Source organism: Vibrio sp. QJM3NY_35, assembly GCF_057785915.1.
Genome location: NZ_CM173507.1, coordinates 1209501 through 1267171, shown reverse-complemented (window position 1 = coordinate 1267171; position 57671 = coordinate 1209501). Strand labels below are relative to the sequence as shown.

Genomic DNA, 57671 nt, shown 5'->3' with positions numbered 1-57671 from the left:
AAGGACAATGCTGACGCATTAACCAAGCGATTGAACAAAGCCAAGATCAGCGTGAGTGCGTTGCATGGAAATAAGAGCCAAGAAGAAAGAGAGCAAGCATTAGAAAGTTTCAAAAATGGCGAGACTCGCGTGCTTATCGCGACAGACGTCATGGCTCGAGGCATTCATATTGATCAATTACCTGTCGTAATTAACTTCGAATTACCGTCTCACGCAGCAACTTACGTACACCGCGTTGGTCGGACAGCAAGAGCAGGAAGTACTGGTTACGCGATCTCTCTGGTTAGCCACAGTGAAAATGAGCATCTCAATGCAATTCGCACCCTGACCAATAAGCCGTTAATGCTGCAACCGTTAGAAGGTTTCCCTGTTACAGACAAACCTGCATCTGAAGTGACCGCTCGCAAGCGTCCACCTAAAGATAAAATGGCGAATCGAAGAACAGCCAAAAAGAAGAGCATTAAGCAATTTAAAAGCAAACCAAATAGCTCAAAGTAACCAGAAATAACGCTAAGCAAGCAGAAATAGAATAATCAGCTCAGTTTGAACTGGGCTTTTTATATGCAACAAAATACAAATTTACACACAAAAACTTCCCTAAAAATGCAAACTTAGATGACACTTTTGTGAATTATGACGCCAACGTATTGATTCTTGGTTGCTCAAAAAAAATACTCTTAAATCACATTGACGCCCCTATGTCTGGCAACTAGATTTTTCTATTAGTGTCTACAACAGGAGGTCATTGAAATGAAACGTGCTAGCTCTACATATCGATTACAACTGATTAAGGAAGTGGCAACCCGCCGAGATCGTCAACATTCCAATGACCCGATGGCAAACTACATACAAACCCTAATAGATAATAAAGATGATTGTGATACTTCGGTTGAACGTAACCAGAGGTTCAGTGGCAGTCATTTTGATGAGCACATAGGTGGTTGGGTAAGCGACCACTGGGGTAACAAGTAGGACAACGAGAGTAATCCAACCAGCATAACCGCTGTAGAATTCGTCTCCGCATTAACCTATCATCTGCAACAATTCCCTATCCTAGAGTAAGCAGAAAGTGTCTGAGTTAAAAAGAGAAAAAGAAGTGATGGTTGCCTTCCAAGTGATACCTCGCGTTAAAGAAGGCAACAACTTCGAAGTGGTTGATAGAGCCATTGAAGTTGTGAAAGCTGCCGATGTACCTTTCCAAGTCGGTGCGATGGAAACCACGATGAAAGGTGAACTCAACCAATTACTCGATATCGTTAAAAAGGCAGAGCAAGCTTGTTACGATGCTGGGGCTGTAGAAGTGATAACCAACATTAAGATTCATAGTAAAACCACCGAGGCCGATGATACATTTTGTACATACCATCGTGGTGTAACGAAAGCGAATCATATGTTTGTTTAATAATATGTTTATTTCAGAAAGCTGTTTATTTAAGAAAACAGGGGGTTAAGAAAGACTCTGAAGAATCAGTGATGTTATTGAAAAGGCATGTCTGAAAGGTGAGAAAGGATTTCCATTCGTTCTTCTTCTGACATCGAATGCCAATCACGCGGGCTCTCTTCAGGGTCATTTTTCGCCCCAATGTTTTTTCGATCCAGTGCTTTAACCGGTTCTTTTTTGAGTTTTACGCTCTTTTTATTCATACCGACATCACTCCTTTTGGTACAAAGGTACCTACCTTAATATTACACCCCAACCATTATGTAAAGTAATAGTTACTTCGGAGTTAAATAAAATCTTGATACTTCCTCTTTAACCGAAAAGATCTCTTTGGGGACTTGTATTTCCCTCTTCGTCGACCGACTTACCAACCAAGTTTTTTTGCTTCATTATCTTCCTTCGATAGCGCTGACGACAAAGCTTAATCACGTACAATTGTTCTGACGGAGTCATCGACATCCAATTAAAGCGTTCTTCTCTTTTGCGCATACAACCATTGCAATAGCCTTTATCATCGCTTGAGCAAACCCCAACGCAAGGGCTTGGAACCTGGAAAAACTCTAACTGCTCCACCATGCCTCCTTACACATCAAAATCGAGCTTACTAATTAAAAAATAAGCGATTAATTTGTCGCCCAGCTCGTGAAATTCATACTAAACTATGACCTTATACTGACACATATAGTGTTTTGTAAACTATACTTTGAACCCATCAAGTTACACTTATTCGGTAACTTCGTTCTTTCCTTTGGAGCCTTATAATATGAAGTTTAGTTCAAAAAAATTACTAGCAGTAGCCGCTTTACCTATGATGCTAGCAGCATGCACAACAACAGGTGACAACGCGATGCAAGTAACACCAACCGATCTACAGCACCATAATTGGGAACTTGCACAAATTGATGGCAAGGACATTGTGAAAAGCGAAGACCAAGCAGCTCCTCGTCTAGAGATCGGCGAAAAAATGACTGCGAACGGCATGGCTGGTTGTAACAACTTCTTCGGTCAAGGCGAATTGAAAGACGGTCAATTCCGTATCAAGCAAATGGGCATGACAATGAAAATGTGTCACGGCTCTGCGATGGAAATCGAACAATCGGTTTCTGCTACTCTAAGCGAGTGGAGCGACGTAACCCTAACAAACGATACGCTAGTACTGAAAAACGATGTACACACGCTAACGTACACAATTCGTGACTGGGTAAACTAATCCGTCATCGAAACCAAATACTGATTAAAGGAGCCTGATGGCTCCTTTTTTATTGCCAGCTTGCCGTCACTACTTCTTCAAAATTGACGCTCATCGCCGACTTTTCGTACCAACCTCCAATAAACCTCAAAAATCTCTCATTTAGATGCAATAAATTCAACGGTTCAGCGGTCTGTTGCTAGGATGGCAAAAGCCTAGAGTCTGTCGAGTTTTCAAGATGATTACAGATCGAACAAAACTCAACCGTGAACTCCCTGCTTGTTCTCAAGTAATTGATTGAATTTACTGTTGAATTAGAATTTATTTCAGAAACAGATAGAATAACTGTAGGGAGTTTGAAAATACAATGCTCTTGCCCGTTCACTACCAAATGGAAAAGTTTATGAACAAGATAGTAAGTACGTTAGGAATCATGGCAACCGTTGCATACAGCGCAACCATTTATGCTGATGAAGCAACATCCACCGACAGTTGGAACCAAATAGAACAGCAGGCAGAGGGAGAAACTGTCTACTTTCACGCTTGGGGCGGAAGCCAAGAGATCAATCGTTACTTACAGTGGGCAGGCAATAAATTACAAAGTGACTACGGTGTCACGTTGAAGCATGTGAAAGTAACCGATATTGCGGAAACCACCACTCGACTGCTCGCTGAAAAAGCGGCAGGAAAGAACAGTGAAGGCAGCGTCGATATCGTCTGGATCAATGGCGAGAACTTCCGTTCGATGAAAGACAACGCGCTATTGTTTGGGCCATTTACGGAATCACTTCCAAATTGGCAGTATGTCGATAAGTCTTTGCCAATCGATGTTGATTTCTCGGAGCCGACAGAAGGCTTAGAAGCACCGTGGGGTGTTGGGCAACTTGTGTTCATTCACGACCAAGAGACGCTGCACAATCCACCACAATCATTCTCTGAGATGTTGAGCTACGCTCAGGCTTTTCCGAACCGATTAAGCTACCCTCGTCCACCAGAATTTCATGGCACGAGCTTCATTAAGTCTCTACTGATTGAACTAACAAACAATAACCCTGCGCTGGCTCAGCCGGTTTCAGAAGATAACTTCCAAGCGGTAACAGCGCCACTTTGGGCTTACTTAGATAAATTCCATAAAGTGGCATGGCGCGGTGGCAAACAATTCCCAGCAGGTACATCAGAAAGCATCCAACTTCTAGATGATGGACAACTCGACCTCGCGATTACCTTCAATCCAAACTCTGTATATTCAGCGCAGGCAAGTGGCCGTTTAGCGGAAACCACCAAGGCTTATGCTCTAGAAAGCGGCGCTCTATCTAATATTCACTTCCTTGCAATCCCTTGGAATGCCAATGCAACTTCAGGCGCTCAAGTGACCATCAACTTCTTATTGAGCCCAGAAGCGCAATCTCGCAAGGGTGACCTTAATGTTTGGGGCGATCCTTCAGTATTGAACAGCAAGTACCTCACTGGCAGTGCTAAAAATACTCAGCAATTTAAGTCGGTTGATGAACCACACCCAAGCTGGCAAAACGCGCTCGAGAAAGAGTGGCTTAAGCGATACGGTAACTAGTCTTCATGCTACGCGCTCTATATTTTGTTGTTATAGCTGTGTGCATTATTCCAACCATTCCTGGGGTAGCGGGAGTGGTGGCTTCGTCACTGAGTTTCATCCCGCCCCTAGGTTTAGATGAGCCAACACTCAACGGTTTTGACCAAGTATTTCAATGGGAAGGGGCTTGGCACTCTATTGGCTTAAGCCTAGGCTCAGCGATTGCAAGCAGCTATATAGCCTGCTTCCTGACCTTTTGTATTCTTCAAGCCTCTTGGGGAAACAAGTTTTGGAGAAAGATTGAGTTAGCACTATCGCCAATGCTTGCCATTCCACATGTGGCTTTCGCTATCGGCTTTGCATTTCTGTTTAGCCCAACGGGGCTTGGCGCAAGAGCCGTACATCACTTGCTCGGCGAATCGGCTACCAGCTCTGAGTTGGCGTTATTGGTGAAAGACCCATACGCGTTTGGCTTAATCATTATGCTCGCACTCAAAGAAGTCCCTTTCTTGTTGCTGATGAGCATTTCGATACTTCAGCAAATTGATGTAGAGCGTATCACTAAGGTGAGTGCATCACTCGGTTACAGCCGTGCTCAGATCTGGTGGAAATGTATTTTCCCACAATGGTTTACTAAGCTTCGCTTCCCAATACTGGCAGTACTCGCTTACAGTGTCTCGGTTGTCGATATTGCTCTGATCATTGGCCCAACCAACCCGCCGACCTTTGCCGTTTTGGTATGGCAATGGTTCAACGATCCTGACCTTAACCTACTCCCGCGAGCTGCTGCTGGTGCCATCGTTTTATTTGGTTTAGCTTCGTTGATCATCGCCTTGGCGCGTTTAGTTGAATGGGCAATTCTTAAGTACTTTCGAACTTGGCAGTATTCAGGACGAACAGGGGCAAACCTTCCGGGGAAAACGGTATTCACAATCCTTGCTAGCCTTTCACTGCTGATCATTCCTTTAATGGTAATTTGGAGCGTTGCTCAGCGTTGGCGTTTTCCTGATTTACTGCCGAGCCGCTACAGCAAGCGTTTCTGGGAGTTCGAATGGGATGGCATCATGAGTACTGTGGGTCAAAGCTTATGGATTGGTCTTATTGCCGCTTCAATCGCTTTGTTGCTTGCGCTGGTGGCTCACGAATACAGAATCAAATACAAGTGGCAAGTGCCCGGTTTTATCATCGCGATTCCAATGCTAATACCTCAACTCTCGGTATTGTTTGGTATGCAAGTCACGACCCTCTACATCGGCAGTAGTGCCTATGAGTTCTGGGTGATTTGGGCGCATGTTTTCTTTGCTTTCCCGTTTGTGTATCTGTCTTTGGACGGCCCGTGGAAAAGCTTCAATGATGGGTTGATTAAAGCATCGCTGAGCCTAGGTAAATCGCCATTTCAGAGTTGGTACTCAATCAAACTGCCAATTTTGCTTCCTGCGATTGCCTTTGCTTGGTCGGTCGGGATCAGTGTGAGTTTGGCCCAGTACCTTCCAACATTGATGCTCGGCGCGGGCCGCATTAGCACGATCACCACAGAAGCAGTTGCCCTAACCAGTGGTTTCGACCGCAGGGTGACAGCAATCTATGCCATTTGGCAGGCCCTATTGCCTCTGTTCTTTTTCTCTTTAGCGATATTAGTCAGCCGACTTCAACTTAGATATCGCCGTCTTACTTTTAAAGGTCTCCTAAGTAATGAGTCTGTACCTCAACGACCTCGCCATCCGTAAAACCGATGGGGATTCGCTGTTCTCAGCGCTAAACGTAACATTAGAATCTGGCCAAATACTGGCTTTGATGGGGCCGAGTGGCTGCGGAAAGTCGACCTTACTGGATGCGATTGCTGGTCACTTAAGTGAAGAGTTTTCGTATTCTGGCACCGTTATGTTGAACGATATTCAGCTCGACGAGCTTCCATCACATCAGCGTGAAGTCGGTATTTTGTTTCAAGATGACTTACTATTCCCTCATCTAAAAGTATGGGAAAACTTGGCGTTCTCTCTGCCTAATTCGGTTAAGGGTTCCGCTCGTCAACAGCAAGCAATGGCTGCACTAAAAGACATAGAGCTAACTCACTTAGCTGAATCTTTCCCGGATCAAATATCTGGCGGTCAACGCGCAAGAATAAGCTTAACTCGTATGTTGTTAGCCAAGCCTAAACTCGCCCTGCTTGACGAACCGTTCAGCAAACTGGACCAAGAGTTAAGAGCACAATTTCGCGATTGGGTGTTTGAACAATTGACCAAAGCGAATATCCCAACATTAATGGTCACGCACGACGAAGCCGATGTACCTCAAGGGGCAGAAGTACTGTCTTGGCCATGGAGAAGTAACAATGCTGGATAAGTACTCCATCAAAGTCATTAAGTGGCCATTGAATCAATCGGCTAAGTTACTGAACCAATTGGGTATCACGGCCAATCAAACCACGTTATTCGGATTTCTGGTTGGGTGTTTTGCATTTCCAGCGTTAGCATTTCAGCAATACGAATGGGCGTTGGGGTTTATTGTATTTAACAGGGTTTGCGACGGGCTTGATGGAGCCTTGGCTCGAATCCAAGGCATTAGTGATGCCGGCGGTTTCCTCGACATCAGCCTAGATTTCCTATTCTACTCGTTGATCCCTTTTGGATTTGTCATTGCCAACCCAGAACATAACGCCATTGCCGGTGCATTTTTGATCTTCTCTTTTATCGGCACAGGCAGCAGCTTTTTAGCGTTTGCGGTTATGGCAGGCAAGCGAGGCATCGAAAACCCAGCCTATAAGCATAAGTCTCTGTACTACATGTCGGGGTTAACCGAGGGAACAGAAACCATCGCTTGTTTCATTGCTTTCTGTATTTGGCCTCAACACTTTGCGGTTATCGCTTACACCTTTGGTGCAGCATGTTGGCTAACCACGTTCATGCGTATTTATTTTGGGTTCCAGACACTCAAGAATCAAACCATCTAGTATTAGTTTCAGGTTCCTTTCAAACAAAAACGCCGCTCAGATGAGCGGCGTTTTTATATTCTAGCTAATACTTGAAGCTAATTAGGCATCTGCAGAAGCGTTAATTTTAAACCTCAACACCTTCAAGCTTGAATCAAGGTCGACATCGACAAACTCAGGCGGGTTGTCTAGACGTTCGATAAACTCAACACTAGGAGCTTCTTCTGACATCGTCTCAATCAGGAAGTTTGGCGATACTGCTGGCGAATTCACACAAGCAATCACTTCACCGCCTTCAGTTAGAAGTTCAGGCAAACGACGTAAGATCTTTTTGTAATCTTTGGTTAGAGCAAAGCTGCCTTTTTGGAACGAAGGTGGATCTATGATCACTAGCTCGTAAGGGCCGCCCTTCTTGATTTTTCCCCACGACTTAAAGATATCGTAGCCAAGGAAGTTAACCGAGCGCATATCGTGACCATTCAGACGGTGGTTATCGCGACCTTTGTTTAGTGAGCCACGTGACATGTCCACGTTCATGCATTGACGAGCGCCACCAGCAATAGCCGCGACAGAGAAACCACAAGTGTATGCGAACAGGTTAAGAACGTTCTTATCCTTGGCATTATCTTGTACCCACTGACGACCATTACGCATGTCTAGGAACAAACCGAAGTTCTGATTACGGCCAATGTCTAATTGGTACTTAAGACCGTGCTCAACCACAACCGGAGAGTCATTCAACTCGCCCCATAGAACCTCTGAAGGCGCGCCATCGGCATAACGGTGTTGTAGAACAATGCTTGTGCCCTGCTTTGATTGCCAGATATCTTTGTTGGTGAGTTCAACCAATCCAGCTTTTAGAGATGACAAGAATTCATCGTCTACTTCTTTAAACACGTTAACCAGTAGTTGTCCATCAACCCAGTCACATGTCAGTTGCTCTAGACCAGGCCAAAACTTACCGCGCCCGTGGAAAATACGGCGTAGTTCGTTTGGTACTTCATTAAGTTGCTGTTCAATATGACTAAAAAACAGAGGTAAAGCTGATGCTTCCATTATTTCACTCACTTAGTGTTTAGCTTTGGCCAAGTTAATGACCAAGGTTCAAGCCAACTGTCCAAACCGTTCGACACGGTTTCCTGATGCCACTTCTCACCCAAGGAGTTTAGACTTCTTGGATCGCAGACATATTCGTAGGCTTGTGATTGATAGGTAAATCGAATCGCGAAGGCATGCAGATAACCTCTGTCAGCCTCACTCGATGGATTATAAATAGGGTCACCAACAATGGCTGAGCCGATCGACTTCATCGCGACACGGATCTGGTGAGTTCGCCCTGTATAGGGTTTACATAAGAGTAGACGCTCACCGGGTTCAGCCGTTGCTGATAAAAATTGGGTAATCGCTGGGTTTTCTTTGGATGTCAGAAGTTTCCAACTAGAGCGTCGTGAACGCTCCATGTCTCCTGAGATCAAACCTTGCTTTTTCTTTGGCTTCTTAGAACCAATCGCAAGGTAGTATTTCTCTACTTCACGCTTTGCAAATAGCTGTGAAAGCTCGCTCGCCGCCGGCGCATTTTTTGCCAGCAGCAGAATGCCCGAGGTCATTTTATCTAGTCGATGAACGAGATACAGCTTAGGCTCATTAATTGCCTTAGCAACTTCTTGAAGCAACATGGTATCGCCATCGTCTTTGTGGACGCTGACTCCAGGATGCTTATTGATAAGTAAAAAATCAGAGTGGTTCAGAAGAATATCGAACATGTAAAGGCTAGCTCCATTGTAGAACGTGGAGTATACCGCGTCTGAACCAAGATTCCAGCTACGAAAAAGCCCAACTCACTCAATAAACATTGAATCGTTGGGCTTCTTTTCAGCAAGTAGCAATCAGTGCTTGGTCTTTACTCGATTACCAATAGGCAAATAGAACCAAACCACAGCTTTACGCCAGTTTAAACTTACCCACTAATGCTTCTAGCTCAGCAACCTTAGCGTTCAAGCCTGATGTATTTTCAGAGCTACGAGTTGCTAGCTGCAGAGATTGCTCAGAGATATCGCTAATCGCGGTAATGTCCGCTGCAATTTCTTTGGTCACCGCTGTCTGTTCTTCTGCCGCAGTCGCAATAGAGTTAACCATGCTTTGTACATTGCCCGCACCGCTCACAATCGCCTCTAGCGCAGAAACAGCACCTGAGCTTTGCTCGACACCAATCTCAACTAAACGACAGTTGTCTTGAGTGTAAGTCACTGCTTCTTGAGTGCCCGATTGAATCGATTGAATGATGCCCGAGACTTCTTGTGTCGCTTTGGTTGTTCTTTCTGCTAGCGCTCGCACTTCATCGGCTACCACAGCAAAACCACGACCAAATTCGCCAGCACGTGCCGCTTCAATTGCAGCGTTAAGAGCTAACAGGTTGGTTTGTTCAGCAATGTCTTCGATTACCTTAATAACGCTACCAATCTGCTCACCATGCGAACCCAACGTGTTCATCTGTAGCGACATGTCACTCATTTGAGTCGACACTTGTTGAATACTCGCCACCATCTCAACAATCACGTTGCGGCCATCTTCTGCAGAGGTTTCAGAGCGACGTGCTTCCTCATAAGTAGAAGTACCTTGTTGAGCCACTTCAGAAATGGTCAAACTTAGCTCTTCAGCAGCCGTTGCAATCAAGTTAGCTTTGTCTGCTTGAGCTGATGCACCAGTAACGATGTCTTGGCTAATAGAAGATAGCTCCCCTGTCACAGATTGGACTTGGTGAGTCACAGACGAGATAGAACCTAGTAGGTCTACTAGCGATTTCTGCATCTGGTTAATCGACTTAGCCAGCTCAGCCAATTCATCACCAGAATCGTCAATAATATCGCCTGCCGTTAGGTCACCATTTGCTACACGTCGTGCTACTTGTTCAACACGAGTCAAGCGGTTGGTAATAGAGCTAGACAATAGATACGCAATCACACAACCAAAGACAATCGCAATAACAGACAACACCATTATGGTACGTTCGATGGTGGTAAACGTATCGGTTAGTGTCAGTAGTGACTGTTCTGTATCTGCACGCTCACTTGCTGATGCTTGATCCAGTAAGTTCTCAATAGGGATAAGATTGCTCTCATACAAAGATCGTAGCTGTTGAATGTTGGCTAGTAGCGCAGCTTCATCATTGATCTTCGGCACAAGCTTTGATTCAAACTCTTGAGTGAAACGCCCCATCAGGTCTTCAATTCGCTGAATACGGCGGTGATCTTCCGAACCTCTACTCTCCAAACGCTTCGCCTGCTCGATTGCTTGGGCAAATTCGTTCTTATTGGTTCGATAATCGTTCAGCGCGTTATCAACCTGAATGATCGCACCCAACGCATCTCGGTAGACATCTCCAGCTTGATAGGTAACAGTGCCCGGTACATCGTCCATTCTGATCTCATCAGCACTTTTATGAGCGCCAATAACCTCTATCCATACAATACTGACTAACGTGACAAGCACTGCCAATATAGAGCCAAAACCGGCATACAGTTTCTTTCTCACTGACAATTTCACACAACACCTACCTAAATTAAATACGGACTGAACAGCCCTAACCAGTAAATATATCGGCTAGCAAACGGATAACTTTAGTGAATGCATAACTTTTATTTTTCGATAAGAATTAAGTATTTAAAACAAAAAAACGGGAGCCAATGGCTCCCGTTTCTTAACTTACTTTAACTCGCGATTGTATCGTCTAAGAGATTTAGTTTCTTAGAACTATAGCTTCTTAGAGATGACCGCAGAGCCAGCAATGATACCAATACCTAGTAGCATGATTGCACCTTTACCGCTGTCGAAGCCAGAAGAGATACCCATGAACGCTACGATAGCGATAGCTACTGGGATGATGTACTTAACTAGTGTGTACCATAGACCGAATAGTGGGAAAGATACTTCACCGTCGTTAGTGATTTCTTTCTCTAGGTCAGCACGGTTTAGTCTCCAACCAGCGAAGATACATACCAACATACCGCCAACTGCTAGGAAGATCTTATCAGTTAGTAGGTCGAAGATATCAAACGCACCAGTACCGAACAGTGTTGGACCGAAGCCACCAAGTGATAGAGAAGCGAAGATACATAGAATCGCCATTACTACACTTGCAGACAGTACAGCTGTTACACGCTTCATGCCCTTCTCATCGATTAGGTAAGAAACCACAACTTCAAGTAGAGATACTGAAGAAGTCAGTGCCGCAACACTTAGACCAACGAAGAACATAAGAGCAAATAGAAGACCAACTACGCCGCCCATTTCAGCGAATAGCTGAGGAACAACAACGAATACTAGACCAGGACCCGCTGCAGGCTCCATACCGAATGCGAACATTGCAGGGAACATTGCAACACCAGCTAGGATAGCAACACCGGTATCCATTGCAGTAACCATAGCTGTCGTTTGAACTAGGTTCTCTTTCTTCTTAAGGTAAGAACCGTAAGTCAACATACAACCCATACCAAGAGATAGTGAGAAGAATGCTTGACCTAGTGCAGCTAGGATTACACCGCTGTCTACTTTAGAGAAGTCAGGGCTGAATAGGAATTCAAGACCAGCCATCGCGCCCGGAAGCATGATGCCTTTGATGGATACCACGATAAGGATAATGAAAAGAAGTGGCATCAGGATCTTACCAGCTTTCTCAATACCACCAGAGATACCCTTCATAACAATAACAATGTTAAGTAGTAGGTATAGGCCCATCCACATAAGTGGTTGAACTGGGTTTGAGATAAAGCCACCGAAGCTGTCACCGATTGCTTCAGGTGCGTCTAGCAGACCACCAGCAATCTTACCGATGTATGCGATAGACCAGCCACCTACTACAGGGTAGAAACCCATGATAAGTAGACCACTGACTACGCCGATAACACCAGCGAACGTCCAACGACGGTCAGTTGTTTTGAATGCACCTACTGCTGATTTTTGCGTATGACGGCCAATCGCAAATTCAGTCAGCATTACACTGAAACCGATGAAGATTACAAAAAACAGGTAAATTGCAACGAATGCACCGCCGCCACTTTCGCCTGCTGTGTAAGGGAATTTCCAAATGTTACCTAGACCAACAGCAGAACCTGCTGCAGCCATTACGAATCCTAACTTCGAACCCCAGGTATCGCGGGGTGTTGTGGTTGTATTACTAGTAGCCACGTGTACTCCAAACTTTTGTGTTATGTGATGTTGTGTTTTGCTTTGGGTGGCGTCTTTAAAAGATAAGGCGTATAAAAAAATTTACACACCTAAAAGATTTGATTGACGCTCGTTATCTGGCAAGTAAACCAGTTTAAGAATAAAATTGGAAGCCCGAACCGTACATATTTCGTTACCAATGTAAATTTTTATGGTTAAATGCCGCCTTTTCATACAAAACAATCGTTTTCGTCTTAAGTTAACCAAAGCTTAACAACTATAACCTGTTTACAGCTTTAGCTCTAATTTGTAAATAGTTGATTCCTTAAATTCCCATATCCGCAAAATAGCATTACTATCTAAGTGTCTCTTTTTTCGAGTATTCAATGTGGAAAAGCTCTACCATTTTTTAACTTTAGCCTCTGTCGCTTTGTACTGGGTGCTTGTAGCCGGTGTGACTTTCCGTGTCGTACTAAAACGACGCTCTGTCAGCGTTTCTCTCGCGTGGTTGATGGTTATCTACATTATCCCAATTGTAGGTGTCGCTTGTTACTTCCTTTTTGGAGAGCTAAACCTAGGCAGAAAAAGGGCTGAGCGCGCTCACCGCATGTTTACTCCGTTTGGTGATTGGTTCCGAAAACTAGATGATTGCCAGCTCCACCTGCCAGGAAAGGTCGGCTCCCCTATCCACAAGATCGATGAACTTTGTAATAATCGAATGGGCATTCCTGCACTCAGCGGAAACACACTTTCACTGCAAGCGTCTCCCAATGAGATCTTACACGCAATTATTGAAGATATAGAAAATGCCCAAACCAGTATCAAGATGGTTTTCTATATTTGGCATCCTGGAGGCTTAACGGATTCGGTTGGTTCCGCACTCATTCGAGCTGCGAAACGTGGAGTGGATGTTAAAGTCTTGCTTGATTCAGCAGGTAGCCCACGCTTTTTCAAAAGCCACTGGCTTTCAATGATGAAAGACGCCGGTGTGCAAGTTGTACAAGCATTAGAGGTTAGCCCTTGGCGTATTTTAATACGCCGCCTAGATCTAAGGCAGCACCGCAAGATCATCGTGATTGATGAAACCATTGCCTATACCGGTTCAATGAACATGGTCGACCCTGCTCACTTCAAACAGAGCTCAGGTGTGGGTCAGTGGATTGACGTAATGGTTCGTGTAACTGGCCCTACCGTTAATGTGCTGTCGGCCATCCATGGTTGGGATTGGGAAGTCGAAACAGGTGAACGAATCCTTCCTGATTTACCAGAGTGTCCGGTTGAAGAGGTAATGACGCATCATCCAGTTCAGGTAGTACCATCAGGCCCGGGCATGCCAGAATATTTGATCCTACAAGTTCTGACCATTGCGATTAATCAGGCAAACCATTCAGTTCGTATCACAACCCCCTACTTTGTACCGAGTGCCGATTTATTAGAAACACTCAAAATGACAGCGCAACGCGGTGTAAACGTAGAACTGATCATCCCACACAACAACGATTCATTGATGGTTAAGTGGGCCTCACGCGCGTTTTATACTGAACTGCTTGAAGCTGGCGTGAAGATTTACGAGTTTTACGGTGGACTTCTTCACACTAAGTCAGTAGTGATTGATGAAGAGTTTTGTTTAATCGGAACGGTCAATATCGACATGCGCAGTTTATGGCTTAACTTCGAAGTGACGCTCGCTGTTGACGATGTGCACTTCACTCAGCAGCTATCTGAACTGCAGCAATCTTACATCGAGTCATCGCATCCAGTAGAACTGGAGCAGTGGGAGCAGAGAAATCTGCGTAACCGCTTCTTCGAAAGGTTGTTCTATCTGTTCAATCCACTGCTGTAATCCAATCAATGGGTCCATGCCGACTCATCTCTCACTGCCTATCTGATTTTTAGCCTTTCACGATAAACGACGTGAAAGGTTAAAAAGAGAAAGAAAAGCATAAAAACTCCCGCTTCACTCTTGCTTTGAAGGCTATTGGCATGTTTTAAATAGGACATAACCGATTGATAAGGAATTCACAGCATGTCCGAGAACAAAACCACTAAGCTGATCACTGCAGGTCGTGATAAGAGGTGGACCAATGGTGTCGTTAACCCACCAGTACAGCGCGCTTCAACCGTCGTGTTCAACTCAGTAGAAGAAAAGCGTAAAGCTACGATTAATCGCGCCAACAAAACGCTTTTTTACGGACGTCGTGGAACCAATACTCATTTCGCCTTCCAAGATGCCATGGTTGAAGTCGAGGGCGGCGCAGGCTGTGCACTTTACCCTTGTGGTACTGCAGCCATTTCAAATGCCATTCTTTCTTTTGTAGAAACAGGCGATCATATTCTGATGGTCGACACCTGCTACGAACCGACGCGTGATTTCTGTGACACCATCATGAAGAAGATGGGTGTAGAGACGACCTACTACGAACCAACGATCGGTGAAGGCATCCAAGACCTTATTAAGCCAAACACTAAGGTGCTGTTTACCGAATCTCCGGGCTCAGTCACCATGGAAGTGCAAGACATTCCAACGCTAGCGCGTATTGCTCATGAACACGACATCATCGTGATGCTCGATAACACATGGGCTGCTGGTGTGAACTTCTCACCGTTTGATTTTGGCGTTGATATCTCGATTCAAGCTGCGACCAAATACATTGTTGGTCACTCTGATGTGATGTTAGGTACTGCTGTTGCCAACGAGAAGTGTTGGGATCAACTAAGAGAACAGAGCTATTTGATGGGGCAATGTGTATCACCAGATGACGCTTACCTTGCCCTTCGTGGTATTCGTACTCTTGACGTTCGACTACGCCAACATGCAGAGAGCAGCTTGAAAGTCGCAAAATGGCTGGAGACTCGACCTGAGGTTGATCATGTTCGTCACCCTGCCCTTGAGTCTTGCCCAGGCCATGAGTTCTTTAAACGAGATTTTACGGGCGGCAATGGCTTGTTCTCTTTCGTGCTGAAAAACTCAAATACAAAAGCGACCACAGCGCTGCTTGATGGCATGACGCACTTTAGTATGGGTTACTCATGGGGAGGCTTCGAGAGTTTGATTCTAGCGAACGAACCGAACAGCTTTGATAGCCTAAGAACGGTAGCAAATCCGAACTTCGAAGGTACCTTGATTCGCGTTCATATCGGTTTAGAAGACGTTGATGACCTGATTGCAGACTTAGAAGCAGGGTTAGAGCGTTACAACGCGCTCGTTTAATTTAAAGCGTTAGCAGACTCAGACCAAAAAGGCAGGATATTCCTGCCTTTTTTAGATTAGCGCATTAGACACATCGCTTTAAAAAGCTACTGAACGTCAAAGCACGCCCAATTGAAAATTTCAGAGCGGTGTTCATTGAACAAGTACAAAGACTGATCCTTAACTGCAATAGCGTAATCAATCGTCACCCCTTTATACTCACTATATTCATTGTTAATAATTGGATCATGGAAAGGGGTCGCCGTTCTCACATCTATAATGCTCATCGACAAATTATTCCCATCAAGCTCATAGTGCCCGAAATACAGATTTTCCATAGTACTCTCCTTACCGTCTTGCTCTGTAATCGTCACAAACTCTCTCATGCTAAAGGTATGGTCAGATTGAAAAGTAAGGCTTATACGCTCATAAAGCGATTGATATGGTTGGAATGCCTGAGATAAAAAATCAGTTTTAATCGTTTTGCAATGCCATCGAGTGCCCGCTAATACGTTCTGTTCTGGCAAAAAACTTGCAGCAGCAATTACCACCAAAATGAGTAAACCAATTAGTCGCAAAAGTAACTCCTCTTTTTCATATACTGAGCAAAAGAATCAAAAGACGACTCTATATTGAAAACCGAAGCACTATAATTCAGAGCCTCACCATCTTTCCTTTGAATCAACATGTATAACGCGTCATCTTCGGGTTGGTCGACTGATGGGTAAATACGGACAAAAACATCAACGTTACAGTGGCTCGGTATCACCGCTGTAAGCTTTTGAGTGACCGCAGGCAACGAATAGGATTCATTATGCGCGATATGGAAAAAGTAGTGATTGGTATTATCTGTGTAGCTGTCGCGATATTCGGCTTTATCAACAAAATAAGGCAGTGGCGTATAATAGGTTTGGAAAAGGTTGAACGCCGTTACAACGACACAAGTCAATGCGACTAAATAGCCCGCTTTAACGAGGTACGCATTGCTTTTTGAATTTGAAGGTTCTAATTCAGCTGAGTTCGGTTGTTGGTAGGAGGACGTCTTGAGATCTGAATCAGTGACTGTTGCCGCGTTAACATATGTAGAGGTTTCAGTCGCAGCCAACACTTCTTGCTCGGCAGGCGAAGAGTTTGATTTAGAGACCTTCTCGGTCACTTGAGAAGGCACAGTTTCAGTTTTGCTAGGCTTTATCGACTCATCGATTTCAAGTGAATAGCCCGTTTTACTGACCGTGCGAATCGTCGCACAACCACAAGTCACTCGTGACAGCGTTTTTCTAATCTTAGATATCACGTTAGTGAGCGCTTGCTCTGAGACAATCACATTGCCCCAGCACCTATCAAATATCAGGCCTCGTTCAACACACTCACCAACATTTTCAAGTAAGAACAGAAACACCTTACCTTCTATCGGCGCGATAGTTTCTACGTGGCCATCTTCACGCACAAACTGCCTAAGCAAGGGATCATAACGAGCATCACAAATTTGGTAGCTTTGTTGTTTCACTATCGTCTTCTAGGTTTGAATTTGGTCGCATATGATATTGAATAGTTTATAAATGACCAGTAAATTCTTCTATATTAACGCAATTATTTTTCGACGATAAATAACACTTTTATTTGTGCGGACAACCTACGATATGGTCATTAACCATGCCTGTCGCTTGCATGAACGCGTAACAGATTGTTTCCCCTACAAACTTAAAGCCTCTCTTCTTCAAAAACTTACTCATCGCTTTAGATTGCTCGGTAGAAGCGGGAACTTGAGACATCTCAGTCCATTGATTCACGATCACCTCATTATCGACAAATTGCCATAAGGCATTAGAAAGAGATCCGAACTCTTTCTGTAATTCAAGCGTTGCTCGTGCATTGTTGTATACAGAGGCAATCTTGCCCTTGTGTTTAACCACATCGAAGTTTTCAATGATGTGCGGCACGTTGTCTTCATTCAACTCAGCTAACTTGTTGAGATCATAATTATCGAACGCGGCACGATACCCTTCACGCTTTTTCAGGATCGTAATCCAACTTAGGCCCGCCTGAGCGCCTTCTAAAGTAATGAACTCAAACAGAACTTGGTCATCATAAACAGGCACACCCCACTCTGCATCGTGATACTCCCTTTCAAGCTCATGTTTCAGTGCCCACGCACATGTTCTATCCACTGTATTTGCTTCCATCTCGATGGTCTCTTTTTAGTAATCGTACATAAAAATAATGCCCCAGAAAGGGGCATTATTTCAAAGGTTAGTTGACGTTAAGCCACTTCAATTTTATGGAATAAACGATACAGCACAGGTACTACGATTAGCGTGAGTACAGTCGCAAAGCCTAAACCAAACATAATGGTTACTGCCATTGGCTTGAAGAAGATATCAGGCAGTAACGGGATCATACCTAGAATCGTTGTAATCGCTGCCATACATACTGGACGAACACGACTCAGTGCCGCATCAACAACCGCTACATATGGATCTTTACCTGACTTCATCTCAATCTCAATTTGATCAAGCAGTACGATACCGTTCTTCAGAAGCATCCCAGATAGACTCAAGAAGCCCAACAGCGCCATAAAGCCAAATGGTGTATTCAAGGCTAACAAGCCTGTCGTAACCCCTATCAAGGCGAGTGGCACCGTTAACCAAACAATCAGAGGCTCTTTCACCGAGTTAAACAAGAACACCGTGATTAAGAACATGAACAAGTAACCCATCGGCATAGTGGTAAACAGTGACGCTTGTGCATCAGCAGATGACTCATATTCCCCCCCCCACTCCAACGAATAACCCGGTGGCATCTCAATCGCTTCGATTTGTGGCTGTAAGCGTTTCTGTAACGTCGAAGCCGTTTCTTCACCCAATAGGTCGTTGTCGGCCATTACCGTCAGCATGCGCTTACGGTTCTTACGGATGATCAGTGGATCTTCCCATTCTAGCTCGTAACCTAACGTTACTTGTTGAAGTGGAATGTACTCACTTAATGCCGGGCTCCAGATCTTCATGCCTTCGATGTTACGAATATCGACACGCTCATCTTCAGGTAAACGAGCCACAATCGGCATCAACGTTGTACCATCACGATATACACCAATCGACTTACCAGAGAAAGACATTGCTAGGAAATCATCAACGTCAGATTTGGTAATACCATAACGACGCGCTTGGCTTTCATTGAACTGAGGCTCTAATACCTTCGTTCTTTCACGCCAATCGTGACGAACGTTAAACGCGCCTTCATCAGCACGCATGATGTCCATCACTTGAGATGCGATTGAACGCAGTACCGTTGGATCAGAACCTACAATTCGCGCTTCAATTTTCGCACCACCACCAGGACCTAATTCGATTTGTTTCAGCTTGTAATCGATCTCAGGGAACTGACCATTTACATGTTCACGGAAACGCAGCATCAGCCCTTCAAGCACTTCATAGCCCTTCACACGAACCGTTATCTCGCCGTATGCGCTATAACTTTTCTCTGGTGAGTAAGTCAGCATGAAACGTTGTAGGCCTTTACCTGCCGTTGTCGTGATGTGCTCAACTTCGTCCTGCTCTGCTAACCAACCTTCAAGTACTTTAAGCTTAGTGTTGGTCGCACGAATATCGGTACCTTCCGGCATCCAAACATCCACTTGGAACATTGGCGTAGTCGAAGATGGGAAGAAGGCTTGTTTTACAAAACCAAAGCCGTAAACACTCGCACCCAAACCAATAATCAGAACGAACATGGTGAGCCACGCACGCTTCATACAGAACTCAAGGAAGTTTTTATAGATAACAAAAACCATCCCGTTGTATGGGTCTTTGCCTTCGTTATTAGGATCAACCTTCTGACCTTTGAAGAACATATCAGCAAAGAATGGCGTGATTGAGATTGCAGTAAACCAACTCAACATAAGCGAGATAAGCAGAACCGTAAACAAGGTGCCACAGTATTCGCCGGTTGAATCTTCAGACAAGCCGATCGGCGCAAAAGCGGTTACCGCAATAACGGTTGCACCTAACAGCGGCCATTTGGTTTGGGTTACGATATCGGTGGCGGCCTGCATCCGGGTTCGCCCCTTCTGCGTGCCGATCAATATCCCTTCCACCACCACAATGGCATTATCCACCAGCATCCCCAAGGCGATAACCAATGCGCCTAATGAAATACGTTGGAGATCTATCTTGAAGTACTGCATGAAAATGAAGGTACCGAAAACGGTCAACAGTAGTATCAAACCGATCAACAGACCGGAGCGTAGCCCCATGAAGAACAGCAGAACCACGATTACGATCGCAACCGCCTGACCTAAACTCACCACAAATCCGCTAACAGACTTATCTACCTCTTTCGGTTGGTTATAAACCTCGGAGATATCGATGCCGACAGGTTGTTGGTACTTAAGCTCAGCAAGTCTTCGATCAAAGGCTTCACCAACCGCTACTACGTTGACACCTTGTGCAAAAGAGACACCGAGGTTGAGTGCGAGCTTACCGTTATAGCCAATAATATTACTTGGTACTTCAACATAGCCACGAGTAACGTCAGCTACGTCTTTCAAATAGATGAGACCTTGAGCACCACCTTCTGTCAGAATTAAATCGCCAAGCTGCTCAACATTCTGGAACTCACCCGTTGGATGGATTCGAATGTATTCGTCGCCAATTCTTACCGCACCCGCACTTGATACAATATTTTGAGTCGATAAAAGATTAAATACCGTGCTTGGAGACAGACCTAAAGAGCTTATCCGCTTCATCGATATCTCAATGAATACTTGCTCTTGTTGTTGACCAGAAACAGAGACCTTACTGACCCCATCAACCAACTCCAGCTCTCGCCTTAGATAATCAATGTAATCCAGCAGCTCTTTGTAGCTATAACCATCACCCGTCACCGCAAGCAAGATCCCGTAAACGTCACCGAAGTCATCAATGACTTGAGGATCATTGACCCCAGGTGGCAGTTCAACCTTAAGATCATTCACTTTTCGGCGAAGTTCATCCCAAATTTGCGGAAGATCGTCCGGACCATAGTTATTCTTCATCGTTACCGTTACCTGAGACAGGCCACGGCTTGAAATAGAGTTCACTTCGTCGACATAGGTAAGCTGTTGAATCGCTTTCTCTAGTGGGTAGGTAACTTCTTCTTCCACTTGTTGAGGAGTTGCCCCAGGATAAGAGGTTACGACCATTGCATCTTTGATGGTAAAGGCAGGATCTTCTAAACGCCCCAAACCGAAGAATGCTGAAACACCACCAATAAGAAAGATCAGAGATAGCATCCAGCTAATGACTTTGTTACGTATAAAGTAAGAAGCAACACCTGTGATCTGATCATCACCCTGTTGATCGTCATTTTGGGGCTTGTTATTTACTTCACTCATTGTTCGTCTCCTGAGACAATACTTCCACTGTCATCCCATCTCGCAATCGCGATACGCCTGCAACAACGACATGCTGCCCCATTTCCAATCCTTTCATTACCTGCAATGTTTCCTGGTTTGCTTTGCCTAACACGACTTGTTGTTTCGAGACTGTCTTGTCGTCGTTAAGAACCCACACATAAGAGTTTTTACGATCCAGTTCATCACCGTCTGCATTGAATACCGCTTCGATCGGAATAAGTACACCAGCTTTTAGCTCCAAACCGATATCCCGCCCGTTTGAAGTCACATCTACGGCCATACCATCAAGAATCAAATCGTCTTCTGGCATCGGCAAAGCTAATGTAACCGTGAAGGTACCCGTACTTGGATCGGGTTCAGTGGTGAACTCTTTAATACCTGCGGTGTATTCATTACCGCTTGGCACTCTCACTACAGCTTCCACGTTCGAGAGGAGCGTTTCATTGGGTTGATTCACATAAATCTGGTCAGGGAGCTGAATCACAACTTCGACATCCTCAACACTGTGAATGTTCACAATCTGTTGGCCTACCTGAATATTTTCATATTGGTCGACACTGACTCGAGAAATAATCCCATCAACAGGCGCACGAAGCATAGTGAACGATAAGCGCAGTTTCGCCAGTTCCAACTCGGCATAAGCAATCTGGCGTTGAGCGGCAATTTCATCGAATTGCGACTTAGCCAATAAGCCTTTCTTCACTAGCGGACTCGAACGTCGGTATTGACTGTTAATTACCGTGTAACGCGCTTGAGCATTGTCCACATCCAATTGATAATCGGTTGGGTCAAGCTCTGCAATGATGTCACCAGCAGAAACACGTTCGCCTTCTTTAACATCAAGCTTGTAGATTTCACCCGCCACTCGGAAACTAAGATGAGCTTTCTCAGCCGCATTCGCGACCGCTGGGAAATAGAGCTTGTCGCTAAAATCGATGACTGAAATCTCGACGGCTTTAACTAAGGGTGTGTTATCCACTTCTACCACTTGTTTATCTTCACAAGCTGTCAGTAGGGCTAAACACGACAGCCCTGTGGCCACTTTAAGTGTTTTCATGTTATAGCCCCCTTTCCTTGATCCACTCTCGGACTTTTACGCCCGGCTCAAGACCATTAACGCCAGAAATGACAATACGATCTCCGTCGTTTAGCCCAGAGACTATATGACGTTTTTCATCGATGACGATGGCAACATTTTCAACAATACCGTCGTTATTCACACGCCATACGGAGACATCATCTCCATCGGTCATCATGGCCGACGTAGGAATTTTAGTCGCAGCGGCTTGCGCAGAAACAAGCCTTACCGTGCCAGACATGCCCGGTAAAATACCGATATCCGTCGGTCTTTCCATTACCATGGTTACCTTGTATGAACCCGTTTTTGGATCCGCTTCGGTATCAACTTCTTGGAAAGTCAAAACGTAAGGGTTCTCAGGAAACGCATCAAATACCATGGTTGCATCGGTTTCAAACCCTGAAGAAAAGCGCGTGATAAGTTGGTCGGGTAATAAGAAAACGACTTTAAGAATCTGATTGGTTTGAATATTCATCACACCTTGTTTCGCCGCGATGTATTCATGGTTTTCGGCAGGAATGATGGAAATCGTTCCATCGTAAGGCGCAACCAGAGTGGTGTAACGTAGATTAGCCTTAGCTTGGTTCAGGACAGCTTTAGCCGAGTTGTGGTTGGCTTTCGCTTGATCGAAATCTTGCTCTGAAACCACTCGATCTTTACGCAGCTTAATCGAGCGTTGGTATTGAACATCGGCAAGCTTAAAGTTAGCTCTCGCTTGCTTTTCTAACAGCTGATATTCATCAGGGTTAAGCGTTGCAAGTTTGTCACCTTTGGTAACCTGTTGACCCGATGTGACATCGATAGTCTGAAGTAACCCAGGAACACGGAACGCAAGAACGGCTTTATCGCCAGCTTCTGTGGTGGCTGGAAAACTACGTTCAAAGGCATTATTACCGACGGAAACGGTGAAGAGTTTGGCGGGTCTAGAATCAGGTTCAGGTACGGGAGGAAGCTCCTTACCACACCCAGACAACCCAGCTAAGGCTGTCAATAGGACAACGGAGGCTCTATACATTGGTGATCATCCATATCTATAAATATTTTTATAACATAGATTAATCACATGTAACTTACCAGTTATCGTAAGATTTATTTAGACAAAATTATTAAAAAAAATAACGGCTTGGAATAAATTTTCCTAAACCGTTATCGAATCTTTTTTAGACTTACCGTTACATGTTCTTAAATGCGCGGTCGACTTTAAAGGTGTCGGAGGTCACATAAGCTTCCATGTTGCGGACACTGGTCTCTAACTCCTGGAAATCACCCTCTAAAGTGCCCAGTAACGACTCTGCCGTTTGCCCTTTTTCCCAAGGCTTTTGTTTGAGTGTGTGCTCTTGTTTGGCTTTCATCTCATCAACATAGTGAGGTGGTTGTTTTTCAAGCATAAATGTCAAAGCTAAATACGCTAATAACACCAGAAAACTACCACCAAGCAGCGCTGCTGAGATAACTAAGATGCGAACCAACCACACTTCAAGGCCAAAGTAGTTCGCTAACCCTGCACACACACCAGACAATTTGCCGTTAATCGTGTCGCGATACAGTTCTCTACTCATAGTTTCGTCTCCAGTTAGGCGACTCCGCATCCAGTATTTTTTCTAGCGTTTTCACTCGGTCTTGCATGGATTCAGCTTGCGCAGAAAGCTTATGCAGACGTTGAAGATCCGTTTCAGAAAGACCATTGCTGGATTTCTTCTTGCTGCGGTAATGTAAGAATAACCATAGCGGTGCCACGAAGATTAAAAAGACAATCAGTGGACCTGCAATTAGAAATGTTGACATAGACAACTCCTAGATTATTTATCGCGGTTTTCAACTTGTTGCTTCAGTTTCGCTAGCTCTTTTTCGATTTCATCTTGAGCTTGTAGTTCGGCAAACTCTTGGTCTAAAGATTTTGCGTTACCCGTCTTAGCGTAAACGTCCGCTTCAGCTTCTAATTCATCCACTTTACGCGAGAATTGCTCAAACTTCGCCATTGCTTCGTTGGTTTTGCTTGAATGCAGGTGTTTTTGAACATCACGACGATTGCTCGCCGCATTATTACGAATCATTAATGCTTGTTGCTTTGCGCGAGTTTCTGCAATTTTGGTTTCAAGCTTGCCGATCTCACTGGTTAGCTTTTCTATGGTTTCATGAACCAAAGTTTGCTCGGTGTGAAGGCTCTTGATGATGTCTTCCAGTTTTTGCTTTTCGATTAGCGCCGCTCTTGCCAGATCTTCACGTTGCTTAGTCAGTGCGAGTGTCGCTTTGTTTTGCCAATCTAGAATCTGAGTTTCGATAGCTTCAACTTTACGTGCTAGCTCTTTCTTGTCTGCGATTGCTTTTGCTGAGTTAGTACGAACCTCAACCAGCGTGTCTTCCATTTCTTGGATAATCAGGCGAATCATCTTTTCAGGATCTTCGGCCTTATCTAATAGTGCACTGATGTTTGAATTTACAATGTCTGCAAAGCGAGAAAAAATACCCATGAGGAACTCCTTAATTACAATGATGGCAAATGCGTTTCAAATCGCTGTACGACTTTAACAATCCACTTGCTCAAAAATTTACGTTTGTTGTTAAACCTACCATAAGTAATCCAAGTAGCATGCCAACTTTTAAGCCATTTATTATCAGTTACTTACAATAAAATGGTGATTAATCCGAACCATGCTATGATGAATTTAGCCAAGTATTGGTATTTTTCACCACTACGGCTCTTTCATGACCTCTCCAGCGATCAATTCATACAAGGACGCGCTATGCAGCAGAACCTCATTGGTGAATCACCTAGCTTTCTCTCTGTTTTAGATAAAGTATCCCAACTCGCACCAATAGAAAGACCCATTCTGATCATTGGCGAGCGCGGCACAGGTAAAGAGCTGATCGCACAAAGACTGCATTACCTTTCAAGACGTTGGGATCAACCTTTGATCTCATTGAACTGCTCAACCCTCAGTGAAGGTTTGATTGATTCTGAACTGTTTGGTCACGAGTCGGGGTCGTTTACGGGTTCGAAAGGTCGTCATCAAGGCCGTTTTGAAAGAGCAGAAGGCGGCACACTGTTTCTGGATGAGCTGGCGACTACTCCCCTTGCGGTTCAAGAGAAGCTATTGCGCGTGATTGAATACGGGCAATATGAACGTGTCGGTGGGCAAAAGGCGCTAAGTGCCAATGTAAGACTGGTGTGTGCAACCAATGCCGACTTACCAGACATGGCATTAAAGGGCGAATTCAGGGCTGACCTATTAGATAGACTGGCGTTTGACGTCATTACTATCCCCCCTTTGCGTGAGCGAAAAGAAGACATCATGCTACTCGCAGAATACTACGCCATTAAGATGTGTCGTGAATTGGAATTGGAGTTGTTTGTTGGCTTTGCCCCTTCTGCCGTTGAATCGCTTTTAGATTATTCTTGGCCAGGGAATGTACGAGAGCTCAAAAACGTCATTGAGCGAGCGATCTATCAGCACGGAAAAGACCCATATCCTATTGAATATTTGGTGTTTAACCCATTTAAGCCCGCATGGAAAACAGAGCAAGATTCCTCTCCGGAAACTGGCAATGAGCCGTCTAACAGCCATACTTCATCAGAGAGCTTGTTTTCTTTGCCGCTTGATTACAAAGCATGGCAAGAACAACAAGACATCAAGCTACTCAATCAAGCCCTAAAACAGAGCAAATATAACCAGAAACAAGCCGCAGAATTACTTGGGTTAACCTACAACCAATTACGTGGAATGGTGAGGAAGTACGCGATTGTCGGACAAGCTAACGATAAATAGCTGTCCACACTTGATTATTATTTGGAGCCGAATAAATAAAATGTTAAATTGTCCGGATCTTGAGGCTCCTCTAACGCCTCGTTTCGAAAAGTATTTCTTTTTATGAAAGCACTAATAAGACTATCACTGAGCATCTGCACGCTGAGCTTTCTCGCTGGATGTGGTGAGAGTGTGAATCACGAGCAAATCCGTGAAAAAGGCTTCATTTATTGCGGCCAAGGTAATCCTAGTACCTTCAACCCACAGCTGGTTGATAGTGGCATTACCGCAGAATCGCTGAGTCCTCAAATCTTCGATACACTGCTCACTCTTGATCCGATGACGTACCGACCAAAACAGAACTTGGCGACAAGTTGGTCTGTTGATAAATCAGGTACAGAGTACACGTTCAAACTGCGCCCAAATGTTGCGTTCCAAACGACAGACTGGTTCACCCCTACTCGTAGCATGAATGCACAAGATGTGGTGTTTAGCTTTGAACGTGTCATTGATAGTTCAAACCCATTTCATTATGTGGGTGGCGGCCTATACCCATGGTTTGCCGGAATCGATTTCAAAAACCTGATTGTCGATATCACCGCAGTCGACGACCTAACAGTGAAATTCCAATTAAGTCGTCCAGACAATTCATTTCTCAATAATATCGCCACCAGCTATGCGGTCATTCACTCTAAAGAGTATGCCAATCAGCTCATTGCAGCGGATGAGAAAAATCGAATCGATTCCAATCCAGTCGGCACTGGCCCTTTCTACTTGGATGAATACCAAATCAACGACCTAGTGCGCTTGAAAAAGAACAAGCACTACTGGAAGGGTGAAGTACAAATGGACCAAGTTGTGTTCGATACTTCACAACGTGGAACAGGCACACTTGCTAAGCTTCTACGCAGTGAATGTGATGTGCTCAACTCTCCGATTTCTAGCCAGATCCCTATTATTCAGGCTCATGAAGAGTTGAAGATTTCTGCCACACCGGCGGTTAATGTCTCTTTCATCGCGCTGAATACTGAGCACCCTGCACTGCGTGACTCTCGAGTTCGTAAAGCGCTCAACTTAGCCATCAATCGTCAGAACATTCTCGATTCTGTGTATTACGGTACAGGAACCAAGGCCTACACCTTGCTTCCTCCTACTTCTTGGGCTCACCAAAAAGACAGCGTTCAAGCTCGCTACGACCGAAACTATGCGGTTGCGCTTCTCAAAGAAGCTGGCGTTGAGCCTGGGTTAGAGCTTTCAATGTGGGTACCACTAGAGCCACGCGCATACAATCCAAGTCCAAGAAAAACGGCAGAACTTATCCAAGCAAACTTAGCCGATATTGGTATTGAATTGAAACTCTATACCGACGACCGATTTGACCGGACACAGTTGTCCTCTATTTCCTCAACAGACTTGTTGCTTACAGGCTGGATAGGCAATACCGGTGACCCAGATAACTTCTTGCGCCCGCTGCTCTCATGCAGCTCTGAACGTGCAGGGTTAAACGTCTCAATGTGGTGTAATTCAGACTTTGATTTCCTCCTCGACTTAGCATTAGAGATCAATCAACAAAGGCACCGTGTGAACTTGTACCGACAAGCCCAAAACATTCTCAATGAAGAAGTTCCTGTGATTCCTCTTGCTCATGGCGTGCAATTTCGCGTGCACGATCGTTCGCTAACAGGCTTTAAAGCAAGTCCTTTCAATGCCCAACCTTTTGATCAAGTCAGAAGAGAGGTGCAGTAATGTTTTGGTATACATTAAGACGTGTAAACTTATTCGTTATTACGTTAGGGATTCTGACCTTGGTAGGTTTTTCCCTGCTTCGATTAGACCAAACCTCACCTTGGGCAATTCAAGATTTTTGGCCCGGTTGGATTAGCTATATCACTGAATTATCGACGCTCAACTTTGGTCTAAGCAAACACGGTGTGCCTATCATCGATGAGTTGGTCGTGGTGTTCCCTGCAACGCTAGAGCTGTGCTTCTTTGCCTTTGTGTTGGCACTCATCATCGGTATCCCTTTCGGCACCATTGCTGGTATGAGACAAGGTAAATTTGTTGATACCACCATATCGTTCACCTCAATGGCCGGTTACTCTGCGCCTATATTTTGGGTCGCGTTGCTGATGATCATGGTGTTTTCACTGCACTTTGAAATGTTCCCAGTTGGTGGCCGATACGACCTACTTTACGAGATTGAACACGTGACTGGCTTCGCGATGATTGACGCCTTTTTTGCCGAGGGTCGCTACCGTGCGCACGCACTACAAAGTGTTATCGAGCACATGGCGTTGCCTTGTCTTGTTTTAGCACTGGCGCCAACGACTCAGGTCATCCGATTGATGAGAGCGTCAGTGGCTGAAGTAATGACGCAAAACTACATCCGCGCTGCGCGAATTAAAGGTCTTTCCACTAAAGAGATCATCACGCAGCACGTGTTAAGAAACGCGATACCTCCGATTATTCCTAAGGTCGGTGTTCAGCTATCAAGTATGTTAACGCTTGCTATTGTTACCGAGTCTATCTTTAACTGGCCGGGCATTGGTCGTTGGTTACTGGATGCCTTATCGAATCAAGATTACGTTTCAATTCAAGCAGGCGTAATTGTGGTAGCAACCTTGGTTTTAACCGCCAACATTCTGTCCGATCTATTGGGCGCAATGATCAATCCACTGGTAAGGAAGGAATGGTATGCTAACAAATAACGTCTACCAAGAAGAACAGATTCCAACCCAGTTCGAACGTTTCTGGCGCAGCTTCCGTAGTAATAATCTGGCGATGTTTGGCTTATGGTGTTTGGTGCTTATCATTCTGGTTACCGTCACTTCACCGTGGTTAGCCCCGCATGATGCACAAGGACAAACGGGACACCTGTTAACCCCACCCTCTTGGGATCCCTCAGGAACAGTTGAGTATTTCTTAGGTACCGATGACTTAGGCCGAGATATTCTTTCTCGTCTGATTATCGGCTCTCAGCTGACGTTTGGTGCCGCGGTTGTGATTACCTTTATCGCAGCAGTCATTGGTTGCCTGATTGGCGTACTTGCGGGGATGACTCGTGGATTACTATCAAGCACGCTAAACCACCTGCTTGATACCGTTATGTCGATTCCATCTCTTCTGCTGGCGATTATCTTCGTGGCATTCCTTGGCTTTGGCGAGTTTAATATCTTGCTCGCCTTGTGCTTGGCACTGATCCCGCGCTTTATACGCTCGGTGTACATTGCCGTGCATGCTGAAGTAGAAAAAGACTATATTCTGGCTTCTCGCCTTGATGGTGCGAACGATTTTTACCTGCTATGGAACTCAATCCTTCCGAACATCCTTACCGTGATCGCGCTTGAAGTTACGCTGGCACTGTCAGTCGCAATTCTTGATATCACGGCTTTAGGTTTCCTAGGGCTTGGCGCTCAAGCACCGAGTACCGAATGGGGCTCAATCTTGGGTGATTCGGTCGAGTTGATTTACCTTGCGCCATGGACAGTTACCCTACCCGGCTTAGCTATTATGTTTACAGTTATCGTGATTAACCTCGTCGGTGAAGGTGTTCGCCAAGCGCTAAATGCAGGAATAGAATAATGCCGTTACTTGATATTCGACATCTAACCATCGAGATTGAGACCCCTCAAGGGATGGTTAAAGCCGTAGATCGAATGAGTATTACCCTCAATGAAGGGGAAATTCGTGGCTTAGTAGGTGAATCAGGCTCAGGTAAGAGCTTGGTTGCAAAAGCGATCGTCGGAGTATGTAAAGAAAACTGGAAGGTTTCTGCAGACCGAATGCGCTTAGGTAATATCGACCTACTGCAACTGACGCCGAAAGAAAGACGCCGAGTGATCGCCCGCGATATCGCAATGATCTTCCAAGAGCCATCAACGTGTCTTGACCCTTCTGAAAAAGTAGGTAACCAGCTCGTTGAAGCGATCCCTTCCCATTCGTTTGAAGGTCGTTGGTGGCAACGATTTAAGTGGCGTAAGAAGCAAGCGATCGCATTACTACACAAAGTCGGCATCAAAGACCACTCTCGCCTAATGGACAGTTACTCTTATGAGCTGACCGATGGTGAGTGTCAAAAGGTGATGATCGCAATGGCGATCGCTGCCAAGCCAAAAGTCTTGATTGCTGACGAGCCAACCAACGATTTAGACCCAATTACACAGTCTCAAATATTGCGTCTTTTGAGTCGTATGAACCAGATCAATAACACCACCATCGTGTTGATCGGCCATGACTTAACCACCATTACCCAATGGGCGACTCGCATTACCGTGATGTACTGTGGTCAATCGGTAGAATCCGCTGATACACCGAAGCTGTTGGATGCACCAAAGCACCCGTACACCGTTGCTTTGTTAAAAGCGATGCCAGACTTTAACGACTGGATTCCCCACAAGGAGAAGCTACAGTCTTTGCCGGGGTCAATTCCACCGCTGCAACATCTTCCTATTGGTTGTCGATTAGGGCCTCGCTGCCCATACGCACAAAGGCAGTGTGTCGAGATCCCACATACGAAACGTATCAAGAACCATAAGTTCAACTGTCACTTCCCTCTGAATATGGAGAAGAAAAAGAAATCATGAGTGCATTATTAGAAGTCAGTGATTTGTCTAAAGACTTTACGACTCGCTCTGGTCTTTTCCGTAAAAAGATTCATCAGGCGGTGAAGCCAGTTAGCTTTTCGCTCGAGGCAGGCCAGACGATTGGTTTTATTGGTCAGAATGGTTCTGGCAAATCAACATTAGCCAGAATGCTCGCAGGCATGGTCGAACCAACCGCAGGCGAGATCCGCGTGAATGGCGAAAAGCTAGAGCACAAAGACTACTCGACTCGTTGTAAGCTGATTCGAATGATCTTCCAAGATCCGAATACGTCACTTAACCCGCGCATTCAGATCGGTCGAATTCTTGAAGGTCCATTAAAGCGAAACACCAACATGCCTCCAGAAGCCCGTATGCGTCGTGTGAAAGACACACTACTGCGCGTGGGCCTTCTACCGGAACATGCTTACTTCTACCCTCAGATGCTTGCTGCGGGCCAGAAACAGAGGGTTTGTTTGGCTCGAGCCTTGATACTTCAGCCATCGATCATTGTCGCTGATGAAGCGTTAAATGGTTTGGACATGGCAATGCGCTCGCAAATCATCAATCTGTTCTTAGAGTTACAAGAAGAGATGGGCGTATCGTTCGTTTATGTATCTCAACACCTCGGTATTGTTAAGCACATTACCGACAAGATTATTGTCATGCATGAAGGCAATGTGGTTGAGAGTGGGGAAACAGATCAAGTGCTAACCAATCCAACTCACCAAATCACCCAAAGATTGGTTGAGAGCCATTTCTCCAAAGCGCCGAACCACTAACCTCGAATCACGCTACATTTAGCAGAGGGGAAAAGTATGTATCGAACAGCTTCAATGCTTCCCCTCTTGTTGGTTCTGTTTTCCTTTAACGCTTCAAGCACACCGCTCACTTGGCTAGATAGAAACTTCGTCGAAACCGCCTTTTACAACGTCGCGCTTCAACACGAATACTCCCAAGGCAGCAAACCACTCGCCAAATGGAAACAACCAATCAAGATTTGGATCGACCATCGAGTAGGTGACGAGGAACTGCATCAAGAGCTCACAGAACTTCATATCCAACACTTATCTGAAGTCACTCAACACCCAATCACAATCGTCAGTAAATAGTCCGAAGCGAACGTTAAATGGATATACACAAGGCAGAGCCAGTGGGTATCTGAGGCGAAATCGGTGCTCAAGCTCAAATCAACTCAGCATTTAAATAGCGCCATCTGCACGGCGGGCTATAGAACCAATTCTAAAGGCGAGATTGTATAAGCTGGGATTGTAATCCCGGTTGATCAGGCAAGATCGCGAGGTAAGCTGGTCGCCTGTATCGTGGAAGAGATCACACAAGTTCTAGGCCTGCCGAATGATTCAGATAAAGCCTACCCTTCTATTTTCAACGACCACACGCCAGAAGACTTATTATCGCCGTTAGACGTAGTGCTACTGCAATTGCTGTATGAACCAGAATTGAAAGCTGGAATGACAAAATCTGAAGTAAAACCTATCGTTCGAAATATACTCAAGAGATACAGCAAAACAGGTGTGCTTCAGCAAGCTTCTAAAGCCGCACAGCAAGCGCCTTTGTATCAGTTGATTGGGTATTGACGAATATACGTTGGAAGCAGCTTAGATGGGATAATTGAATAATAGCGCTGCCTAAGAAAGGCAGCGCTGACTTACGATGTTACTGTATTACGAAAGAATTAGCGCTTAGCTGCCTGCTTTTTCAATTCGAAATCGAACTCATCAGGGAACAAGATAACGCCTTCTTCTTGCTCGTTCGGGAATACTACAACAGCAAGTTCGTCGTCTTCTAGACCGTTCGTCCAGCGACTGTGCCATTTATTCAACGAAATAGACTCAGCTTTACACTCAGACCAATCACCCGTTGCCCATGATTCTGCGAACTCTTGGTTTGGCCATACTGGAACACAATCTTCATCTTCTGTGTTCAGCATTACACAGCCGTGTTCATCGGTTAAGATCCATACTTCACGGTTTGCTACGATTTCTTTCACACAGTATTTCAGGCGTTGCTCGCCCGTATACTTATTGATTTCAGCGATTTTTTTATCGTCTAGCTGTGTAGTCATCTTAATTTCCTACTTTAGTCAGTAACTTTGCTCTTAAAGCTATTTTATGCCGAGTGTTTTTAACTTCAAACATTATCGATGAAGAAAAAAGTCTACTTCAAAGAAAAACGCCTGCTAAATAAGCAGGCGTTTAATATTAAGCGACTTGATTAAACAAGCTCACCTTGTAGCCAAGGCCAGCCTTGCTTCTTACGGCTTAGTGTATTTTCCATCATCAATACGCCGTCTTTCTCGTGCTTAACCAATTTCTCAGCCCACTCACCTTTGTATAGAAGACGAGTTTGAGCAGTAGTGATATCTGTTAGCATTACCGAAGCGAACGCTAGACCGTCTTTCTCACAACGCGCTTCAAGATCAGCTTCTAGCGCTTCAATCATGCCGTCTACTTGCTCAAGAGTCGCAAGTTCAACTTGACCAACAACAACATCACGACCGTTGAATGGGTAGCCTTTAAGGTCTTTTTCTACTAGCTGTGCAGCAGATAGGCCTTCGATGTTTGTTTTAGCGATTAGAAGCGCTTTGATGAATGCATCAACGTCAGTTACGCCAGCAATTTCAGCAAGCTCAGCAACCGCGTCTTTGTCTTTTTGAGTACATGTTGGAGAAGCGAAACCCACTGTGTCTGAAAGAATTGCAGACATCATTAGTTTAGCGATTTGTTGAGAGATTGCGTGACCTTCAATCTTGAACATGTTGAAAAGTACAGTGTTTGTACAACCAACAGGCCAGATCCAAGCTTCCATTGGGTTTACTGTCATCACGTCACCTAGACGGTGGTGATCGACAATACCTACGATCTCTGCATCAGCAACATCATCTGGTGCTTGTGCTAGATCTGAGTAGTCTACTAGCCAGATTTTCTCACCAGCAACAGAAGTACGAAGCTCTGGCTTTTCAGCACCAGCGACTTCTAGAATGTGTTGAGTTTCGCGGTTGATCTCGCCTTGGCGAATTGGTGTCGCTTCCTCGCCACGAGCTTTAAGAAGCTCTGTTGCAACTAACGCACTACAAATACTGTCACTATCAGGGTTTTTGTGACCAACAACTAAAATCATGTTTCTTCCTATTACACTAACAATTATGACTCTACCTTTAGAGCCTCTCTTTATTAGCCATACTTTACCTCATTTTTTTAGATTGGTCATGTTTCCTAGGTTTAGCCAATGGTAACAATAGATAAAAAAACAACAAATGCAATTGATAATTATTATCATTCGTATATATTTATCTTAAGCCACTAATTTTGAGTAACACCTATGGATCGACTAATCTCTTTTTTGCCAAGCAGTAGCGCTGCGAAAGCAACTCAGTTTTCACTGTCATTTAAGCGCCTGCTTTTGCCTATCTCACTTGCAGCATTGGTTGCAGCCCCAGCTACACGAGAGCTGACGGTAACTACTTTATCAGACGCGTTTTGGGCAGTGTCTTGTTATGTTGCTTTAACCTTGGCTATTTACCACTGGTTAAGTCTGTACATAAACAAAGATAACGTCTTCAATAAGCTCGTCCATCAATCTCGTTCAAACCAAGTGGTATTCGCGGCTCTCATGGGCGCGTTGCCCGGCTGTGGCGGAGCGATAGTGGTAACCACACAATTTATCTCTGGAAAACTCGGATTTGGTGCCGTAGTTGCGGTGCTCGTCTCAACCATGGGTGACGCGGCGTTCCTACTCATAGCGAGCGAGCCTAAGACAGGTTTAGCCATGATGGCGATGGGCGTCATTGTGGGTACTGCGTCAGGCCGAATTATTAACTTGTTTCACGCAGACGACTTCTTACGCCCAAAAAAAGCAGAAAAAAATCAAGCGGTGAGCAGCTGCGCTTCTCAATCTCAAGACAAAGAATCGGTCTCTAAAAAAGCGATAAACCTGCAAGGTTACCTGTGGTCTGTACTGATTATTCCGGGTTCTGTCGTTGCCCTACTTGGCTCTTTTCAAGTCGATGTGAATGAGTTGCTCGCTTTGCCTGAAATATCGATGGAATGGGCGGGGACAGTTTTGCTGATCAGCTCGATGTTTCTGTGGGGGCTAACCCGTGAAATTGAAGATTACAAATCAGCCGTAAGTGAAGACGAGAAATGTGTAGGCTCTCATCCACTACAAAAAACGGCTCAAGATACTAACTTCGTTACTGCATGGGTGGTGGTTGCTTTTCTTTTCTTCGAATTTGGCTCTGTGATAGCAAATGTCGATTTTGCGACGCTATTCTCAAGCTGGGGCATGATGCTCCCCCTGGCTGGCGTGTTGATGGGTTTGCTACCGGGCTGTGGACCGCAATTATTGGTCACTAGCTTATACCTTTCAGGCGCACTGCCACTTTCGGCTCAGGTAGGTAACGCAATTTCAAATGATGGTGACGCGCTATTCCCTGCGATTGCGATGGCTCCCAAAGCGGCACTAGTCGCGACCTTATACTCGAGTGTGCCCGCACTAATCTGTGCTTATGGATACTGGTTTCTAACTTGATCAGAGTTAACTCCATAGGCTTCTGTAAGGTTGGTACTTTGTATCGGCCTTTTTGTTTCCGTCAGCCTAGTCTTTCCACAGTTTTTTTTGACCTTCCCTTCCTGATCCACTGTTTCTACTACTGCTCTCAAACAGCACGTTACAGCCTGTCTCAAAAACGCCCTCTATTAGCCCTGTACAATGCTTATTTAGAAACACCAACACTGATATCAAAAATACAAAAAGCCCCTGTAAGAGTGCTTACAGGGGCTTTAATTCAAGCTTTAATCTTAGCTTTTAAGCGAGATGCTTAAGAAACTTCGATTGGACCACCGAATGAAGTTACTGGAGGCAGTTTGCCTTGGAACTTCTCGAAATCAACCAAACATGTGTTTGCTGACGTTGCTTGAGCAAGTTCAGACGTACCGATATCTTGAGTCAGTGTGTTTGGATCGCCGTATGTATCTAGCGCGCCCACTTTCTCGTTGATCGGACCGTACCAAGCACCTTCTTCGATACGAACAACACCAGGAGCATAGCTATCCATTAGAACAGCACCCGCTAGTAGTTGACCACGGTCGTTGAACACACGTACTACGTCACCATCTTTGATGCCTTTCTTCTTAGCATCTACTGGGTTGATGTAGATTGGCTCACGGCCTTGTACCGCGTAAGTCGCACGCCACTCTTCAGATTCACACATCTGAGAGTGAAGACGCTTGTCTGGGTGACAAGATTGTAGCCAGTACGGGTGCTTGTCAGAGCCTGGACCACCGTGTGAACGTTCAGATTTCTCGAACCACATTGGGTGTTCTTGACAGTGCTCGTAACCCATGTTGCCAACAGTACGGCTTGTGATTTCGATGAAACCAGAAGGCGTGCCTAGTGCGTTGATCTCTGGATCTTCACGGAATGAAGCGTGACGAGTCCATGGCTTACCTTTGCCGAAGTCTAGGAAACCTTTCTCCCAGAACTCAGCAAACTCAGGCATTTCGAAGCTACCTTCGTTTGATGCGCGACATTCATCGTACAGAGATTTAACCCACTGCATTTCGTCCATACCACGCGTGTAATCGTCGTAACGACCCCAACGCTTAGTTAGGCTAGACATGATCTCGAAGTCAGTCTTAGACTGGAACAGAGGATCCACTAGCTTGTGCATTGCGATCAAACCACGGCCAGAGTACGCGCCGTAACCATCGATATCGTTACGTTCCCACTGAGTACAAGCTGGAAGAACAATATCAGAGTGACGACAAGTTGCAGTCCAAGCGAAATCAACAGCCACTACAGTTTGTAGGCTCTTGAATGCTTTACGCATCTTGTTGCGATCTTGGTGGTGGTGCCACGGGTTGTTACCACTGAATACCATCATCTTGATGTCAGGCAGTGTCACTGTTGCGCCGTTTGCTTTGATCTTCTTACCTGGCTCTAACAGGCTATCTACCCAACGAGCAACAGGGATTACGCGGCTGTAACCGTTGTAATCAGTGTTAGTGTGCTTAGGCGATTGACCTTGGTCGATGTTCAGCGGGAATGAACCCGGAGCAGCGAAACCAGTTGAAGATACACCGATACCAGAGTAGTGGTGACCGTAAGAGATACCACCGCCCGGAAGACCAATTTGGCCAACCATTGCTGCGATAACTGCACACATCCAGTAAGGCTGTTCACCGTGCTCTTGACGTTGGATACTCCAACCAACAAGAATCTGTGTACGACCGTTAACCAGCATCTTAGCGAAGTCACGAATAGAGTCCGCGCTTGCGCCACAGATAGCAGAAGCCCATTCTGGCGTCTTCTCAACTCTGTCTTTCGTTTCACCTTGAACGTACTTGATGAAATCTTCAAAACCTAGACAGTAAGTTTCGATGAACTTCTTGTCGTATAGGCCTTCGTTGTAAAGAACGTGAGCAACACCAAGCATGAACGCCACATCAGTTTGTGGGTTGATGTACATTTGCTCGTTTTCTAGGTAACGATCTGTTTTGTTTTTAACAGGGTCAACAGAAACAACGTTGATCTCTTTCTTAGCAACTTTTTCTTTCAGCTGTTCTAGGTATGCGAACGACTCGTGAGTCTCACATGTCCAACCTACTTGAAGGTTTTTAACTGGATCGTTACCCCAAAGAACAATGTTGTCACTGTTTTCTAGGATAAGTTCCCAAGATGTACCTTGTGCGTAAACTTCAGTAGAACCTAGCACGTAAGGCATGATCGTTTGACCAGCACCTGTTGAGTAGTCACCGATTTTCTTCACAGAGTAACCGTGAAGTGCCATTGCACGTTGCATGTGGTTAGTACAGCTGTGGAACTGACCTGTTTGTCTCCAACCAGTTTGACCTGTGTGAAGCGCCCATGGACCGTAATCTTTCTGTACGCGCTCTAGCTCGCGGTAAACAAGGTCTAGTGCCTCATCCCAAGTCACACGAATAAAGCGGTTGTTACCACGCGTGTCTGCGCTGTACTTATGCTTCTTCAACCAATCTAGGCGAACCATTGGGTAACGCACACGTGATGGGCTGTAGATAATACCTTTAATACCTTTCAGCATCTCTGTTGGGTGCTGATCGATTTCTAGAGGTTTAATTTCCTGTACTTTACCCGCGTAAACGCGAGCTCGGAATGCACCCCAGTGAGAACCAGAGACTTTCCACGCGCCGTCTGTTTCTGCAGCAGATGCTGAAGCCGACGCCAATAAGCTTGGACCGATAACCGATGCCGCACTTGTCGTCGCGACACCTTTCAGAAAACTTCTTCTTGTAATTGCCATTGTGTTACTCCAATTGACGTCTTATTAGTGATGGCCTTCAGAAAAATCTGATGAGTGCTTCTGTAGATACTTAAGAACAAGTGCTTCTGTATCTGTATCGAAGTTAACGAATGCAATCATACCATCTAGCATGCCTACCCAACCGTTAGCGCTGAAGTGAGCTTCATCTGGCTGTGAGTGACACGTTGAACAGTTAGATTGGTACGCTTGACCAGCTGCGTTCCAGATTGGATCAAAGTTATCAACCATAGACTCTTTCTTCATCCAAAGTGCTAGGTTAACTTCTTCCCAAGGAAGGCCAGTTAGCTCATCTTCTTTCTTCTCACCAACAGTGATTACGTCACTTTGAGATACTTCTTTCGTCAAGATTGCAGTCGAGATATTCATACCGAAGTCTTCTTGGATTACACGTCCGAAGCCTTTCGCTTTACGCCAACCGTCGATTTGAATCTTGATCATGTCGCCTTTTTCGTCGATCACAGCAACTTTACTTGCAGGGCTTAATAGACCCGCTTCAACTTCAGCTGTTTCATCTGTGTACATTGGTAGGTGACGAATAGAGATCACGTCTGAACCATTTGCGTAAGATGTGCTGCTTGCTACGTTTTCTAGCTCGCCAACAATACCGCTCGCTGATGCCATATCTAATGGAAGGTTGTGAGCAATACCTTTGTGACAATCAACACAGCTTTGATCACGCTCTGCCGCGTTCTTCATCTGGATACGCGCTGTTGGGCGCATGTTTTCGAAATCCATTGAATCGTAGTTGTGGCAGTTTTTACACTCTAGAGATTTGTTCGAAGAGAAGCGATCCCATTCGTGTTTAGCCAGTTCGATACGACGAGCTTCGAATTTCTCAGGCGTATCTAGGTCACCAAATACTTGAGCGAATACTTCTTTAGAAGCTTGCATCTTACGAGCGATTTTTGCTGTCCATTCATGTGGAACGTGACAGTCAGGACAAGTAGCACGTACACCAGAAGTGTTTTTCCAGTGAACCGTTTCTTGTAGTTCTACGTATACGTTGTCACGCATGGTGTGACAGCTTACACAGAACTCTTCTGTATTTGTGTGCTCTAGAGCTGTGTTAAAACCGCCCCAGAAAATAACACCGGCGATAAAGCCACCCATAGTTAGTACACCAAGACTGATGTGTACTGCTGGGCGAGTCATTGTGCGCCATAATTTAACTAAAAATGATTTCATGTTTAGCTCTCTTAAATATTGATTTTAAAAAATGTTGTTACTAGAGGGCATTACATGCCGCCGTGAGCACCAGGAGGTCCGAATACAAACACTTGCAGTGCCCAAACTAGGAAGCCGTAACCGCCTACAAAAGCCACACTTAATATTGGGAAGAGAACCACCGCGATGAAGAGGAAAGACTTCCACTCCAGCGAATGTTTTTCGCTAGTTTCAATTTTATTAACATCACTCATACATTTTGCCTATTTTGTATTTAGTAATTTCGAGTAACCCATTCTATGGGGCTAAAGTTCTTAAGTATCTAACGACAAATTTTAGACCATACTCAAAGTAGGGTTCAATCAAATCTCCCGTTATAACCCTTGCTAATCAATACTTTTTTGAGCTCATCCAAAGTTGTTTTTAGTTAAACAAAGTTATTAAAAAGTATTAGCAAATGTGAAGAATTAAGTATATTTCACAAATGTTAAATTCCAACACCTGCATAACTGTATTGTAACCAATTTTAACGTTTTACCTACTAAGTAGTAGCCAAAAATGCCTCAAACAACCAATATTTTGTGATTTAATTGTTAAATTATTGAGTATCTTTTGAAGCAACGGCTGAGAAGCTGAAATGCATCATTTGGCACTTTCATATATGATGGGGACCTACTCAAAAGGAAACATTATGCAAGACGTTATTGATATATCTTGGTGGCAGTTATTGTTCTTCAGCTCACTTCTCTTGCTACCCATGACCATCAACCACAAGTTAAAACTCGGCCTTGGCAAAGAAGCTTCTATCAGCATAATTCGTATGGTTATTCAGCTATTTCTGGTGGGACTTTACCTAGAATACTTGTTCACTTTGAATAGTTTGTGGGTCAATTTGCTGTGGTTATTTGCGATGATTATCGTCGGTGCAAGCTCGATTGTTGAAAAATCTAGACTGCCAAGAAACCTACTTTTGGCTCCTGTCGCCGTTAGCCTTGCGGTAACTTGTGTACCTATTGTCTTGTTCATCTGCTTTTTCATCATTAAACCGACACCGGTTTTTAACGCGCAGTACCTTATCCCGATCGCAGGGATGTTATTGGGTAATAGCTTAAGCAGTAATATAGTGGCATTGCAGAACCTGTTTGGTGCCTTTGAAACACAGAAATCAGAATATGAAGCCGCAATCGCGTTAGGTGCGTCTCCTACTTATGCTGCTGCGCCTTTTGTACGTAATGCAATACAGAAAGCGATGTCCCCTATCATGGCCTCTATGGCAACCACAGGCCTAGTAACGCTGCCGGGAATGATGACGGGACAAATCTTAGGTGGTGCTTCGCCGATGATCGCGATTAAGTATCAACTGATGATCATGCTGGCAATTTTCGTGATGATGAGCTGCTCTTTAGCACTTGCACTTCACCTCTCATTGAAGACATCTTTAACCAAAGAAGGGCGAGTTCTCGCTCAAATACAGCCTTCGAAATAACCTCCCTGCTCCACTTAGATCTGGTTACTCACTGAATTTGAGACAGGTTATCCACAGAAACTGTGGATAACCAAATCAATATAGATCCTTTTTTGTCCATTTCGACCCAAGGAAAGATCATCGCCTTTGATCTTTGGGTGATTTCAAAGACATATACACACATGGTAATCAGCGCTGTTGCGTACTCAGATGATCATTAGAGAGATGAAGAAGTAGGTTTTCCACAAATAAAAAACGGCCTGCAATGCAGACCGTCTTGTAAATGTCATAAGTCAGTTCAGTGTTTTCACTGCGCTTTAACTCATCTCGTCAACTGAGTTAGTCACGTAGGTAGATCAACCAGTACCACATGCCAACAAAGATACCGCCGCCAATGATGTTACCGATGGTAACGGGCAGCAAGTTGTTCATTAAAAAGTCCATCATGTTCAGATCAACATAGTCCGCTGGGTTAGCGCCTGTCATTGTCCAAAATTCAGCTGGAGCAAATGTTTTGATGCCGATAGCTAAAGGTACTTGGAACATGTTCGCAATACAGTGCTCAAAACCAGCCGATACGAACATCGCTACAGGCAAAATCATTACCGCAATTTTGTCAGTCAGTGTACGTCCACTAAACGTCATCCATACCGCGATACAAACCAATACATTACACATGATGCCGAGCGCGATAGCTTGGATAAAATCATGGTGCATCTTATGTTGGGAGATCGCCATTGCATTCAAACCCACTTGGCCGTGGTCGAACATGTACTGTTTGGTCAGCAACATACAAGCCACCAGCAGCAATGCGCCAATCAAGTTGCCTACATAAACTGTAGCCCAGTTCTTAACGAGCGTGCGCCAAGTAATCTTGCCACTTGCACGAGCAACCAGAGTCAGCACCGAACTGGTAAATAGCTCACCACCGGTAACAACAACAAGAATTAAGCCTAAGCTAAATGCAAGGCCACCTAATAGGCGAGTAATACCCCAAGGCAAATCACCAGCACCAGTCGTTACGATGGTGTAGAACACAAACGCAATACCGATGTGTATGCCAGCGGAAATCGCTAGGAGAAAAGATTTGATTGGATCTTTGGTTGCTTTACCTACGCCAATATCTGCAGCGCGCTCAGCCATTTGTGGCGGTAATAATGAGTCAAATTGGTTTAGATTCATGATGATTTACATTTTGAAACATGTCGTCGGGAGCGCGATAATCCTCTCTTTCATTTCTGAATTCAAGAGCTATTTTTAGGCTCAAAATGGCTCTCACAGCCTTGTTGAAAGCAAATAGTCCGAGTTATTCCAAATTCATACGACTTTAGTAGTAAAAAGAAAACTCTGCTGAATGATTAGTTATCAGCATAGAAATTGACACACCTATAAATATCAACAAGTTACGTTAAAACCAAAAGAATAACGTACACTAAAATAGCTCACTGAGTGCTTTTATTTCTAGATTTTGACATAGATCAACAGAACGTAAAAAAGCGCCCTAAGGCGCTTTTAACTCAATCACAAATAAAGAAATTAGTGATGCTAAACCGAAGGTTCAATCACTTCTTCTGATGATTGTTCTAGAGTTGCCCCCTCTAGAGTAGATTCGACAGGCGGGGACATCACATCAGAATCACTTTCGTTGGCCACTTTGCCACCTAAGCTTTTCAAACTATCCACTAACTCTTCTAAGCTTTTTATGTGAGCATCACTCTTGGTAATCTGCTCACCGAGCAACTCACTGTGCTTGGTTGCTTCAGACAGTTGCTGCGCTTGCTTCTGATTTTCAGACTCCAGCTTAGCCAATTGCTCCGTCAAAGTTTCAATATCTGACTTTAAAAGCCCTGTCATATCAGAGCTTTTTAACGCCTTAACACTCGCTACTATCTTCTGTGATTGCTGACGTAAGCCTACATCACGGTAATCTTCATCATTAACGATTTGTGAAATGCTCAATAACTGGTTCTCTGCATTCAAAACCGACTGCTCGAACTGGTCGCCTTTTACGCTCGCCAGCACTTTGACTTCATGAGCAACACTGCGCACGTGGTTCAATTCAAACTCTGCAGCGTGAACCGCGTCTTCAATGATCGACTTTTCACGAGGGCTAGCTTTCACTTGGCTTTCGGCCAACGCAATTTGAGATGCTGCCTTAGCAAAGGTAAGCGGAGCAACGTCATCAAAATCTTCATCTTCCAAGAACTCTAATTCGTTCTTCAAAGGTTCGATGTATTTCTTATGCGCCACTTTAACTTCTAATAAGCGAGCATTGTTAAGAAATTCCACCTGAGCTTCTTGAGCGTCTTCAAGCTCATCGACCAGCACATACTCGAACAACTCGCTGTATTCTGAATACAAGCGTTTGTAGCTCGAGGTAAACATGGTATCTGCGCCCAAGAACTTCAGGTAATCCATTTGGACAATCGAATCAGCGAGTACTCGGTCAGCCTTCTTCTTTAACACTAAGATTGAGTCATAGTTTGATTTGATCAAAGCGATTTTTTCATCGAAAGCTTCAGCGTAAGTTAGGCTCGAAAAAATGGAGTAACTCTTGGTTATCCGAGTTTCGTCTTTCAGTAAGTCCGCATAAATGCTTTCAGCATCATCCCATGCGTCTAATAGTTCATTGTAATTCTCTGGTGCATAGAGAGACAATTGAGCATGGTCTTCAAGCTTAACTTCCCATTCGGAGTAAACGCTTTGGACAGACTGAAATGAACGGACCTCTATTGTCGATTCATTATTGTTGTTTGTGGTTTGGTTCGCGTCTGTCTGCTCTGAGGGTGTGCTTTGACAACCTGAGATAGCAAATAGCATACTGATCGTTAATGCTACTTTGTTCGCTCTCACTTATGCATATCCTTTTTATACAATATTCGCTCAATGCAAATTATTTCTAGTCACAATATATTACAACCACTTAGCAATAAACATCACTGATGATTTAAGTGGGTGCAAATCACCCAATATAACCAAAATAAACTCATCACTCGATGATTAATCAATCAATTTGGTATCACTTATCAATTCTCTTTATTTGCTATTGCCTGAGCCGAGAATGCGCACTAAGGTGAAGGTAGAGAACGTTATGAATATATAGGTTAATTATGAAGTACAACGCTGAACATATTGCTGATTTAAACCTCCTTCTTCAATTTGATGTAAGTAGTGCTGCTACTGGAATTAAAGTTCATCAAGAGGCTGCTCAAGAAACTCAAGACGCTGTTAAGCGCCTATTCGAAAAAAACCTTTGTACTCAGCCAGACGGCGGTTACCTAACAGATGAAGGTATCGAGATGGCAGAGCGCGCAGACAAGCTTCTTCGCGTACTAAACTAAAGCTCCATTGTTCTAGTAAAAACTCCACTTGCTTCGGCCGTGGAGTTTTTTCATTTTTGGGCAAAGCTTTGTTAAGCTTATTGTAAATTCGTCATTTGCAGTTGTGAGGAACACATGGCTTCTATATTTATTGTCGGTGCAGGATGGGTAGGTGCACCTTTATCTGAACATTTAGAAAAACATGGTAACCGAGTGGTGGTCACGAAAACGACCCAAGCGGGAGCAGACGCCATTGGTAGCGAACAAATTCCATGTGAAGTGTTTAGCTTTGATTCATCCGATCCACAACAGACTATCGGGCGACTCTATTCGCTGTTACTCGAAAACAACACTGAAATTGTGATTGGTAGCTTCCCTCCTGGCTTTAGAAAAGGAGCCGGACAAGAGTATGCCGACTACTGGCAGCAGCTCACCAACGCATGCCAAAAGGCCAACATTAAAAAGCTCATTATGGTCAGTTCAACCACGGTATACCCAACCAAGCCGGGTGTGTTGAACGAACTGGATGCATCGCTAGCCCTTTCAACCTCAGATAACGAGCACGCGTCTTTATTTTCTGATAACGCGCGAATCATGCTGCAAGCTGAACAGTCAGTGTTTGATTCAGGTATCGACTACACCATTCTTCGTTTTAGTGGGTTAATAGGCCCAAGCCGTCACCCATCACGCTTTGCAAGCAAGTTAAAACAAGTCAGCACCCAATCTCCAGCCAATATGCTGCACCTTGACGACGCGATTGGCGCTGTCGATTTCGCTATCAGTCAACTGCACAACGAAGTGGTTAACGTGACAACACCAAACACAGTAAGTAAGGCGGAATTTTATGCCGCAGCACTGAAAAGCGCCAACAGCAGTGAGCCTCTACCCGCCGTTGTTGATACGCCAGACAAACTGATCTCTTCAAAGAAGATTCTCGACTTAGGTTATTCATTTAAATTCGAATTCACACTGGACGCACTTCATGACTGAACAATCTATAGCTAACAAAGATCCCAACATAAAACTGCATCGCTCAGTCGACACCCTTTGGAACTTCATGTCGATGGGGCATGACATCACGCCTTCAGATTGTATATTTGTGTTGTGCAGTAACGACACTCGCGTTGCTGAATACGCAGCTGAGCTCTATCACCAAGGTGTGGCGCCTTATATCGTATTTTCTGGCGGTGTGGGACGCTTTACAGAAGGGAGTTTTGAACGCTCAGAAGCTGAAACATTCGCGGCTATCGCACGAGACGCTGGCGTGCCTGACTCTGACATTATCATTGAGAAGCACGCAACCAATACTGGGGAGAACGTACGATTCACCCACAAATTGCTGACTGAGCGTGGACTATCACCGAAACGACTGACCTTAGTACAGAAACCCTTTATGGAGAAACGTACTTACGCCACGTTTGCTAAGCAATGGCCTAACGAAGTTACCGAGGTTCAAGTCACTTCACAATGGCAAGACTGGGTTGATTACTTTAATGAAGAGTTACCATTAGACATGGTGTTGGGTGCTCTCATTGCTGATTTCGAACGAATCAAATCTTACCCTGCGCAAGGATTTCAGATCGAGATGCCGATTCCTGATGACGTTGACCATGCCTACCAAGCATTGAAGAAGCTGGGTTTCGAATAAAGCGTCAAGTAACGCAATACACTTTTTCAGAAAACAAAAACGGTGGCACTTGGCCACCGTTTCTTATTCTTAGCTATTACTTGAGCTTGTTGATTTCAGCTTTATTCACTCAAGAAAAATCAACCAAAGAGCCGTTTATTTACCTAACGCTTCTTTGTAGTGCAAACGGCAAGCTGAAACATATTGGTCATTACCACCAATAGCCACTTGGTCACCTTCAGCAATTGCAACACCGTGCTCATCAGTACGAATCACCATATTCGCTTTACGACCACAGTGACAAATCGTTTTCAACTCAATAAGTTTGTCTGCCCAAGATAATAAGTAGCGACTACCTTCAAACAGTTCACCCAAGAAGTCAGTGCGCAAACCGTAACAAAGTACAGGGATGTGCAGCTTATCAACCACTTCTGTTAACTGGTAAACCTGCTCTTTCGATAAGAACTGACACTCATCGATCAAAACACAATGACGCTTTTCTTCTTCATTGAGTTTTTGTATCGCGTCAAACATATTGGTGTCGTTTTTAAACAGTTGAGCTTCAGATTGAAGACCAATTCGCGAGCTCACTTTACCGATACCATAGCGATCATCTAGCGCTGCAGTAAAGATCACTGGCGTCATGCCACGCTCTTGGTAGTTAAATGAAGATTGAAGAAGCGTTGTCGATTTACCCGCATTCATTGCCGAGTAATAAAAATACATCTGAGCCACAGAAATATTCCTGTTATTAAAAGTTGAAGATAAAAGCAAAGGTGAAATTAAAGAATTTTTGCTAGAAAAAAGGGCTGAAAATCAGCCCTTTTTATAAGATTTACTTACGACGCCAAGTCGTGCCTTCTGGGCCATCTTCCAGAACAATGCCCAACTCGTTTAGCTTATCACGTGCAAGATCGGCGTTTGCCCAATCCTTTGAAGCACGAGAGTCGTTACGCAGTTTGATCAACGCTTCGATTTCAGCCACTTCATCGTCATTACCTGCCGCATCACCTTGTAGGAAGGCTTCTGGCTCTTGGTGAAGAATACCGATGATGTCTGCTAGTTCACGCATCAATGCACCAAGTCCACTCGCTTTTTCGATGCTTTCAGGCTTGATACGGTTGATTTCACGAGCCATTTCAAACAGTACTGAATAAGCTTCAGGCGTGTTGAAATCGTCGTTCATCGCTGTAGAGAATCGAGTCACGTACTCTTCGCCACCAGCAGGAGCTGCTATAAGGTCTAGGCCACGAAGTGACGTGTATAGACGCTCTAGTGATGCGCGAGCTTGGTTTAGGTTATCTTCGCTGTAATTTAGCTGGCTACGGTAGTGACCAGACATAAGGAAGTAACGTACCGTTTCAGCATCGTAATGTGCTAGCACATCACGAATAGTGAAGAAGTTACCAAGTGACTTAGACATCTTCTCTTTGTCTACCATCACCATACCGCTGTGCATCCAAGTATTTACATACTGAGTGCCGTGAGCGCAGCAAGACTGTGCGATTTCGTTCTCGTGGTGAGGGAACTGTAGATCTGAACCACCACCGTGGATATCAAAGTGGTTACCAAGAATAGATGAATTCATTGCTGAACATTCGATGTGCCAACCTGGACGACCCGGACCCCATGGCGATTCCCATGTAGGTTCACCAGGCTTAGACATCTTCCAAAGAACGAAGTCTAATGGGCTACGTTTTGCAGATTCAATATCAACTCGAGCACCCGCTTGAAGCTGATCAAGGTCTTGCTTAGAAAGCTTGCCGTATTCGTCGAATTTCTTTACTTCGAACATCACGTCGCCGTTGCTTGCAACGTAAGCGAAACCACGTTCAATCAGCTTTTCAACAAGCTCGATGATTTCAGTGATGTATTCTGTAGCACGAGGCTCAACGTCAGGACGTTTCATGTTCAATGCATCAAAGTCTGCGTGCATTTCACCGATTAAACGCTCAGTCAGAGAGTCACAAGACTCACCGTTTTCGTTAGCGCGTTTGATGATTTTATCATCGATATCTGTGATATTACGAACGAAGTTCAAATCGTAGCCAAGGTAACGAAGGTAGCGAGTTACTACGTCGAAAGAAACGAACGTACGACCATGACCAATATGACAGAGATCGTATATGGTTACCCCACAGACATACATACCGACTTTGCCAGCTGTAATTGGTTTGAATTCCTCTTTCTGTCTTGTGAGCGTGTTATATATCTTCAGCATGATCTCTATCTATTTTATGGATTAATCAAAAATAAGCTCGCAGTATAACAAGTCATACCTTAATAGGTAATACCTTTCACCACCAAATCGGCTAAACTCCTTGTTATCTATTGACGATTTCGTATTTTGAAACTCAATCAAACTAGGCTAGAATCGCTTTTCATATTAAAAAGACAGTAAGGTAACAATCATGATCATCCTTCACACAAATTTTGGTGACATCAAAGTTCAACTTAATGAAGAAAAAGCACCAGAAACAAGCGCAAACTTTCTACAGTATTGCCGTGACGGTTTCTACGACAACACACTATTCCACCGTGTTATCGATGGTTTCATGATTCAAGGCGGCGGCATGACTTCTGGCCTTAAAGAAAAAGCGACTCGTGCAACGATCAAGAACGAAGCAAACAACGGTCTTGCGAACAAAGTTGGTACGCTAGCAATGGCTCGTACTATGGAACCGCATTCAGCGAGCTCTCAGTTCTTCATCAACGTTAACGACAACTCTTTCCTAAACTTCCGTAGCGAAAGCCTAGACGGTTGGGGTTACTGTGTATTCGCAGAAGTTGTTGAAGGCATGGACATCGTAAACAAGATTAAAGGTGTTAGCACTGGTTCTATGGGTATGCACCAAGACGTACCTCTAGAAGAAGTGATCATCACTGGTACTACAATCGAAGCTTAATTCATCGCTTTCGGTTAGTATTGATGAGCCGATAAAATCAGGATACAGGGAGCGAATCGCTCCCTTTTTTTAGACCTATGAAAACATATTTTATATCAGACTTGCACCTTGCTCCGTCACGACAAGACATCACAGACTGCTTCTTAACCTTTATGAGGAAGGAAGCCATCGAAGCAGATGCACTATACGTGCTAGGCGACCTTTTCGAATTCTGGATTGGTGACGACGACAAGAGTGAGTTCGCGACTTCTATTCGCCAAGCGTTTATCGATTTGGTGAAAACAGGCGTACCTTGTTACTTCACTCAAGGGAACCGTGATTTCCTTGTCGGTAAAAAATTTGCCAAGCAAACGGGCGTTCAACTTCTCGACGAAGTATCGACAATCGATATCTACGGGCAAAAAGCGGTAGTATTGCATGGAGATACCCTATGTACTGAAGATGTAAAGTATCTCGCCTTTCGAGAAAAAGTACATCAACCATGGCTTCAATGGGTCTTCAACAGAATTCCATTTTTTATCAAGAAGAAGATCGTCTCGAAGGTTCAATCCGATATCAAAGATGACAAGCAGACTAAGTCTCTCGACATCATGGATGTGACACAACAAGAAGTCGAAGATGTGATGGAACGAAACAACGTTGATCTGATGATCCACGGCCATACTCATCGTCCAGACATCCATACATTTAGTGCCAACAATTGCACTAAAACCCGTATCGTACTTGGCGATTGGTATACGCAAGGTTCCGTGCTGGTGTTCACGCCGCAAAGTTTTGAACTACAGAATCGAGCGTTTAGCAATAGCTTTTAACGTCACTCTTAAACTTTCAGTTTGATTATTATTGTCGGTCAGACTTTCTTAGAAAGTGTATGGTAATTTCTACTGAATTAGCTATTATCTCTCTACCAGAAATAAACCGAACACAGTACCAAGTTGAAATATTCATACGTAGCGCGTCAACCAATACTCGATACAGACAAGAAGACCATAGGTTACGAGTTGCTATTCAGGGATGGTCCTAAGAACACTTTCCCTGAAGTAGAGCCGGAGCTCGCTACTAGCCGTTTGCTTTCCGATCACTTCTTATCGACCCACTATAATACGTTGGGTGATAAGCTTGGGTTCGTGAACTTCCCATATGCAAGCCTAATCAACTTAGTCCCTACTCTGTTCCCCAAAGAAAGCCTCGTTGTTGAGGTTCTTGAAGACTGCGAACCAACAGACGAATTACTTGAAGCAATCAAAACCATCTTTGACGCGGGTTATACTATTGCGCTAGACGATTTTGTGCCAAGTAAAGCTTGGAAGCGCTTCTTACTCTACGTTTCAATTATCAAGTTCGATATCCGTTTGACGCCAATTGCCAAAGCAGCGATGTTTATGAACTCTCTCAAAGGGCTAGATATCAAGTTCCTTGCTGAGAAGGTAGAAACGTACGAAGAATACCAAGAAGCGAAGAAAGCAGGCTTCACTTACTTTCAAGGTTACTTCTTTAGCAAGCCAGAAATGATCCAAACGCGTGCGCTCAACCCTGCATTCCTGACGACCGTTCAGCTGTTAAAAGAGATTGCACACGACCCTATCGACTTTGGTGAAGTAGAGCGTTTAATTACGCTTGATGTGACCATGTCGTATAAGCTACTTACCTACGTAAACTCTGCAGGTGGTTCAGCAACGACGATTCGCTCATTCCGCCAAGCGCTTATTTACCTTGGCGAACAAAAGCTGCGTAAGTTCGTTTCTCTTGTGGCTATCGCCTCCGCGAAAGAAGATAAGCCGGACTCTCTCTATGGTTTAGCGGTAATACGCGCACGTCAATGTGAACTCTTAGTCGAGAAGATGAATGTTAAGGTTGAGCCTGGACAAGCCTTTTTGACCGGTATGTTCTCTCTGTTGGACTCACTCTTTGACCAACCATTGAAACAAGTACTCGATTCGGTGCCGATCGACATCGAGATCAAACAGGCCTTGATTCAACGTAAAGGCGTGTTAGGCGCTGTGTTGGCGATGGTGGTTGCTTATGAACAAGCTCGTTGGGATGAAGCGACTCGTATTCGCCAGCTTCTCAAACTGAGTGAAGCTCAACTTGGTCAAGCTTATGACGAAGCGACGACTTGGGCTCAAGAGCTATTGTCTCCAGCCTTGAAATAGTAAACTTCGCGCTAACACTTTGATAATTTCAATAACTTCAACAGAAACTAAACTTTGGTGAGCGATCGTTTCTTGGTAAACTCCCACGCATTCATTTATGGCCTCTTAATAGAGGCCATTTTTACAGGATCTGACTATGTCTTTATGCCCATGCGGTAGCAACAATACTTACCAACAGTGCTGTGAATCAGCGCACCTTAACCACAGTGCCGTTGAAACACCTGAGCAGTTGATGCGCTCTCGTTATTCGGCGCACGTGTTGGGTTTGGTTGACTATGTTGTTGCGACTTACCACCCTAGCTGCAATGCCGAAGCTCAAAGAGAAGGCATCGCCGAATCTATCGACAGTGATTGGGCAGGATTAGAGGTCATCGATACTGCAGCAGGTTCGCACCAAGACGAAGGCTTTGTTGAATTTAAAGCTTACTTCAATGAAGACGGCGCACAATACTGTATGCAAGAACGCTCTCGCTTTATACGTGAAGACGGTCTTTGGTACTACATTGATGGTACCTTCCCAGAGCAGGAGCAAACTACACAACCAGAAATTGACCCACGCTTAAATCAAACCGTTGAGAGCTTTAAAATCGGCCGTAATGATCCGTGTATTTGTGGCAGTGGTAAGAAATACAAGAAGTGCTGCGGGTAACTCGTTCGACTAAGAAGTCAGATTAAGAGAAGAGATTCCTGATGTCGCTTAGGCTCCTCGGAATGACGCAAAGTCAGAGGTTAGAAAAGTGACGTAGGGCTTAGAAATCTTGAAATCTTGAAATCTTGAAATCTTGAAATCTTGAAAATTAAAAAACTAAAAAGCCCCGTAAACATGTTTGTTTGCGGGGCTTTTGTCTGTCTTTTACGCGGTTCTATTAATCTAAAGAGAGCTTACTTATGACGCTCTTTCAGCTTGTTTACCACATCATCCATCGATAAGCCTTGGTCTTGAAGAAGAACCATTAGGTGGTAAATCAAATCTGCTGATTCACACACTAACTCCGCCTTATCGCCCGACGTCGCCGCAAGCGCGACTTCAACGCCTTCTTCGCCCACTTTTTGCGAAATACGTTTGGTGCCACGGGCATATAGACTGGCAGTATAAGAAGATTCAGGGTCTGCGTCCTTGCGGGCAGCCAGTAGCTGCTCAAGCTGATGAAGCCACACCATCTGAGACTCTTCTTGCTTGTCTCCATCCCAACATGTGGTTGTACCTGTGTGGCACGTTGGGCCAATGGGATTAACTTTAACCAGTAAGGTGTCGCTGTCACAGTCCAAGGCGATGTTTTGCAGTTGCAATACGTTGCCCGACGTTTCACCTTTCGTCCAAAGACGCTCTTTGGTGCGAGAGAAAAACGTCACATTGCCTGTTTCACCGGTTTTCTCAAGTGCTGCTGGGTTCATGTATCCCATCATTAACACTTGGCTCGATTGGTAATCTTGAACAATAGCTGGCACTAAGCCATCGACTTTTTCCCAGTTAATACGCTCTGACAATGCGCCTACTTCTGTTTTTGATAAGCTTACGGGTTCAAAACTCATAGTCGCACCTCTACATCTTGTTGTTTTAAATACTGTTTAAGTTCACCAATATTGATGACTTGTTTGTGGAATACCGAAGCCGCAAGTGCTCCATCCACGTTGGTCTTTTTATAAGCTTCAGCAAAGTGCTCCATTGCACCAGCGCCACCAGAGGCAATCAATGGCACATTACACACTTCACGCACCATGTTTAACTGATCGATGTCGTAACCGTTACGAACGCCATCTTGGTTCATCATGTTTAACACGATCTCACCAGCACCACGCTTCTGTACTTCTTGCACCCAATCTTTGGTTTCCCATTTGGTTGCTTTGGTACGCGCTTCGTCGCCTGTGAATTGGTAAACCTGATATTTACTGGTTTCTTTATCGAAGTATGAATCGATACCAACAACGATACACTGCACGCCGAACTTATCAGCTAGGTCAGTGATCAGTTGCGGATTAGCCAATGCCGGTGAGTTGATTGACACTTTGTCCGCACCAAACTCAAGAATACGCGCTGCATCTTCCGCTGATTTAATACCACCAGCCACACAGAAAGGAATATCAATCACTTCTGCTACACGTTTTACCCAGCTCTTGTCGACTACACGACCATCGCTTGATGCAGTGATATCGTAAAATACTAATTCATCAGCGCCCTCTTCCGCATAACGTTGCGCTAACGGAACGATGTCACCAATAATTTCGTGGTTACGGAACTGAACGCCCTTAACCACCTGTCCATCACGGACATCCAAACAAGGGATTATTCGCTTTGCCAACATGCAAATGCCTCCTCTGCGGTAAACTTGCCGTCAAGTAACGCACGACCAACAATCACACCAGCAACACCGCTGTCTTTAAGCGCTTCGATATCAGCTAAGCTGCCAATGCCGCCCGATGATTGGAATTGTACTTTTGAGTACTGCTTACAAAGATCAACGTAAAGCTCTACGTTTGATCCTTCTAGCGTGCCATCACGTGAAATATCGGTACACAGAACGTGTTTAAGGCCAACCGTGAGGTAGTCTTCAATCAGCGCTTCAATAGTCACACCTGAATCTTCTTGCCAACCTGAAATCGCCACTTTACGTGTGCCGCTTTCGTCAATGTTGATGTCTAGAGCCAGCACGATTTTTTCCGCGCCATACTTCTCCATCCAACCTTTCACCAACTCAGGTTGCTTAACGGCTGTAGAACCAACCACAACGCGCTGTGCGCCAGCTTCTAGTAGATCAACGACATCTTGTTCGTTACGCACGCCACCACCAATCTGGATGTTCGCAGGCGTGCTAGCAAGGAGCTTAGCAATCAAGTCTAACTGACGAGCCGTTGTGTCTTTTGCGCCTGTTAAGTCAACAAGGTGCAGCCAGCCAGCGCCAGCTTGGTGATACAGATTAAACTGCTCTGCTGGGTCTACTTTGTATTCTGTTACTTGCCCGTAGTCTCCTTGGAATAAGCGAACTACTTGGCCTTCAATTAAATCTAACGCGGGAATAATCATTTACATTCCTTATATGGCAACGTTAGCCGCTGCCTAATCCTTATTACAATTCCAAGAAGTTCTGAATCAGCTTAGAGCCAGCTTTCGAAGATCGCTCTGGGTGGAACTGAACACCATAATAATTGCCACTTTGAACCGCCGCAGTGAACGGATTACCGTAATCACATTGTGCGATTGTGTAGTCGCCCACCGGCATTGCGAAGCTATGAACAAAGTAGAAGTATTCGCCTTCTTCAATGTCTTTAAATAGAGAGTGATTAGGTGTTGCCGTTACGGTGTTCCAACCCATGTGTGGTAATGGCAAGTCGCCCGTTTCAAGTAAACGAACTTCACCATCACACAAACCTAGACATTCAACTAACTCATCAGCCTTTTGGCCTTTCTCTTGAGACAGTTTGCCTAACAGCTGCATACCTAAACAAATACCTAGCAGAGGCTTCTCTACTTGCTTCACAAGGGTAACAAGGTCACGCTCTTGCAGGTTTTTCATAGCCTCACTTGCTGTACCTACACCGGGTAGGAATAGCTTGTCGGCAGCAAGAACCACTTCTGGTTCTTTTGAAATTTCAACTGCGTAGCCCAGACGTTCAATCGCAAACTTCACTGAGGAAACGTTGGCACAACCAGTATCAATAATAACGACTTTTTGATCTTTCATTGTTTTTCCTTGCTAACGTTAGCCTTACAGAACGCCTTTGCTGCTTGGTAACTCGTTACCTTCAACTTTGATTGCTTGGCGAAGAGTACGGCCAAACGCTTTGAACAGGCTCTCAATGATGTGGTGATCATTATTACCATCAGAAGAAAGGTGTAGCGTACAAGCCAATGTATCAGTTAGAGAACGGAAGAAGTGAACCACCATCTCTGTTGAAAGATCACCCACTTGCTCACGGCTGAATTTAGCATCGAACTTCAGGTATGGACGACCAGAAAGATCTAGCGCACACTGAGCCAAACACTCATCCATTGGCAGGCTGAAACCAAAACGGCCGATACCACGTTTGTCGCCAAGTGCATCTTTCAATGCTTGGCCTAAAGCCAGAGCGGTATCTTCTACTGTGTGGTGATCATCGATGTGCAGGTCGCCCTTCACAGTCAGGTTCATTTGGAAACCACCGTGTGTCGCGATTTGATCAAGCATGTGGTCGAAGAAACCCATGCCTGTATCGATCTTGTTGCCACCAGTTTCATCAAGGTTTACTGCCACCTTGATATCGGTTTCTTTAGTGGTACGAACTACTTCAGCAATACGCGCATTAACCGTCAGATCTTTAACGATTTGTGGCCAGTTAAGCGTGCCTTCAGTTTCAGCATCCGGGCCATATTGAATACCGCGGATAGCCATGTTCTCTGCCAGTTGAAGATCCGTCATTCGGTCGCCAATCACAACAGAGTGTTGGAAATCGACTTTACCGCCTTGTAGGTACTCTTTAACCATACCCAGTTTAGGCTTACGGCAAGAGCAGTTGTCTTCGTCAAAGTGAGGGCAAATAAGCACGTCGTCAAACTTAACGCCTTGAGATTCGAAGAACTCCATCATCATATTGTGTGGTGCATCGAAATCTTCTTGTGGGTAGCTATCGGTACCTAAACCATCTTGGTTAGTGACCATTACTAAGCGGTAACCAGCATCTTGCAAAGCAAGCAGGCTTGGAATTACTAGCGGTTCGAATTTTAGCTTGTCTAAACGGTCTACTTGAAAGTCAACTGGCGGCTCAACAATTAAGGTGCCGTCACGGTCTATAAAAAGTATTTTCTGTTGTTTACTCACTTGAACTTCCTTTTAATTTTAAATCTGGTGGCCTAGCTAAAATCAAACGCTAACCCAAAATATTGGTTTCACTTGCCAGCCCAATTAATCAACTCAAACTGGCAAATGTTATTACTGGTAAGCCTTTCATTACTGATAAAAGTTACGAATGAATCCAAGTGTCTTTTCGCACTCTTCGCGGTTACCAATACTAATACGAACACAGTCTTCAATAGGTGAATTACGCAAAATAATGCCCGTATCCCAAGCCGCTTTAAATAACTCATCGCCGTTCGGGAATTTCACCAGTAAGTAGTTACCCCAGCCATCAAAAACCGTCACTTGAAGCATGCCTAACAGACCCGCTTGCAAATACGCTCGGTTAGCACTTAAATCCAGAACTTGGAACTTAGCTCGCGCGAGTCCTTGCTCTGAAAGTGCTTGAACGGCAATGTCAGCAACAGGGATTGGCACTGGATAAGGCGCAATCACTTTCAACAGTACATCGATAAGCTCTTTATTCGCTAGCGTAAAACCACAACGTAAACCCGCTAAAGCAAAGGCCTTCGACAAGGTGCGCAGAATCGCTAGGTTTGGATATTGCTCAAGCAAATCAACGGTTGACGCTTCTGGACAGAAATCGATATACGCTTCATCCATCACCACAATCGCTTTGTCTTGTGTCATTTCAAGCAACTTGATGATGTCTTTGCGATCAACCAAATTACCGGTTGGGTTATTTGGGCTACAAACAAACACCACTTTTACGTTGTCGAGCTGAGCTTCGATAGCTGGAAGATCCAATTGCCATTCAGACGTCAGAGGCACAACTTTACGCTCAACACCAATCGTCTCTGCACTGATTGCGTACATACCGTAAGTGGGTGGGCAGTAAAGAATAGCGTCTTCGTTCGGCTCACAGAAAGCACGAATCAATAACTCAATGCCTTCATCAGCACCACGTGTTGTCAATGTTTGCTCTGGTGTTACACCTGCATATTGTGCGTAAGCATCGATTAATTCTTTTGGCTGACATTCACTGTAGCGGTTAAGGCGAGTCAGATTTAAGCTGTACTCGTTATCAAACGGAGATTCATTGGCGTTCAACCATACATCTCCGCTACCGCCAATGCGTCTTGCAGACAAGTAAGGTGTTAGAGCCTGAACTTGTTTTCTTGCTAACTTTTCCATGCTCCGCCCCTACTTCGCTCTATTTAACTTTTCAACTCGGATAGTCACAGCACGCTTGTGAGCATCCAAACCTTCGGCTTCAGCCATCGTCACCACTGTTGGTGCTAGACCTTTCAAGCCATCGGCTGTTAGTTCTTGTACTGTCATACGTTTAGAGAAATCTGCTAAACCTAGGCTCGAATACGTTTTGGTGTAACCGTAGGTTGGCAATACGTGGTTTGTACCTGATGCATAATCACCTGCAGACTCTGGAGACCAGTCACCCAAGAATATTGAACCTGCATTATCTAGCAACGGCAACAACTCACGTGGATTCTTGGTTTGAACAATTAAGTGCTCAGGACCGTAGAAGTTCGAAATTGCGATAGCTTGAGTGATTGATTCTGAGATGATAATCAAGCTAGATGCTAATGCTTGCTGAGCGATGTTAGCGCGAGACAACTCTTTCAGTTGTTTCTGAACCGCTTCCGTGACTTGGTCAGCAACCACTGGAGATGGCGTTACCAATACCACTTGAGAGTCAGGGCCGTGTTCCGCTTGGCTCAACAAGTCCGCTGCAATGAAGTCGGCATCAGCTGTTTCATCAGCAATTACCAACACTTCTGATGGACCAGCAGGCATGTCAATTGCAGCACCACGGAAGTCATTGCTGACTTGGCGTTTCGCTTCCGTTACATAGGCATTACCCGGGCCGAAGATCTTATCGACTTTAGCCACACTCTCGGTACCGTAAGCCATTGCCGCAACCGCTTGACCACCACCAACGTTGTAAACCTCGTCGATCTTACAAAGCTTAGCGACATACAAGATTTCATCAGCAATTGGTGGAGGCGAACACAAGACAACTTTACGACAACCCGCAATCTGAGCGGGTACACCTAACATAAGAACCGTTGACGGAAGTGGCGCACTCCCACCAGGAATATAAAGACCAACCGTATTAATCGCGCGCGTTACCTGCTCACACAAAACGCCAGGTTGAGTTTCAACCTTAATTGACTGAGGCTTCTGAGCTTCATGAAACTTAGCAATATTGCTATAAGCTTGCTCTAGCGCTTGCTTCATTTCTGGTGTTAGACGAGCACACGCCTCTTCAATCTCATTCGAAGTAACTCGAATTGATTCAGGAGTCACACGATCGAACTTTTCAGTCAGTTCTTTGAGTGCGGCGTCGCCTTCATTTCGTACTTTTGCAATAACATCAGAAACAGTCGCTGTGATGTTTGCACCTTCAGTAATAGCTGGACGCTCTAATACCGAGTCTTGCTGTGATTCACTTAAAGATTGCCAAACAACGGTTCTCATCGTCACTACCCCATCATTTTTTCGATTGGTAATACTAGAATCGAGCTTGCACCCAACTCTTTCAGCTGTTCCATAGTTTCCCAGAACAAGTTCTCAGTACTTACTAGGTGAACGGCAACTTTGTCTTTATCTGTAGATAGAGGAAGAACAGTAGGATCTTCAGCTCCAGGCAATAGCGCTTTAATTT

The 57671-nt window shown here is 44.7% G+C and carries 57 protein-coding genes and 1 pseudogene (2 of these 58 cut by a window edge); 26 read left to right on the top strand and 32 right to left on the bottom strand.

Annotated elements, in window-relative coordinates; translation table 11 throughout:
• The 3 genes from AC3CH3_RS05780 to AC3CH3_RS05770 form a co-directional block, all read left to right on the top strand.
• Window positions 1-498, top strand: the 3' portion of a protein-coding gene (locus tag AC3CH3_RS05780; protein ID WP_488537938.1) for a DEAD/DEAH box helicase. The gene continues 741 nt to the left of window position 1, outside the view; only the last 498 of its 1239 coding nucleotides appear in the window; its start codon lies off the left edge, out of view; the stop codon is at window positions 496-498.
• Between the two features lie 252 nt (window positions 499-750).
• Window positions 751-972 carry a hypothetical protein gene (locus AC3CH3_RS05775; protein ID WP_048609426.1) on the top strand — a complete coding sequence of 74 codons (222 nt, stop codon included), beginning with the start codon at window positions 751-753 and terminating at the stop codon, window positions 970-972.
• 127 nt (window positions 973-1099) lie between these two features.
• Window positions 1100-1402, top strand: a complete 303-nt coding sequence (locus AC3CH3_RS05770; RefSeq protein ID WP_248374857.1) for a thiamine-binding protein — start codon at window positions 1100-1102, stop codon at window positions 1400-1402.
• A 74-nt stretch (window positions 1403-1476) separates the two neighbouring features.
• Here AC3CH3_RS05770 and AC3CH3_RS05765 read toward each other — a convergent pair whose 3' ends face one another.
• Entirely contained in the window at window positions 1477-1644 is a 168-nt protein-coding gene (locus AC3CH3_RS05765) for a hypothetical protein (protein WP_488527064.1), read from the bottom strand.
• Between the two features lie 109 nt (window positions 1645-1753).
• Window positions 1754-2017 (bottom strand): DUF1289 domain-containing protein, encoded by a 264-nt coding sequence (locus AC3CH3_RS05760; RefSeq protein WP_488537937.1) that lies wholly within the window; start codon window positions 2015-2017, stop codon window positions 1754-1756.
• Between the two features lie 187 nt (window positions 2018-2204).
• Between AC3CH3_RS05760 and AC3CH3_RS05755 the strand changes: the two genes are divergently transcribed.
• From AC3CH3_RS05755 to AC3CH3_RS05735, 5 genes are all read left to right on the top strand, one after another.
• Entirely contained in the window at window positions 2205-2651 is a 447-nt protein-coding gene (locus tag AC3CH3_RS05755; RefSeq protein WP_004734625.1) for an META domain-containing protein, read from the top strand.
• A 382-nt stretch (window positions 2652-3033) separates the two neighbouring features.
• Entirely contained in the window at window positions 3034-4200 is a 1167-nt protein-coding gene (locus tag AC3CH3_RS05750; protein ID WP_488537936.1) for an ABC transporter substrate-binding protein, read from the top strand.
• Window positions 4201-4205: 5 nt separating this feature from the next.
• Complete coding sequence (locus tag AC3CH3_RS05745; protein WP_488537935.1) at window positions 4206-5906, top strand: ABC transporter permease; 1701 nt, start codon at window positions 4206-4208, stop codon at window positions 5904-5906.
• Window positions 5872-6522, top strand: a complete 651-nt coding sequence (locus AC3CH3_RS05740; RefSeq protein WP_488537934.1) for an ATP-binding cassette domain-containing protein — start codon at window positions 5872-5874, stop codon at window positions 6520-6522. The genes AC3CH3_RS05745 and AC3CH3_RS05740 overlap by 35 nt, the downstream gene beginning before the upstream one ends.
• Complete coding sequence (locus AC3CH3_RS05735) at window positions 6512-7129, top strand: CDP-alcohol phosphatidyltransferase family protein (RefSeq protein ID WP_488537933.1); 618 nt, start codon at window positions 6512-6514, stop codon at window positions 7127-7129. Before AC3CH3_RS05740 ends, AC3CH3_RS05735 begins: the two co-directional genes overlap by 11 nt.
• 81 nt (window positions 7130-7210) lie before the next feature.
• On the opposite strand, the gene AC3CH3_RS05730 is transcribed toward AC3CH3_RS05735, so the two are convergent.
• From AC3CH3_RS05730 to AC3CH3_RS05715, 4 genes are all read right to left on the bottom strand, one after another.
• Window positions 7211-8164 carry a class I SAM-dependent methyltransferase gene (locus AC3CH3_RS05730; RefSeq protein ID WP_488537932.1) on the bottom strand — a complete coding sequence of 318 codons (954 nt, stop codon included), beginning with the start codon at window positions 8162-8164 and terminating at the stop codon, window positions 7211-7213.
• Window positions 8165-8172: 8 nt separating this feature from the next.
• Window positions 8173-8871: a TIGR01621 family pseudouridine synthase gene (locus AC3CH3_RS05725; RefSeq protein WP_488537931.1), complete on the bottom strand. Its 699-nt coding sequence runs from the start codon at window positions 8869-8871 to the stop codon at window positions 8173-8175.
• Window positions 8872-9049: 178 nt separating this feature from the next.
• Complete coding sequence (locus tag AC3CH3_RS05720; protein WP_488537930.1) at window positions 9050-10651, bottom strand: methyl-accepting chemotaxis protein; 1602 nt, start codon at window positions 10649-10651, stop codon at window positions 9050-9052.
• A gap of 207 nt (window positions 10652-10858) precedes the next feature.
• Window positions 10859-12292: a sodium-dependent transporter gene (locus tag AC3CH3_RS05715; protein ID WP_019824266.1), complete on the bottom strand. Its 1434-nt coding sequence runs from the start codon at window positions 12290-12292 to the stop codon at window positions 10859-10861.
• 367 nt (window positions 12293-12659) lie between these two features.
• On the opposite strand from AC3CH3_RS05715, the gene cls reads away from it, so the two are divergent.
• Both cls and AC3CH3_RS05705 read left to right on the top strand, forming a co-directional pair.
• A complete protein-coding gene (gene cls, locus AC3CH3_RS05710) occupies window positions 12660-14114 on the top strand; it encodes a cardiolipin synthase (RefSeq protein WP_019824268.1) in 1455 nt (484 codons plus the stop codon).
• Between the two features lie 183 nt (window positions 14115-14297).
• Window positions 14298-15482: a cystathionine beta-lyase gene (locus AC3CH3_RS05705; RefSeq protein WP_488537929.1), complete on the top strand. Its 1185-nt coding sequence runs from the start codon at window positions 14298-14300 to the stop codon at window positions 15480-15482.
• An 86-nt stretch (window positions 15483-15568) separates the two neighbouring features.
• Here the strand turns inward: AC3CH3_RS05705 and AC3CH3_RS05700 are convergent, their stop codons facing one another.
• The 9 genes from AC3CH3_RS05700 to pspA form a co-directional block, all read right to left on the bottom strand.
• A complete protein-coding gene (locus tag AC3CH3_RS05700; RefSeq protein WP_017079009.1) occupies window positions 15569-16039 on the bottom strand; it encodes a hypothetical protein in 471 nt (156 codons plus the stop codon).
• Window positions 16030-16968, bottom strand: coding sequence for a winged helix-turn-helix domain-containing protein (locus AC3CH3_RS05695; protein ID WP_488537928.1), 939 nt, complete (start codon window positions 16966-16968; stop codon window positions 16030-16032). The genes AC3CH3_RS05700 and AC3CH3_RS05695 overlap by 10 nt, the downstream gene beginning before the upstream one ends.
• 109 nt (window positions 16969-17077) lie before the next feature.
• Entirely contained in the window at window positions 17078-17644 is a 567-nt protein-coding gene (locus tag AC3CH3_RS05690; RefSeq protein ID WP_488537927.1) for a DNA-3-methyladenine glycosylase I, read from the bottom strand.
• 77 nt (window positions 17645-17721) lie between these two features.
• The gene (locus AC3CH3_RS05685; RefSeq protein ID WP_488537926.1) at window positions 17722-20832 is read right to left on the bottom strand and encodes an efflux RND transporter permease subunit; all 3111 of its coding nucleotides are present in this window, start codon (window positions 20830-20832) and stop codon (window positions 17722-17724) included.
• On the bottom strand, window positions 20825-21910 hold the full coding sequence (locus AC3CH3_RS05680; RefSeq protein ID WP_019824281.1) for an efflux RND transporter periplasmic adaptor subunit: 1086 nt from the start codon (window positions 21908-21910) through the stop codon (window positions 20825-20827). The genes AC3CH3_RS05685 and AC3CH3_RS05680 overlap by 8 nt, the downstream gene beginning before the upstream one ends.
• A 1-nt stretch (window position 21911) precedes the next feature.
• On the bottom strand, window positions 21912-22946 hold the full coding sequence (locus AC3CH3_RS05675) for an efflux RND transporter periplasmic adaptor subunit (RefSeq protein ID WP_488537925.1): 1035 nt from the start codon (window positions 22944-22946) through the stop codon (window positions 21912-21914).
• Between the two features lie 157 nt (window positions 22947-23103).
• Complete coding sequence (gene pspC / locus AC3CH3_RS05670) at window positions 23104-23490, bottom strand: envelope stress response membrane protein PspC (protein WP_488537924.1); 387 nt, start codon at window positions 23488-23490, stop codon at window positions 23104-23106.
• The gene (gene pspB, locus AC3CH3_RS05665; protein ID WP_004734605.1) at window positions 23483-23716 is read right to left on the bottom strand and encodes an envelope stress response membrane protein PspB; all 234 of its coding nucleotides are present in this window, start codon (window positions 23714-23716) and stop codon (window positions 23483-23485) included. The genes pspC and pspB overlap by 8 nt, the downstream gene beginning before the upstream one ends.
• A gap of 14 nt (window positions 23717-23730) precedes the next feature.
• Window positions 23731-24402: a phage shock protein PspA gene (gene pspA / locus AC3CH3_RS05660; RefSeq protein WP_010440091.1), complete on the bottom strand. Its 672-nt coding sequence runs from the start codon at window positions 24400-24402 to the stop codon at window positions 23731-23733.
• Window positions 24403-24675: 273 nt separating this feature from the next.
• On the opposite strand from pspA, the gene pspF reads away from it, so the two are divergent.
• From pspF to AC3CH3_RS05625, 7 genes and pseudogenes are all read left to right on the top strand, one after another.
• A complete protein-coding gene (gene pspF / locus AC3CH3_RS05655) occupies window positions 24676-25698 on the top strand; it encodes a phage shock protein operon transcriptional activator (RefSeq protein ID WP_017060309.1) in 1023 nt (340 codons plus the stop codon).
• Window positions 25699-25800: 102 nt separating this feature from the next.
• Window positions 25801-27423 (top strand): ABC transporter substrate-binding protein SapA, encoded by a 1623-nt coding sequence (gene sapA / locus AC3CH3_RS05650; RefSeq protein WP_488537923.1) that lies wholly within the window; start codon window positions 25801-25803, stop codon window positions 27421-27423.
• Entirely contained in the window at window positions 27423-28385 is a 963-nt protein-coding gene (locus AC3CH3_RS05645) for an ABC transporter permease (protein WP_488537922.1), read from the top strand. The genes sapA and AC3CH3_RS05645 overlap by 1 nt, the downstream gene beginning before the upstream one ends.
• The gene (sapC, locus tag AC3CH3_RS05640; RefSeq protein ID WP_488537921.1) at window positions 28372-29259 is read left to right on the top strand and encodes a putrescine export ABC transporter permease SapC; all 888 of its coding nucleotides are present in this window, start codon (window positions 28372-28374) and stop codon (window positions 29257-29259) included. Before AC3CH3_RS05645 ends, sapC begins: the two co-directional genes overlap by 14 nt.
• Window positions 29259-30260, top strand: a complete 1002-nt coding sequence (locus tag AC3CH3_RS05635; RefSeq protein ID WP_017060305.1) for a peptide ABC transporter ATP-binding protein — start codon at window positions 29259-29261, stop codon at window positions 30258-30260. Before sapC ends, AC3CH3_RS05635 begins: the two co-directional genes overlap by 1 nt.
• Window positions 30257-31039 carry a peptide ABC transporter ATP-binding protein gene (locus AC3CH3_RS05630; protein WP_017060304.1) on the top strand — a complete coding sequence of 261 codons (783 nt, stop codon included), beginning with the start codon at window positions 30257-30259 and terminating at the stop codon, window positions 31037-31039. The genes AC3CH3_RS05635 and AC3CH3_RS05630 overlap by 4 nt, the downstream gene beginning before the upstream one ends.
• 36 nt (window positions 31040-31075) lie before the next feature.
• Window positions 31076-31855 (top strand): annotated as a pseudogene (locus tag AC3CH3_RS05625) (DUF2927 domain-containing protein).
• A gap of 98 nt (window positions 31856-31953) precedes the next feature.
• Here the strand turns inward: AC3CH3_RS05625 and AC3CH3_RS05620 are convergent.
• On the bottom strand, window positions 31954-32343 hold the full coding sequence (locus AC3CH3_RS05620; RefSeq protein WP_004734596.1) for a DUF2750 domain-containing protein: 390 nt from the start codon (window positions 32341-32343) through the stop codon (window positions 31954-31956).
• Between the two features lie 149 nt (window positions 32344-32492).
• Entirely contained in the window at window positions 32493-33398 is a 906-nt protein-coding gene (locus AC3CH3_RS05615) for a manganese-dependent inorganic pyrophosphatase (protein WP_488537920.1), read from the bottom strand.
• 201 nt (window positions 33399-33599) lie between these two features.
• Between AC3CH3_RS05615 and AC3CH3_RS05610 the strand changes: the two genes are divergently transcribed.
• On the top strand, window positions 33600-34808 hold the full coding sequence (locus AC3CH3_RS05610; protein WP_488537919.1) for a putative manganese transporter: 1209 nt from the start codon (window positions 33600-33602) through the stop codon (window positions 34806-34808).
• A gap of 289 nt (window positions 34809-35097) precedes the next feature.
• Here the strand turns inward: AC3CH3_RS05610 and torA are convergent, their stop codons facing one another.
• From torA to torE, 3 genes are read right to left on the bottom strand one after another with little or no spacing between them, the layout of a single operon-like run.
• Complete coding sequence (gene torA / locus AC3CH3_RS05605) at window positions 35098-37560, bottom strand: trimethylamine-N-oxide reductase TorA (protein WP_488537918.1); 2463 nt, start codon at window positions 37558-37560, stop codon at window positions 35098-35100.
• A 24-nt stretch (window positions 37561-37584) separates the two neighbouring features.
• Complete coding sequence (torC, locus tag AC3CH3_RS05600; protein WP_017060299.1) at window positions 37585-38766, bottom strand: pentaheme c-type cytochrome TorC; 1182 nt, start codon at window positions 38764-38766, stop codon at window positions 37585-37587.
• 50 nt (window positions 38767-38816) lie between these two features.
• Window positions 38817-38999: a trimethylamine N-oxide reductase system protein TorE gene (gene torE, locus AC3CH3_RS05595; protein WP_017060298.1), complete on the bottom strand. Its 183-nt coding sequence runs from the start codon at window positions 38997-38999 to the stop codon at window positions 38817-38819.
• A 437-nt stretch (window positions 39000-39436) separates the two neighbouring features.
• Between torE and AC3CH3_RS05590 the strand changes: the two genes are divergently transcribed.
• On the top strand, window positions 39437-40231 hold the full coding sequence (locus AC3CH3_RS05590) for an ABC transporter permease (RefSeq protein ID WP_019824310.1): 795 nt from the start codon (window positions 39437-39439) through the stop codon (window positions 40229-40231).
• Between the two features lie 318 nt (window positions 40232-40549).
• On the opposite strand, the gene focA is transcribed toward AC3CH3_RS05590, so the two are convergent.
• Window positions 40550-41392, bottom strand: coding sequence for a formate transporter FocA (gene focA / locus AC3CH3_RS05585; RefSeq protein WP_048614492.1), 843 nt, complete (start codon window positions 41390-41392; stop codon window positions 40550-40552).
• Between the two features lie 363 nt (window positions 41393-41755).
• Window positions 41756-43063, bottom strand: a complete 1308-nt coding sequence (locus AC3CH3_RS05580) for an ATPase (RefSeq protein ID WP_488537917.1) — start codon at window positions 43061-43063, stop codon at window positions 41756-41758.
• A 257-nt stretch (window positions 43064-43320) separates the two neighbouring features.
• On the opposite strand from AC3CH3_RS05580, the gene AC3CH3_RS05575 reads away from it, so the two are divergent.
• The 3 genes from AC3CH3_RS05575 to AC3CH3_RS05565 all read left to right on the top strand — a co-directional run bounded on the left by AC3CH3_RS05575 (window position 43321) and on the right by AC3CH3_RS05565 (window position 45178).
• Window positions 43321-43551 carry a TIGR02647 family protein gene (locus AC3CH3_RS05575; protein ID WP_017060280.1) on the top strand — a complete coding sequence of 77 codons (231 nt, stop codon included), beginning with the start codon at window positions 43321-43323 and terminating at the stop codon, window positions 43549-43551.
• A gap of 114 nt (window positions 43552-43665) precedes the next feature.
• Window positions 43666-44520 (top strand): NAD(P)H-binding protein, encoded by an 855-nt coding sequence (locus tag AC3CH3_RS05570; RefSeq protein ID WP_488537916.1) that lies wholly within the window; start codon window positions 43666-43668, stop codon window positions 44518-44520.
• Window positions 44513-45178, top strand: a complete 666-nt coding sequence (locus AC3CH3_RS05565; RefSeq protein WP_488537915.1) for a YdcF family protein — start codon at window positions 44513-44515, stop codon at window positions 45176-45178. The genes AC3CH3_RS05570 and AC3CH3_RS05565 overlap by 8 nt, the downstream gene beginning before the upstream one ends.
• Before the next feature lie 135 nt (window positions 45179-45313).
• Here the strand turns inward: AC3CH3_RS05565 and AC3CH3_RS05560 are convergent, their stop codons facing one another.
• The gene (locus AC3CH3_RS05560; RefSeq protein ID WP_488537914.1) at window positions 45314-45892 is read right to left on the bottom strand and encodes a thymidine kinase; all 579 of its coding nucleotides are present in this window, start codon (window positions 45890-45892) and stop codon (window positions 45314-45316) included.
• Between the two features lie 100 nt (window positions 45893-45992).
• Window positions 45993-47378 (bottom strand): cysteine--tRNA ligase, encoded by a 1386-nt coding sequence (cysS, locus tag AC3CH3_RS05555; RefSeq protein WP_488537913.1) that lies wholly within the window; start codon window positions 47376-47378, stop codon window positions 45993-45995.
• Window positions 47379-47568: 190 nt separating this feature from the next.
• Between cysS and AC3CH3_RS05550 the strand changes: the two genes are divergently transcribed.
• From AC3CH3_RS05550 to AC3CH3_RS05535, 4 genes are all read left to right on the top strand, one after another.
• Window positions 47569-48063, top strand: a complete 495-nt coding sequence (locus tag AC3CH3_RS05550) for a peptidylprolyl isomerase (RefSeq protein ID WP_017060275.1) — start codon at window positions 47569-47571, stop codon at window positions 48061-48063.
• A gap of 77 nt (window positions 48064-48140) precedes the next feature.
• Window positions 48141-48875: a UDP-2,3-diacylglucosamine diphosphatase gene (gene lpxH, locus AC3CH3_RS05545; RefSeq protein ID WP_019824323.1), complete on the top strand. Its 735-nt coding sequence runs from the start codon at window positions 48141-48143 to the stop codon at window positions 48873-48875.
• A 123-nt stretch (window positions 48876-48998) separates the two neighbouring features.
• On the top strand, window positions 48999-50216 hold the full coding sequence (locus AC3CH3_RS05540; protein WP_488537912.1) for an EAL and HDOD domain-containing protein: 1218 nt from the start codon (window positions 48999-49001) through the stop codon (window positions 50214-50216).
• A 136-nt stretch (window positions 50217-50352) separates the two neighbouring features.
• Window positions 50353-50865, top strand: coding sequence for a YchJ family protein (locus tag AC3CH3_RS05535; protein ID WP_488537911.1), 513 nt, complete (start codon window positions 50353-50355; stop codon window positions 50863-50865).
• 233 nt (window positions 50866-51098) lie between these two features.
• Here AC3CH3_RS05535 and hisIE read toward each other — a convergent pair whose 3' ends face one another.
• From hisIE to hisG, 8 genes are all read right to left on the bottom strand, one after another.
• Window positions 51099-51749 (bottom strand): bifunctional phosphoribosyl-AMP cyclohydrolase/phosphoribosyl-ATP diphosphatase HisIE, encoded by a 651-nt coding sequence (hisIE, locus tag AC3CH3_RS05530; RefSeq protein ID WP_017060271.1) that lies wholly within the window; start codon window positions 51747-51749, stop codon window positions 51099-51101.
• On the bottom strand, window positions 51746-52519 hold the full coding sequence (hisF, locus tag AC3CH3_RS05525) for an imidazole glycerol phosphate synthase subunit HisF (RefSeq protein WP_488537910.1): 774 nt from the start codon (window positions 52517-52519) through the stop codon (window positions 51746-51748). Before hisF ends, hisIE begins: the two co-directional genes overlap by 4 nt.
• Complete coding sequence (gene hisA / locus AC3CH3_RS05520; RefSeq protein ID WP_019824330.1) at window positions 52501-53238, bottom strand: 1-(5-phosphoribosyl)-5-[(5-phosphoribosylamino)methylideneamino]imidazole-4-carboxamide isomerase; 738 nt, start codon at window positions 53236-53238, stop codon at window positions 52501-52503. Before hisA ends, hisF begins: the two co-directional genes overlap by 19 nt.
• 43 nt (window positions 53239-53281) lie before the next feature.
• Window positions 53282-53896 carry an imidazole glycerol phosphate synthase subunit HisH gene (hisH, locus tag AC3CH3_RS05515; protein ID WP_488537909.1) on the bottom strand — a complete coding sequence of 205 codons (615 nt, stop codon included), beginning with the start codon at window positions 53894-53896 and terminating at the stop codon, window positions 53282-53284.
• 24 nt (window positions 53897-53920) lie between these two features.
• On the bottom strand, window positions 53921-55009 hold the full coding sequence (gene hisB, locus AC3CH3_RS05510; RefSeq protein WP_048609394.1) for a bifunctional histidinol-phosphatase/imidazoleglycerol-phosphate dehydratase HisB: 1089 nt from the start codon (window positions 55007-55009) through the stop codon (window positions 53921-53923).
• A gap of 129 nt (window positions 55010-55138) precedes the next feature.
• A complete protein-coding gene (gene hisC / locus AC3CH3_RS05505) occupies window positions 55139-56179 on the bottom strand; it encodes a histidinol-phosphate transaminase (RefSeq protein WP_488537908.1) in 1041 nt (346 codons plus the stop codon).
• A gap of 9 nt (window positions 56180-56188) precedes the next feature.
• The gene (gene hisD / locus AC3CH3_RS05500; protein WP_488537907.1) at window positions 56189-57490 is read right to left on the bottom strand and encodes a histidinol dehydrogenase; all 1302 of its coding nucleotides are present in this window, start codon (window positions 57488-57490) and stop codon (window positions 56189-56191) included.
• Window positions 57490-57671, bottom strand: the 3' end of a protein-coding gene (hisG, locus tag AC3CH3_RS05495; RefSeq protein WP_010439991.1) for an ATP phosphoribosyltransferase. 715 nt of this gene lie beyond the right edge of the window; 182 of the gene's 897 nt are visible here — the last part of the coding sequence; its start codon lies beyond the right edge, outside the window — the gene reads right to left on this strand; its stop codon occupies window positions 57490-57492. The genes hisD and hisG overlap by 1 nt, the downstream gene beginning before the upstream one ends.

Coding starts and splice junctions, on each gene's coding strand:
- AC3CH3_RS05775 (WP_048609426.1), top strand. CDS start 751: ATGAAACGTGCTAGCTCTACATATCGATTACAACTGATTAAGGAAGTG.
- AC3CH3_RS05770 (WP_248374857.1), top strand. CDS start 1,100: ATGGTTGCCTTCCAAGTGATACCTCGCGTTAAAGAAGGCAACAACTTC.
- AC3CH3_RS05765 (WP_488527064.1), bottom strand. CDS start 1,644: ATGAATAAAAAGAGCGTAAAACTCAAAAAAGAACCGGTTAAAGCACTG.
- AC3CH3_RS05760 (WP_488537937.1), bottom strand. CDS start 2,017: ATGGTGGAGCAGTTAGAGTTTTTCCAGGTTCCAAGCCCTTGCGTTGGG.
- AC3CH3_RS05755 (WP_004734625.1), top strand. CDS start 2,205: ATGAAGTTTAGTTCAAAAAAATTACTAGCAGTAGCCGCTTTACCTATG.
- AC3CH3_RS05750 (WP_488537936.1), top strand. CDS start 3,034: ATGAACAAGATAGTAAGTACGTTAGGAATCATGGCAACCGTTGCATAC.
- AC3CH3_RS05745 (WP_488537935.1), top strand. CDS start 4,206: ATGCTACGCGCTCTATATTTTGTTGTTATAGCTGTGTGCATTATTCCA.
- AC3CH3_RS05740 (WP_488537934.1), top strand. CDS start 5,872: ATGAGTCTGTACCTCAACGACCTCGCCATCCGTAAAACCGATGGGGAT.
- AC3CH3_RS05735 (WP_488537933.1), top strand. CDS start 6,512: ATGCTGGATAAGTACTCCATCAAAGTCATTAAGTGGCCATTGAATCAA.
- AC3CH3_RS05730 (WP_488537932.1), bottom strand. CDS start 8,164: ATGGAAGCATCAGCTTTACCTCTGTTTTTTAGTCATATTGAACAGCAA.
- AC3CH3_RS05725 (WP_488537931.1), bottom strand. CDS start 8,871: ATGTTCGATATTCTTCTGAACCACTCTGATTTTTTACTTATCAATAAG.
- AC3CH3_RS05705 (WP_488537929.1), top strand. CDS start 14,298: ATGTCCGAGAACAAAACCACTAAGCTGATCACTGCAGGTCGTGATAAG.
- AC3CH3_RS05690 (WP_488537927.1), bottom strand. CDS start 17,644: ATGGAAGCAAATACAGTGGATAGAACATGTGCGTGGGCACTGAAACAT.
- AC3CH3_RS05685 (WP_488537926.1), bottom strand. CDS start 20,832: ATGAGTGAAGTAAATAACAAGCCCCAAAATGACGATCAACAGGGTGAT.
- AC3CH3_RS05680 (WP_019824281.1), bottom strand. CDS start 21,910: ATGAAAACACTTAAAGTGGCCACAGGGCTGTCGTGTTTAGCCCTACTG.
- AC3CH3_RS05675 (WP_488537925.1), bottom strand. CDS start 22,946: ATGTATAGAGCCTCCGTTGTCCTATTGACAGCCTTAGCTGGGTTGTCT.
- pspC (WP_488537924.1), bottom strand. CDS start 23,490: ATGAGTAGAGAACTGTATCGCGACACGATTAACGGCAAATTGTCTGGT.
- pspB (WP_004734605.1), bottom strand. CDS start 23,716: ATGTCAACATTTCTAATTGCAGGTCCACTGATTGTCTTTTTAATCTTC.
- pspA (WP_010440091.1), bottom strand. CDS start 24,402: ATGGGTATTTTTTCTCGCTTTGCAGACATTGTAAATTCAAACATCAGT.
- pspF (WP_017060309.1), top strand. CDS start 24,676: ATGCAGCAGAACCTCATTGGTGAATCACCTAGCTTTCTCTCTGTTTTA.
- sapA (WP_488537923.1), top strand. CDS start 25,801: ATGAAAGCACTAATAAGACTATCACTGAGCATCTGCACGCTGAGCTTT.
- AC3CH3_RS05645 (WP_488537922.1), top strand. CDS start 27,423: ATGTTTTGGTATACATTAAGACGTGTAAACTTATTCGTTATTACGTTA.
- sapC (WP_488537921.1), top strand. CDS start 28,372: ATGCTAACAAATAACGTCTACCAAGAAGAACAGATTCCAACCCAGTTC.
- AC3CH3_RS05635 (WP_017060305.1), top strand. CDS start 29,259: ATGCCGTTACTTGATATTCGACATCTAACCATCGAGATTGAGACCCCT.
- AC3CH3_RS05630 (WP_017060304.1), top strand. CDS start 30,257: ATGAGTGCATTATTAGAAGTCAGTGATTTGTCTAAAGACTTTACGACT.
- AC3CH3_RS05620 (WP_004734596.1), bottom strand. CDS start 32,343: ATGACTACACAGCTAGACGATAAAAAAATCGCTGAAATCAATAAGTAT.
- AC3CH3_RS05615 (WP_488537920.1), bottom strand. CDS start 33,398: ATGATTTTAGTTGTTGGTCACAAAAACCCTGATAGTGACAGTATTTGT.
- AC3CH3_RS05610 (WP_488537919.1), top strand. CDS start 33,600: ATGGATCGACTAATCTCTTTTTTGCCAAGCAGTAGCGCTGCGAAAGCA.
- torA (WP_488537918.1), bottom strand. CDS start 37,560: ATGGCAATTACAAGAAGAAGTTTTCTGAAAGGTGTCGCGACGACAAGT.
- torC (WP_017060299.1), bottom strand. CDS start 38,766: ATGAAATCATTTTTAGTTAAATTATGGCGCACAATGACTCGCCCAGCA.
- torE (WP_017060298.1), bottom strand. CDS start 38,999: ATGAGTGATGTTAATAAAATTGAAACTAGCGAAAAACATTCGCTGGAG.
- AC3CH3_RS05590 (WP_019824310.1), top strand. CDS start 39,437: ATGCAAGACGTTATTGATATATCTTGGTGGCAGTTATTGTTCTTCAGC.
- focA (WP_048614492.1), bottom strand. CDS start 41,392: ATGAATCTAAACCAATTTGACTCATTATTACCGCCACAAATGGCTGAG.
- AC3CH3_RS05575 (WP_017060280.1), top strand. CDS start 43,321: ATGAAGTACAACGCTGAACATATTGCTGATTTAAACCTCCTTCTTCAA.
- AC3CH3_RS05570 (WP_488537916.1), top strand. CDS start 43,666: ATGGCTTCTATATTTATTGTCGGTGCAGGATGGGTAGGTGCACCTTTA.
- AC3CH3_RS05565 (WP_488537915.1), top strand. CDS start 44,513: ATGACTGAACAATCTATAGCTAACAAAGATCCCAACATAAAACTGCAT.
- cysS (WP_488537913.1), bottom strand. CDS start 47,378: ATGCTGAAGATATATAACACGCTCACAAGACAGAAAGAGGAATTCAAA.
- AC3CH3_RS05550 (WP_017060275.1), top strand. CDS start 47,569: ATGATCATCCTTCACACAAATTTTGGTGACATCAAAGTTCAACTTAAT.
- lpxH (WP_019824323.1), top strand. CDS start 48,141: ATGAAAACATATTTTATATCAGACTTGCACCTTGCTCCGTCACGACAA.
- AC3CH3_RS05535 (WP_488537911.1), top strand. CDS start 50,353: ATGTCTTTATGCCCATGCGGTAGCAACAATACTTACCAACAGTGCTGT.
- hisIE (WP_017060271.1), bottom strand. CDS start 51,749: ATGAGTTTTGAACCCGTAAGCTTATCAAAAACAGAAGTAGGCGCATTG.
- hisF (WP_488537910.1), bottom strand. CDS start 52,519: ATGTTGGCAAAGCGAATAATCCCTTGTTTGGATGTCCGTGATGGACAG.
- hisA (WP_019824330.1), bottom strand. CDS start 53,238: ATGATTATTCCCGCGTTAGATTTAATTGAAGGCCAAGTAGTTCGCTTA.
- hisH (WP_488537909.1), bottom strand. CDS start 53,896: ATGAAAGATCAAAAAGTCGTTATTATTGATACTGGTTGTGCCAACGTT.
- hisC (WP_488537908.1), bottom strand. CDS start 56,179: ATGGAAAAGTTAGCAAGAAAACAAGTTCAGGCTCTAACACCTTACTTG.